The organism is Capnocytophaga sp. oral taxon 863 str. F0517 (assembly GCF_000466425.1).
Lineage (GTDB): Bacteria > Bacteroidota > Bacteroidia > Flavobacteriales > Flavobacteriaceae > Capnocytophaga.
The window spans coordinates 87,473-145,143 of record NZ_KE992117.1 but is presented as its reverse complement, the minus strand read 5'-3'; the positions used below and the strand labels follow the sequence as shown (position 1 = coordinate 145,143).

The 57,671-nt window shown below is 41.0% G+C and carries 53 protein-coding genes and 1 other RNA gene (2 of these 54 running past the window's edge); 36 read left to right on the top strand and 18 right to left on the bottom strand.

Going from position 1 to position 57,671, the window contains the following annotated elements; translation table 11 throughout:
* From HMPREF1551_RS04975 to HMPREF1551_RS04955, 5 genes are all read left to right on the top strand, one after another.
* A protein-coding gene (locus tag HMPREF1551_RS04975; protein ID WP_034544320.1) for a metallophosphoesterase crosses the window boundary here: on the top strand, positions 1-1,217 show its 3' portion. The gene continues 16 nt to the left of window position 1, outside the view; 1,217 of the gene's 1,233 nt are visible here — the last part of the coding sequence; its start codon lies off the left edge, out of view; its stop codon occupies positions 1,215-1,217.
* Positions 1,218-1,312: 95 nt separating this feature from the next.
* Entirely contained in the window at positions 1,313-1,615 is a 303-nt protein-coding gene (locus tag HMPREF1551_RS04970) for a thioredoxin family protein (RefSeq protein ID WP_021627960.1), read from the top strand.
* Between the two features lie 2 nt (positions 1,616-1,617).
* Positions 1,618-2,283, top strand: coding sequence for a trimeric intracellular cation channel family protein (locus HMPREF1551_RS04965; RefSeq protein WP_021627959.1), 666 nt, complete (start codon positions 1,618-1,620; stop codon positions 2,281-2,283).
* Positions 2,284-2,410: 127 nt separating this feature from the next.
* Positions 2,411-5,251, top strand: a complete 2,841-nt coding sequence (gene uvrA, locus HMPREF1551_RS04960; protein WP_021627958.1) for an excinuclease ABC subunit UvrA — start codon at positions 2,411-2,413, stop codon at positions 5,249-5,251.
* Complete coding sequence (locus tag HMPREF1551_RS04955; protein ID WP_021627957.1) at positions 5,248-6,363, top strand: glycosyltransferase family 4 protein; 1,116 nt, start codon at positions 5,248-5,250, stop codon at positions 6,361-6,363. Before uvrA ends, HMPREF1551_RS04955 begins: the two co-directional genes overlap by 4 nt.
* A 5-nt stretch (positions 6,364-6,368) precedes the next feature.
* Here HMPREF1551_RS04955 and HMPREF1551_RS04950 read toward each other — a convergent pair whose 3' ends face one another.
* Positions 6,369-7,448, bottom strand: a complete 1,080-nt coding sequence (locus tag HMPREF1551_RS04950) for a mannose-1-phosphate guanylyltransferase (protein ID WP_021627956.1) — start codon at positions 7,446-7,448, stop codon at positions 6,369-6,371.
* Between the two features lie 66 nt (positions 7,449-7,514).
* Positions 7,515-8,414 (bottom strand): ComEA family DNA-binding protein, encoded by a 900-nt coding sequence (locus HMPREF1551_RS04945; RefSeq protein WP_231374957.1) that lies wholly within the window; start codon positions 8,412-8,414, stop codon positions 7,515-7,517.
* Positions 8,415-8,509: 95 nt separating this feature from the next.
* Here HMPREF1551_RS04945 and HMPREF1551_RS04940 point away from each other — a divergent pair, with 95 nt between their 5' ends.
* From HMPREF1551_RS04940 to ribD, 3 genes are read left to right on the top strand one after another with little or no spacing between them, the layout of a single operon-like run.
* The gene (locus tag HMPREF1551_RS04940; RefSeq protein WP_021627954.1) at positions 8,510-9,058 is read left to right on the top strand and encodes a hypothetical protein; all 549 of its coding nucleotides are present in this window, start codon (positions 8,510-8,512) and stop codon (positions 9,056-9,058) included.
* Between the two features lie 24 nt (positions 9,059-9,082).
* Positions 9,083-9,916 carry a 50S ribosomal protein L11 methyltransferase gene (prmA, locus tag HMPREF1551_RS04935; protein ID WP_021627953.1) on the top strand — a complete coding sequence of 278 codons (834 nt, stop codon included), beginning with the start codon at positions 9,083-9,085 and terminating at the stop codon, positions 9,914-9,916.
* Positions 9,913-10,908 carry a bifunctional diaminohydroxyphosphoribosylaminopyrimidine deaminase/5-amino-6-(5-phosphoribosylamino)uracil reductase RibD gene (gene ribD, locus HMPREF1551_RS04930; RefSeq protein WP_021627952.1) on the top strand — a complete coding sequence of 332 codons (996 nt, stop codon included), beginning with the start codon at positions 9,913-9,915 and terminating at the stop codon, positions 10,906-10,908. The genes prmA and ribD overlap by 4 nt, the downstream gene beginning before the upstream one ends.
* On the opposite strand, the gene recG is transcribed toward ribD, so the two are convergent.
* Together recG and mtaB are read right to left on the bottom strand one after the other, a co-directional pair.
* Positions 10,905-13,007: an ATP-dependent DNA helicase RecG gene (gene recG, locus HMPREF1551_RS04925; protein WP_021627951.1), complete on the bottom strand. Its 2,103-nt coding sequence runs from the start codon at positions 13,005-13,007 to the stop codon at positions 10,905-10,907. The two genes, ribD and recG, sit on opposite strands and share 4 nt — an antisense overlap.
* 4 nt (positions 13,008-13,011) lie before the next feature.
* Positions 13,012-14,328, bottom strand: a complete 1,317-nt coding sequence (mtaB, locus tag HMPREF1551_RS04920; RefSeq protein WP_021627950.1) for a tRNA (N(6)-L-threonylcarbamoyladenosine(37)-C(2))-methylthiotransferase MtaB — start codon at positions 14,326-14,328, stop codon at positions 13,012-13,014.
* Positions 14,329-14,489: 161 nt separating this feature from the next.
* Here mtaB and HMPREF1551_RS04915 point away from each other — a divergent pair, with 161 nt between their 5' ends.
* Positions 14,490-14,915, top strand: coding sequence for a hypothetical protein (locus HMPREF1551_RS04915; protein ID WP_021627949.1), 426 nt, complete (start codon positions 14,490-14,492; stop codon positions 14,913-14,915).
* A 70-nt stretch (positions 14,916-14,985) separates the two neighbouring features.
* The gene (locus HMPREF1551_RS04910) at positions 14,986-17,247 is read left to right on the top strand and encodes a helix-turn-helix domain-containing protein (protein ID WP_021627948.1); all 2,262 of its coding nucleotides are present in this window, start codon (positions 14,986-14,988) and stop codon (positions 17,245-17,247) included.
* Positions 17,248-17,287: 40 nt separating this feature from the next.
* Here HMPREF1551_RS04910 and HMPREF1551_RS04905 read toward each other — a convergent pair whose 3' ends face one another.
* Positions 17,288-19,849 carry an ATP-dependent Clp protease ATP-binding subunit gene (locus HMPREF1551_RS04905; RefSeq protein ID WP_021627947.1) on the bottom strand — a complete coding sequence of 854 codons (2,562 nt, stop codon included), beginning with the start codon at positions 19,847-19,849 and terminating at the stop codon, positions 17,288-17,290.
* A gap of 136 nt (positions 19,850-19,985) precedes the next feature.
* On the bottom strand, positions 19,986-22,616 hold the full coding sequence (locus tag HMPREF1551_RS04900) for a valine--tRNA ligase (protein ID WP_034544316.1): 2,631 nt from the start codon (positions 22,614-22,616) through the stop codon (positions 19,986-19,988).
* A gap of 161 nt (positions 22,617-22,777) precedes the next feature.
* On the opposite strand from HMPREF1551_RS04900, the gene HMPREF1551_RS04895 reads away from it, so the two are divergent.
* The 11 genes from HMPREF1551_RS04895 to HMPREF1551_RS04845 all read left to right on the top strand — a co-directional run bounded on the left by HMPREF1551_RS04895 (position 22,778) and on the right by HMPREF1551_RS04845 (position 31,704).
* Positions 22,778-23,158 carry a DUF1573 domain-containing protein gene (locus HMPREF1551_RS04895; protein ID WP_021627945.1) on the top strand — a complete coding sequence of 127 codons (381 nt, stop codon included), beginning with the start codon at positions 22,778-22,780 and terminating at the stop codon, positions 23,156-23,158.
* 72 nt (positions 23,159-23,230) lie between these two features.
* The gene (locus tag HMPREF1551_RS04890) at positions 23,231-23,683 is read left to right on the top strand and encodes a hemerythrin domain-containing protein (protein ID WP_021627944.1); all 453 of its coding nucleotides are present in this window, start codon (positions 23,231-23,233) and stop codon (positions 23,681-23,683) included.
* Between the two features lie 64 nt (positions 23,684-23,747).
* Complete coding sequence (gene def, locus HMPREF1551_RS04885; RefSeq protein ID WP_034544314.1) at positions 23,748-24,344, top strand: peptide deformylase; 597 nt, start codon at positions 23,748-23,750, stop codon at positions 24,342-24,344.
* Positions 24,345-24,356: 12 nt separating this feature from the next.
* Complete coding sequence (locus HMPREF1551_RS04880; protein WP_021627942.1) at positions 24,357-24,755, top strand: DUF5606 domain-containing protein; 399 nt, start codon at positions 24,357-24,359, stop codon at positions 24,753-24,755.
* A 154-nt stretch (positions 24,756-24,909) separates the two neighbouring features.
* Positions 24,910-25,839: a hypothetical protein gene (locus HMPREF1551_RS04875; RefSeq protein WP_021627940.1), complete on the top strand. Its 930-nt coding sequence runs from the start codon at positions 24,910-24,912 to the stop codon at positions 25,837-25,839.
* The gene (gene coaE, locus HMPREF1551_RS04870) at positions 25,836-26,444 is read left to right on the top strand and encodes a dephospho-CoA kinase (protein WP_021627939.1); all 609 of its coding nucleotides are present in this window, start codon (positions 25,836-25,838) and stop codon (positions 26,442-26,444) included. Before HMPREF1551_RS04875 ends, coaE begins: the two co-directional genes overlap by 4 nt.
* A gap of 61 nt (positions 26,445-26,505) precedes the next feature.
* Positions 26,506-28,101, top strand: coding sequence for a sensor histidine kinase (locus tag HMPREF1551_RS04865; RefSeq protein ID WP_021627938.1), 1,596 nt, complete (start codon positions 26,506-26,508; stop codon positions 28,099-28,101).
* A gap of 58 nt (positions 28,102-28,159) precedes the next feature.
* Positions 28,160-28,885 (top strand): response regulator transcription factor, encoded by a 726-nt coding sequence (locus HMPREF1551_RS04860; RefSeq protein ID WP_009745989.1) that lies wholly within the window; start codon positions 28,160-28,162, stop codon positions 28,883-28,885.
* 94 nt (positions 28,886-28,979) lie between these two features.
* Positions 28,980-29,339, top strand: coding sequence for a ribonuclease P protein component (gene rnpA, locus HMPREF1551_RS04855; RefSeq protein ID WP_021627937.1), 360 nt, complete (start codon positions 28,980-28,982; stop codon positions 29,337-29,339).
* Between the two features lie 102 nt (positions 29,340-29,441).
* Positions 29,442-30,635, top strand: coding sequence for an ADP-forming succinate--CoA ligase subunit beta (gene sucC / locus HMPREF1551_RS04850; RefSeq protein ID WP_021627936.1), 1,194 nt, complete (start codon positions 29,442-29,444; stop codon positions 30,633-30,635).
* 61 nt (positions 30,636-30,696) lie between these two features.
* Entirely contained in the window at positions 30,697-31,704 is a 1,008-nt protein-coding gene (locus HMPREF1551_RS04845) for a 3-oxoacyl-ACP synthase III family protein (protein ID WP_021627935.1), read from the top strand.
* Here HMPREF1551_RS04845 and HMPREF1551_RS04840 read toward each other — a convergent pair.
* The 6 genes from HMPREF1551_RS04840 to HMPREF1551_RS04815 are packed head-to-tail and all read right to left on the bottom strand — an operon-like array spanning position 31,651 to position 37,340.
* Complete coding sequence (locus HMPREF1551_RS04840) at positions 31,651-32,277, bottom strand: aminotransferase class IV (protein WP_021627934.1); 627 nt, start codon at positions 32,275-32,277, stop codon at positions 31,651-31,653. The genes HMPREF1551_RS04845 and HMPREF1551_RS04840 overlap by 54 nt on opposite strands.
* Before the next feature lie 3 nt (positions 32,278-32,280).
* On the bottom strand, positions 32,281-33,231 hold the full coding sequence (locus HMPREF1551_RS04835) for an aminodeoxychorismate synthase component I (protein WP_021627933.1): 951 nt from the start codon (positions 33,229-33,231) through the stop codon (positions 32,281-32,283).
* Positions 33,231-34,355: a nucleoid-associated protein gene (locus HMPREF1551_RS04830; protein WP_021627932.1), complete on the bottom strand. Its 1,125-nt coding sequence runs from the start codon at positions 34,353-34,355 to the stop codon at positions 33,231-33,233. The genes HMPREF1551_RS04835 and HMPREF1551_RS04830 overlap by 1 nt, the downstream gene beginning before the upstream one ends.
* A 37-nt stretch (positions 34,356-34,392) precedes the next feature.
* Positions 34,393-35,022 carry a rhomboid family intramembrane serine protease gene (locus HMPREF1551_RS04825; RefSeq protein WP_021627931.1) on the bottom strand — a complete coding sequence of 210 codons (630 nt, stop codon included), beginning with the start codon at positions 35,020-35,022 and terminating at the stop codon, positions 34,393-34,395.
* 9 nt (positions 35,023-35,031) lie between these two features.
* A complete protein-coding gene (locus HMPREF1551_RS04820) occupies positions 35,032-35,547 on the bottom strand; it encodes an IS1096 element passenger TnpR family protein (protein WP_021627930.1) in 516 nt (171 codons plus the stop codon).
* Positions 35,548-35,561: 14 nt separating this feature from the next.
* On the bottom strand, positions 35,562-37,340 hold the full coding sequence (locus HMPREF1551_RS04815) for an AMP-dependent synthetase/ligase (RefSeq protein ID WP_021627929.1): 1,779 nt from the start codon (positions 37,338-37,340) through the stop codon (positions 35,562-35,564).
* Positions 37,341-37,713: 373 nt separating this feature from the next.
* On the opposite strand from HMPREF1551_RS04815, the gene dnaB reads away from it, so the two are divergent.
* Complete coding sequence (dnaB, locus tag HMPREF1551_RS04810; protein ID WP_021627928.1) at positions 37,714-39,279, top strand: replicative DNA helicase; 1,566 nt, start codon at positions 37,714-37,716, stop codon at positions 39,277-39,279.
* On the opposite strand, the gene HMPREF1551_RS04805 is transcribed toward dnaB, so the two are convergent.
* Positions 39,280-39,819 (bottom strand): isochorismatase family protein, encoded by a 540-nt coding sequence (locus HMPREF1551_RS04805; RefSeq protein ID WP_021627927.1) that lies wholly within the window; start codon positions 39,817-39,819, stop codon positions 39,280-39,282.
* A gap of 155 nt (positions 39,820-39,974) precedes the next feature.
* Here HMPREF1551_RS04805 and HMPREF1551_RS04800 point away from each other — a divergent pair, with 155 nt between their 5' ends.
* The 7 genes from HMPREF1551_RS04800 (at position 39,975) to HMPREF1551_RS04775 (ending at position 44,196) form a co-directional block, all read left to right on the top strand.
* Complete coding sequence (locus HMPREF1551_RS04800; RefSeq protein WP_021627925.1) at positions 39,975-40,280, top strand: hypothetical protein; 306 nt, start codon at positions 39,975-39,977, stop codon at positions 40,278-40,280.
* Positions 40,273-40,569: a cell division protein ZapA gene (locus tag HMPREF1551_RS04795; protein ID WP_021627924.1), complete on the top strand. Its 297-nt coding sequence runs from the start codon at positions 40,273-40,275 to the stop codon at positions 40,567-40,569. Before HMPREF1551_RS04800 ends, HMPREF1551_RS04795 begins: the two co-directional genes overlap by 8 nt.
* Positions 40,570-40,603: 34 nt before the next feature.
* A non-coding RNA gene (gene ssrS, locus HMPREF1551_RS13370) (6S RNA) lies at positions 40,604-40,714 on the top strand.
* A gap of 49 nt (positions 40,715-40,763) precedes the next feature.
* A complete protein-coding gene (rny, locus tag HMPREF1551_RS04790) occupies positions 40,764-42,341 on the top strand; it encodes a ribonuclease Y (RefSeq protein ID WP_021627923.1) in 1,578 nt (525 codons plus the stop codon).
* 52 nt (positions 42,342-42,393) lie between these two features.
* Positions 42,394-42,774 carry a DUF4296 domain-containing protein gene (locus tag HMPREF1551_RS04785; protein WP_021627922.1) on the top strand — a complete coding sequence of 127 codons (381 nt, stop codon included), beginning with the start codon at positions 42,394-42,396 and terminating at the stop codon, positions 42,772-42,774.
* A 7-nt stretch (positions 42,775-42,781) separates the two neighbouring features.
* Entirely contained in the window at positions 42,782-43,441 is a 660-nt protein-coding gene (locus tag HMPREF1551_RS04780; RefSeq protein WP_021627921.1) for a DUF4271 domain-containing protein, read from the top strand.
* A gap of 11 nt (positions 43,442-43,452) precedes the next feature.
* Entirely contained in the window at positions 43,453-44,196 is a 744-nt protein-coding gene (locus HMPREF1551_RS04775) for a uroporphyrinogen-III synthase (protein WP_021627920.1), read from the top strand.
* 23 nt (positions 44,197-44,219) lie between these two features.
* Here HMPREF1551_RS04775 and HMPREF1551_RS04770 read toward each other — a convergent pair whose 3' ends face one another.
* Positions 44,220-44,585, bottom strand: coding sequence for a YraN family protein (locus HMPREF1551_RS04770; RefSeq protein ID WP_021627919.1), 366 nt, complete (start codon positions 44,583-44,585; stop codon positions 44,220-44,222).
* A gap of 75 nt (positions 44,586-44,660) precedes the next feature.
* Between HMPREF1551_RS04770 and HMPREF1551_RS04765 the strand changes: the two genes are divergently transcribed.
* Entirely contained in the window at positions 44,661-45,101 is a 441-nt protein-coding gene (locus HMPREF1551_RS04765) for a nucleoside deaminase (RefSeq protein ID WP_081695740.1), read from the top strand.
* Here HMPREF1551_RS04765 and HMPREF1551_RS04760 read toward each other — a convergent pair.
* Positions 45,098-46,054, bottom strand: coding sequence for a PhoH family protein (locus tag HMPREF1551_RS04760; protein WP_021627917.1), 957 nt, complete (start codon positions 46,052-46,054; stop codon positions 45,098-45,100). The two genes, HMPREF1551_RS04765 and HMPREF1551_RS04760, sit on opposite strands and share 4 nt — an antisense overlap.
* A 660-nt stretch (positions 46,055-46,714) precedes the next feature.
* Here HMPREF1551_RS04760 and HMPREF1551_RS04755 point away from each other — a divergent pair.
* Together HMPREF1551_RS04755 and HMPREF1551_RS04750 are read left to right on the top strand one after the other, a co-directional pair.
* Complete coding sequence (locus HMPREF1551_RS04755; protein WP_021627915.1) at positions 46,715-47,650, top strand: sulfite exporter TauE/SafE family protein; 936 nt, start codon at positions 46,715-46,717, stop codon at positions 47,648-47,650.
* Between the two features lie 9 nt (positions 47,651-47,659).
* On the top strand, positions 47,660-48,607 hold the full coding sequence (locus HMPREF1551_RS04750) for a peptidylprolyl isomerase (RefSeq protein WP_021627914.1): 948 nt from the start codon (positions 47,660-47,662) through the stop codon (positions 48,605-48,607).
* A 110-nt stretch (positions 48,608-48,717) separates the two neighbouring features.
* On the opposite strand, the gene HMPREF1551_RS04745 is transcribed toward HMPREF1551_RS04750, so the two are convergent.
* Positions 48,718-49,455 (bottom strand): metal cation transporter ZIP family, encoded by a 738-nt coding sequence (locus tag HMPREF1551_RS04745; RefSeq protein WP_021627913.1) that lies wholly within the window; start codon positions 49,453-49,455, stop codon positions 48,718-48,720.
* A gap of 123 nt (positions 49,456-49,578) precedes the next feature.
* Between HMPREF1551_RS04745 and HMPREF1551_RS04740 the strand changes: the two genes are divergently transcribed.
* Positions 49,579-50,595, top strand: a complete 1,017-nt coding sequence (locus HMPREF1551_RS04740) for a quinone-dependent dihydroorotate dehydrogenase (RefSeq protein ID WP_021627912.1) — start codon at positions 49,579-49,581, stop codon at positions 50,593-50,595.
* Between the two features lie 57 nt (positions 50,596-50,652).
* Here the strand turns inward: HMPREF1551_RS04740 and purH are convergent, their stop codons facing one another.
* The gene (gene purH, locus HMPREF1551_RS04735; RefSeq protein ID WP_021627911.1) at positions 50,653-52,185 is read right to left on the bottom strand and encodes a bifunctional phosphoribosylaminoimidazolecarboxamide formyltransferase/IMP cyclohydrolase; all 1,533 of its coding nucleotides are present in this window, start codon (positions 52,183-52,185) and stop codon (positions 50,653-50,655) included.
* A gap of 186 nt (positions 52,186-52,371) precedes the next feature.
* Between purH and HMPREF1551_RS04730 the strand changes: the two genes are divergently transcribed.
* Positions 52,372-54,576, top strand: coding sequence for a RelA/SpoT family protein (locus tag HMPREF1551_RS04730; RefSeq protein WP_021627910.1), 2,205 nt, complete (start codon positions 52,372-52,374; stop codon positions 54,574-54,576).
* Between the two features lie 80 nt (positions 54,577-54,656).
* Here the strand turns inward: HMPREF1551_RS04730 and HMPREF1551_RS04725 are convergent, their stop codons facing one another.
* Complete coding sequence (locus HMPREF1551_RS04725) at positions 54,657-56,294, bottom strand: S8 family peptidase (protein WP_034544311.1); 1,638 nt, start codon at positions 56,292-56,294, stop codon at positions 54,657-54,659.
* Between the two features lie 131 nt (positions 56,295-56,425).
* On the opposite strand from HMPREF1551_RS04725, the gene HMPREF1551_RS04720 reads away from it, so the two are divergent.
* Positions 56,426-56,986 (top strand): L-threonylcarbamoyladenylate synthase, encoded by a 561-nt coding sequence (locus HMPREF1551_RS04720; RefSeq protein WP_021627908.1) that lies wholly within the window; start codon positions 56,426-56,428, stop codon positions 56,984-56,986.
* A 76-nt stretch (positions 56,987-57,062) separates the two neighbouring features.
* A protein-coding gene (gene glyA / locus HMPREF1551_RS04715) for a serine hydroxymethyltransferase (RefSeq protein WP_021627907.1) crosses the window boundary here: on the top strand, positions 57,063-57,671 show its 5' portion. The gene runs 666 nt beyond the window's last position; the window shows 609 of its 1,275 coding nt (coding positions 1-609); the start codon lies at positions 57,063-57,065; its stop codon lies beyond the right edge, outside the window.

The following is a 57,671-nucleotide window of genomic DNA, read 5'->3' as shown; positions in this document are numbered from 1 at the left end:
ATTATTTTTGTATCTTCTATGTACTGATGGTACTCTTGAGTGCTTTTTGTGTACGTAAGGCCGTGAAGTATAAGGTTTTTACTTACCTATATTATTTACTATCGGCTTTTTTCTTTTTCTATTTCCTCTACTATTGGAATGAATCTTTTTCAGGAGTATGGGATCACCATAGGCAGTTTTCTTTTGGACTTTTTCTTTCATGGCTCTTATTGGCTACGCTTATAAGTGTATTTTTCTTAGCAGAAACCTTAGTCCGCTTGCTCTGTGCGCCCTTCCGGATGAAAAAAGAAAAAGTAATTCCCTCTCGTAGGCGTTTTGTAAGTCTTATAGGGATGGGAGTGGCCGCTATTCCTTTTGCGGGGATGATTTATGGAATGCTCTGGGGTAAGTATAACTTCCGTGTCATCAAGCATACGCTTTATTTTGATGACCTTCCTGATGCTTTTGATGGCTATAGAGTTGTGCATATCTCTGACATTCATTCAGGAAGTTTTGATGATGTTGAAAAAGTACAATATGGAATAGATATGATCAATGCTCAAAAAGGTGATGTAATCTTCTTTACGGGAGATTTGGTCAACAATAGAGCGGAGGAGATGCTTCCATGGATCTCTCATTTCAAGCAATTGCATGCCAAGGATGGGGTATACTCTGTATTGGGGAATCATGATTATGGAGATTATGTGCAGTGGGATTCAGAGCAGGATAAGATTAAAAACTTAGAAGATCTCAAGGCAATACACCAGCAATTGGGCTTTTGTCTGCTCAATAATGAATCTGTATTTCTATCCCGTGGCCAGCAACGTATTGCGGTGGTAGGAGTGGAAAACTGGGGACAGGGGTTTATTAAAAAAGGAAATCTCCGAGAGGCCTTGCAAGAGGTGGATAAGAAGGATTTCAAAATTCTACTCTCACATGATCCCACACACTGGCAATATGAAGCGATGGATCATCCTAAGTTTATTCACCTGACCCTAAGTGGACATACTCATGGGATGCAGTTTGGTATAGAGATACCAGGGGTGATTAAGTGGAGTCCTGCTAGTTGGCGTTACAAATATTGGGGAGGAATATACAAAGAAAAAGGTAAATATATCAATGTGAATCGAGGCTTTGGCTACTTGGCTTTTCCAGGTCGCGTGGGGATGCCTCCTGAAATTACAGTGATCGAACTGAAAAAAAAGGATAAAAACACCCCTGCTAATCCTCAAAATTAAAGCTATCATTTTTAACTTAATTCAGGAAAAAATCTTATATTTGCAGCGCAATAGCAAGCCAATGATATTTTTTGTAAAATAAAACTATAGTAAATATGTCAGTATTTGGAGATATAATAAGTACTAGCAAGCCTGTTCTTATCGTTTTTTATGCGGGCTGGCATTATCTGACCGATGATGTGAACACTTCCATCCAGCAAGTGGCTGATACCTTAGGTGAGGCGGTACGTGTGATCAAAATAGATATAGATAAGAATAAGGAACTCACCAAGCAATTGCAGATCAATGGGATACCTACTTATATGATCTTCCATAGGGGAGAGCTTGTATGGCGTACCGAAGCCTTACAACCTACCGATAGTCTTATTAATGCACTCAAACCTTTTATAGAATCATAAAAATGGACGAATTCACACTATGGGATAGCCTAAGTCATGAGATGACGGCGATCGTTACAGACCCTATTTATCTATGGGACCTTATCGGTACCTTTGTCTTTGGAATTTCGGGAGTCTTACTCGGTTTAGAACGACGTATGGATGTCTTTGGCATGTTTATTTTAGCCTTTGTAACAGGAGTAGGAGGAGGAACACTCCGTGATATTATGATCGGTAGTATTCCGGTTTTTTGGATGAAGAACCTGATGTATATCTTCATGATAGCCCTGAGTGTAGCCTTTACCATCCTCTTCAAAAGCAAGTTTGCCGCTCATTGGAACTATTGGTTGCTCCTCTTCGATGCGATAGGGTTAGGGGTGTTCACCATTATTGGGTTGGAGAAAGCACTTCGCTTTGATTTGTCTCCTACTATTGCCATTGTACTGGGTACCATGACCGGAAGTTTCGGAGGGGTCATTCGTGATGTTTTAGCCAACAGAATGCCTGCTATTTTCCAAAAAGAAATCTATGCTACAGCCTGTGTAGCAGGAGGTACGGTTTATTTCTTGTTCAATGGTATTATGGCTAACTATCACAATTGGGTTGTTTTCATCACCATCTGTGTGGTGATTGCCGTACGTATGCTTTCAATAAAACACCATTGGGAACTTCCTAAGTTTCTTAACTAAACATAGTTTTTTCTTAAATATTAGTTTTTCAATAGGAGTTACTTACTTTTGTAGCAGCGAGTCTCTATAGGTAGGCTTGCGGAACAAAAGTAAGTACTTTCTTTTAATTTTGCTTGCTTTACAATACATGAAAAAAGATAAAAATATAATAGTACAAGGAGCAAGGGTACATAATCTCAAGGATATAGATGTACAGATTCCTCGTTATGAACTGGTCGTCGTTACGGGCTTATCGGGTAGCGGTAAGTCATCTTTGGTATTTGACACCATCTATGCAGAGGGACAGCGCCGCTATATAGAGACTTTCTCTGCCTACGCTCGTCAGTTTTTAGGCGGACTGGAACGTCCTGATGTAGATAAGATAGATGGGCTTTCTCCTGTGATTGCCATCGAACAGAAAACTACTTCCAAGTCGCCTCGCTCTACCGTGGGGACGATTACCGAGATTTATGACTTCTTGCGCTTGCTCTATGCGCGTGCTTCGGATGCTTATAGCTATCGTACAGGAGAAAAGATGGTTAGCTATACCGATAGTCAAATACAAGAATTGATCCTTCAAGAGTATCAAGGAAAGACAATTCATATCTTAGCTCCTATTATACAGTCTCGCAAAGGACATTATCGTGAGCTTTTTGAGCAAATTGCCAAGCAGGGATTCCTAAAAGTCCGAGTGGATGGCCAAATCCGAGAAATAGAGTATGGAATGAAGCTCGATCGCTACAAAACCCATGATATAGAAGTGGTGATTGATCGCTTAGAAATCAAGCATAACGATACGACCCAGCATCGCCTTTCCGAAAGTATACAAACGGCCATGCGCCATGGCAATGGGATCCTGATGATTTTGGCCGATAAGAGCACAACACCCCGTTATTTCAGCCGTAACCTTATGTGTCCGACCACAGGGATTTCCTATCCTCTGCCTGAACCTAATACTTTCTCTTTCAACTCTCCCAAGGGGATGTGTCCGCACTGTAATGGATTGGGTACAGTACAGGAGGTTACGCTGAGCAAACTCATTCCCGATATGTCGCTCTCTATCAAACAAGGAGCGATCACCGCAATAGGAGCTGAGAAGAAGACTTGGATATTCCAGCAATTGGAAACCATACTAAGGAAGTTTGGTCACAAACTCTCCGATCCAGTAGAGAAGCTCCCCAAGGAGGCTATAGATATGATTCTCTTTGGAGGAAAAGAGAAATTCTCAGAAAAATCCGAAGTGATGGGGATAACTCGTGATTTCTCTATTGATTTTGAAGGAATTGTCAATTTTATAGAACAACAATACCAAGATACAGAGAGTAGCGCCTCCACGCAGCGTTGGGCGAAGGATTTTATGGAAGAAAAGCCTTGTCCGGAGTGCGAGGGAACTCGCTTGCGCAAAGAAGCCTTGTACTTCCGTATTGCAGATAAGAATATAGCCGAGCTTTCTGCCATGGATATAGCCGAGCTGATGCAGTGGTTTGATACCTTGCCTGAAAAATTATCCGACCGCCAGCAAAAAATAGCTTATGAGATTCTTAAAGAAATCAGTGAACGGCTGCGTTTTCTCTTAGATGTGGGATTGGATTATCTTTCCTTAGGAAGAAGCTCTAAGACACTTTCAGGGGGAGAGGCACAACGGATCCGATTGGCAACTCAAATAGGCTCAAAGCTCACCAACGTACTCTACACCTTGGACGAACCTAGTATTGGATTACATCAGCGGGATAATGAGCGATTGATCAATTCACTTAAATCGCTTCGTGATATAGGCAATTCGGTAGTAGTAGTAGAACATGATGCCGATATGATGCTACATGCCGATTATGTGATTGATATAGGCCCCAAGGCTGGTAAGGGGGGGGGAGAGGTGATCTTTTCCGGTACTCCCAAGCAGATGCTCAAGGCACATACCCTGACGGCCTCTTATCTCAATGGAGAACGCGCTATAGAGGTGCCTCTGAAACGACGTGAGGGTAATGGACATTTTTTAGAACTGATAGGTTGTACGGGGAATAATCTCAAAAATGTATCGGTCAAATTCCCTTTAGGAATGATGATAGGGATAACAGGTGTATCAGGTTCTGGCAAATCTACCTTAATTAACGAGACACTTTACCCTATCCTCAATACTCATTTCTATCATGCACTGAAAAAACCGATGCCTTATAAGCAGATTCTTGGTTTGGAACATATCGATAAGGTAATTGACATAGATCAATCTCCCATTGGGCGTATTCCGCGCTCCAATCCTGCTACTTATACAGGTGTTTTTGCTGAAATACGAGACCTCTTTACCCATACTCCGGAGGCGATGATTCGGGGCTATAAGCCGGGACGTTTTAGCTTTAATGTCAAAGGTGGCCGCTGTGAGACCTGCGAAGGAGGAGGAATGAAGGTGATCGAAATGAATTTCCTCCCCGATGTTATGGTTGAGTGTGAGACCTGCCATGGCAAGCGCTTTAACCGAGAAACTCTTGAGATTCGCTACAAAGGAAAATCCATAGCCGATGTACTGGCTATGACTATAGACGAGGCAGTGGCTTTCTTTGAACCTATACCTAAAATCTATCGAAAGCTCAAGACCATACAGGAAGTAGGCTTGGGTTATATCACCTTAGGGCAACCCTCTACGACCCTTTCAGGGGGGGAGGCACAGCGTATCAAGCTGGCTACCGAACTTTCCAAGCGTGATACGGGTAATACTTTCTATATCTTGGATGAACCTACTACGGGACTTCACTTCGAAGATATAAAGATCCTTATGGAGGTGCTTAACAAACTCACTGAAAAAGGCAATACCGTACTTATTATAGAACATAACCTTGATGTGATTAAGATGATGGACTACCTCATAGATATAGGCCCTGAGGGAGGCAAAGGAGGAGGGCAAGTAGTTGCCATGGGGACTCCAGAGGAAGTAGCTAAGAGTAAGAAGAGCTACACAGCCAAGTTTTTGAAAGAGGTTTTAAAGACAATGAAATGAAAATAGGATTTGATGCCAAGCGGGCTTTTCATAACTTTCGCGGTTTGGGTAACTACAGCCGCGACCTGATTCGTATCTTGCAAGAGAGAACAGAAGCGGAATTAGTACTTTTTAACCCAAAAAAAAGGAAATTCTTAGGGGTAAAGCTCACCCCAAGGACTATCGAGCTCAATCCTAAAGGCTTTTTTTGGAGAAAACTAAAAAGTCTTTGGAGGCTCTTCCATATCACAGCACTTGCCAGAGAGCAGCAATTAGATATTTATCATGGTCTTTCTGGGGAGATTTCGGTGGGTATATACAAATATGTTCCTACAGTAGTAACCATACATGACCTTATTTTCCTGCGTTTTCCCCAGTGGTACAGTACTTTTGATAGAAAAATACATACTCTCAAGTTTCGCTATGCTGCTCAAAAGGCGCAGCACATTATTGCCATCAGCGAACAAACCAAGCGGGATATAGTAGATTATTTCCATATAGATCCTAATAAAATATCGGTAGTATATCAGGGATGTCATGCCGCTTTTAAGCAAATTTATACGGAGGAAGAAAAAGCCAAAGTAAGAGAAAAATATGCTCTACCCGACCGATTTGTTCTCAATGTAGGGGCTATAGAGCAGCGAAAGAACGCTTTGGAGATTGTAAAAGCCCTCAAGGGGACAGACTTGCCGCTGATTATGGTAGGAAAAAAAACAGCCTATTATGAGAAGATAGAGGCTTATTGCAAAGAAAATGATATGCAATCACAGGTAAGGGTACTCTCTGGGGTATCCATGCAGGAGCTCGCTATGATATACCAAATGGCTACTATTTTTTGCTATCCCTCTGTTTTTGAAGGTTTTGGTATTCCTATTATAGAAGCCCTCTTTTCTAAAACTCCTGTCATTACCTCCAAAGGAAGTTGCTTTGAAGAAGCGGGAGGGAGTGGTAGTGTCTATATAAACTCTACTGAAAATACGGCTCAGGAGATTAGAAGTATGATAGAGCAACTTCTTGCCGCTCCCGAACGTATGCAACAGATGAGGGAGGAAGGCTACAGCTATGTACAAAAATTCACAGACGAAAACGTCTGTGAAAATCTGTTGAAGGTATATCAAAAGGTGATTTCTTAAATGAGTTAAGAGAGGTTGTTACCAAACTTTTCTTTGACTTCTCCCAAGAGTTCCTTGATACTCTGTTCTTTTTCTTTAGGATAGATCATCAGAACTGAAGCGGTATCTACGATGATATAGTGTTCGATCCCATCTACAATTACCACTTTATTGGTATCAGTACGAATGATGTTGTCAGAGGCGTTTTTAAAGAGAGTAAGTGCATTGACTACCGCATTGTTATTAGAATCCTTAGCCAATTTCTCATGTAAGGAGCCCCAAGTACCTAAGTCATTCCAGTCAAAACCTACAGGATATACGTAGATATTATCAGAAGGTTCCATAATGGCATAGTCTACCGATGTATTTTCTGCTTTTCCATAGTTATCTTTAATAAATAGCCATTCTTCAGAAGTATTATAAGCCACTTCTCCTTCCTTGAAGAGGGCAAACATCTGAGGTTGGTATCTCTCAAAGGCCTTTAATACACTCTCTGTACGCCAAATAAAAATTCCGGCATTCCATAGATAGTTTCCTTCCGAAAGAAACTGTTTGGCTCTTTCATAGTCTGGTTTTTCAGTGAATTGCAGTACCTTTTTGCTGGGCTTGTTATCGGCCTTGTCATACTGTATATAGCCATAACCAGTATTGGGAAAGGTAGGTTTGATACCCAAGGTCATCAGAATATCCTGAGTCTCACATAGCGCGAAGCAGTTTTTTACATTATCTTGAAATTCGTCTTCTTGTTCTATCCAGTGGTCAGAAGGCGCTACAATAAAAACAGCATTGGGATTGCGCTTTTGGATCTTCATGGTAGCATAGAGAATACATGGAGCCGTATTGCGCATGGAAGGTTCCAATACCAAATTCTCATCAGAGATGCCAGATAGCTGTGTTTTTACTAAGTTTTTATAAATCTCATTGGTAGAGATAAGAATATTTTCCTTAGGGATAAAGCTTGCTAAGCGCCCGTAGGTACGTTGCAAGAGGGTCTGTCCTGTTCCCAACATATCATGAAATTGTTTAGGAAAAGCCCAAGTACTTACCGGCCAAAAGCGAGAGCCAATACCCCCTGCCATGATAATGGCATAATGGTTCTTATTCATACACTTTATTTGTAATAATGACGCGCAAAAATACAATATATTAATCAATTAAGCAAAGAAAAAGAACTATTTTTCTACCTTTAGATACCAGCCAAGTTGTTCTATCTTTTCAGCAGAGAAACCTATCGCTTGCAATTCATTTAATGATTGGATATTTCCCTGCTCTGACCGAAAGATAAGGAGGGTTTCTACCTCTTTGTAACTTAGATAAGGAACCTTGGATAGTTCTTTTTTAGAGGCAAGATTCACATCTATCTTGGTGATATGTGCGGGGCTTAGTAAGTCAAAGTGCTTCCATACTTCTGTAACCACTTCATCAGAAAGACCATATATCTCGCTTAGTTGTTTTTTATGAGAGAAACCTCCTAAGCGCTCGCGATATTTTAGAATACGCTCTGAGAGTTTTTCTCCTATACCTCGTATAGGGAGTAAGTCCTCTGTGGTGACAGTATTGAGGTCTTTCTTGATAATCTTTGCCGAGGATTTATTATCATAAGCCTCCAAAGAACCTGCTTTTTTCTTGCTTACCCAATCAGGGAATTTGAAAAAGGGGGCTATAGTGCTCAAGAGCGAATCAGAGACCCCTGTTATCTCTTGAAATTCCTTAGCTGAATTGACATACTTTCCCGTCTCTCTAAAGGACTGTAGGCGAGAGAGTTCTTCGGCGGAAATCCCCAAAACATAAGCCTTGTAGTCGGAGATAAAATTGGGATTAAAAGAGCTTATCGTATATTGTTTGGCCTTCTCTTGTGCCTTTAGGCTATCAATTCGTTGTTGAAAAACTATGAGTTGCTCTTTAGAGAAAGTCTGTTTCGCAGAGGGGATATCTATCACTATATAAGCTATTTGTAGTAATATACAGGCACAGACAAGCCCAAAAACACCTCGTTTCTGTTGCTTAGTCCAATAGGAGATACCTGTAGTATATCTTTTCATCTGATAAGAGAAGCGGTTAAGAGCTAACAAATGTACGATTTTTGGAGTATAAAAACAAGAAAAATATTTGGCAGTCATTGTGATTCTTCCTATATTTGCACCTACTAAATAACAAAGGTTTATTCATGAATAGAGTGCCTACTTACTTAAGTGATAATGTCCGAGATGTAAAAGAGGGTGATTATCTTTCGGTAGATATACAATCAAAAAAGGGAAAAACCCTCTTTGAAGTATATTATTATGGAGGATTATTGGGAATAAAGGATCGAAAGTATCCTTTTATTGTAGATAATTATGAGGATGAGATGCCAATTCCTTGTAAAATAGTAGCCAAAGATATAGAAACATGTGAAGAAATATTGCTTTTTGATGGTTATCAACATGGTTATAATGCTATGTTCTGTGATGAGTTTGACCTAGAAGAAGTAGAAAAACGCATCTTGGTGAAATATAATATTGCTCCTTGTCAGATTCATATAGATTTTGGTTATTCTATTGATTATGAGGAAGAAAAGGAAGATTATGAAATAGATGAAGATGATATGGTAACTCTGTTCAATGGGGAAAGTCTTTCTTGGGAGGAGGTAAAAAGAAATGGATTTGACTATATTTCTATCATCTGTGAAACAAAAGAAGGCGAAAAAGTAGAAATTGCTGCTTTAGAATTGGCCTAAACAATTAATAATTAATTATTGATAATGAATTATATAGAGTACGATTTTACAGTATCACCTCTTGAGATGGGATCAGAAATTTTGATAGCTGAACTTGCCGAAGTTGGCTTTGATAGTTTCGAGGATACCCCCACAGGAATAAAAGCATATATTCCTAAAGATAGTTGGAATGAACAAATTTTACAGGATATTTATCTGCTAAGCAATCCGGAATTTACCATTTCCTACCAAATAAAGGAGATAGAACAGGTCAATTGGAATGAGGAGTGGGAAAAGAACTTTTCACCTATTGTAGTGGAGGATCTTTGTACAGTACGCGCTAGCTTCCATCCTGTGCCTAATACACGTTATGATATTGTCATTACTCCCAAAATGAGCTTTGGTACGGGGCATCACGAGACTACCTATATGATGCTTCAGCAACTACTGTCTCTCTCTCTTGAGGGGGCTAAGGTTTTGGATATGGGCTGTGGTACGGGTATTTTGGCTATCATGGCAGCTTTGCGCGGTGCTCGTGATATCACTGCTATCGATATAGATCCTTGGTGTGTAGAGAATGCTACAGAGAATGTCCAACAGAATAATTGCTCCTTTATCATTATAAAAGAAGGAGATGTTTTTCTAATTGCAGGAGAACAGTATAACCTTATCTTAGCCAATATCAACCGAAATATCTTACTTTCTGATATACCTGCTTATGCTCAGGCTTTACTTCCTGAGGGATTGCTCTTGGTTAGTGGATTTTATATAGAAGACTTACCAGCTATCCAAGAGTGTGCAGAAGCAGTAGGCTTACATTATATAAGCCATATAGAGCGAAATCGCTGGGTATCAGCCAAATTCCAATGTCTATCATGATGACTACAGATGAGCGATACATGCAGCGTTGCCTATCCTTAGCTCGTAAGGCTATAGGTTATACTTATCCTAATCCATTGGTAGGCAGTGTGATTATTCATGAAGGAAAAATCATAGGGGAGGGTTGGCATGCCAAGGCAGGAGAACCCCATGCCGAGGTCAATGCCATTGCCTCGGTTAAGGATAAAGACCTGCTTAAGGAAAGTACTCTTTATGTAAATTTGGAGCCCTGTGCGCACTTTGGGAAAACGCCCCCTTGTGCAGACCTGATTATTGAAAAAGAAATCCCTAAGATCGTCATTGGCTGTGTAGATATCAATTCCAAAGTAGCAGGTAAGGGGATCGAACACCTACGGCAAGCTGGTCGAGAGGTTATAGTAGGAGTTTTGGAGGCCGAATGTCAGGCGCTGAATGCTCGTTTTTTTACCTTCCATGCCCAGCAGAGACCTTATATTATCCTCAAGTGGGCACAAACTCGTGATGGATTTATAGCACCCTTACAGCAAGAACAGCAGAAACCTGTATGGATCTCCAACGCTTTCTCCCAACAACTTACACATTTATGGCGCGCTCAGGAAGGGGCTATTTTGGTAGGCAAACATACTGTGCAGAAGGATAATCCTTCCCTAACGACACGCCATTGGGTAGGAGATAATCCATTGCGCTTGGTTATAGACAATGATCATGTGCTACCTAAGACCTTAGCGGTCTTTCAGGGTGATCCTGCCGTTGTTCTTACCATATCTCCTAATTGTTCTATGCCTAAGCAGGTATGTAATTATCTCTATGAGCGACAGATACAGAGCCTTATTGTAGAGGGAGGCGCCCAAGTACTCCAACAGTTTATAGATGAAGGCTTGTGGGACGAAGCACGTATATTTGTAGGGGATACTCGATTCTCTGAAGGACTTAGCGCACCCCAGTTGCAAAGCGATTTGCAGGCTATCCAACCGATAGCAACAGATCTGTTGTTGATATATAGAAATCTTTAGCTAATAAAGTTCCATATCCCTTTATTTCTTCTAAGCATATTCAGTGTATGAGCTATATTCTGATGCTTAGGATCAGTCAGTTCGGGGTCGATACGGATAAGATCAATAGCATAATCACGAGCTATTTTTAGGATCTGTCCATCTTTAACAAGGTCAGCTATCTTCAGGGCAAGTACCCCGCTTTGTTGCTTACCCATCAGGTCTCCAGGGCCTCGTAGTTTTAGGTCTACCTCTGCGATTTGGAAACCATCACAGGTGGAGACCATCGTTTCCATGCGGGTACGGGAGTCACTGCTAAGTTTGATATCAGTCATCAGGATACAGTAGCTTTGCTCGGCACCACGGCCTACACGGCCACGTAGTTGGTGTAGTTGAGAAAGACCAAAACGCTCTGCACTCTCTATGAGCATAACGGATGCATTAGGTACATTGACCCCCACTTCTATTACAGTAGTAGCTACCATGATTTGAGCCTTTCCCTCTACAAAAAGTTGCATCTGAGCTTCCTTCTCTTCTGCTTTCATCTGACCATGTACCATAGCGATGGTGTATTTAGGGGGAGGAAAAGTAGTATAAAGTAGGTTGTACCCCTCGGTAAGGTTTTTGAAGGCTAAGGCTTCGGACTCTTCTATCAGTGGATAGACGACATAGACCTGCCTTCCCTTGGCGATTTCATCATGAAGGAACTGATAGACTTTTGCTCTATGGGGTTCATATTGATGAAGGGTTTTGATAGGTTTTCTTCCTGGGGGAAGTTCGTCAATTACAGAAACATCTAAGTCTCCATAAAGGCTCATGGCCAAGGTACGAGGAATAGGAGTGGCTGACATAATCAGAACATGAGGGGGCAAGTCATTCTTATGCCAGAGTTTCGAGCGTTGCTCTACTCCGAAACGATGCTGTTCGTCTATGATGGAAAGCCCTAAGTTGTGGAATTTTACTTTGTCTTCCAGCAAAGCATGAGTACCTATAACAATCTGTAATTGACCACTTTCTAAGCCCTCATGTATCTCTCTTCGCTCCTTGGTCTTGGTACTCCCTGTAAGTAAGGCAATACGTACATCCATAGGAGAGAGTAGGGAGGCTATGCTTTGGTAGTGTTGCTGTGCTAAAATCTCGGTAGGAGCCATAAGGCAGGCCTGGAACTCATTGTCGAGAGCAAGTAACATCGTAAAGAGGGCAACAATAGTCTTTCCTGCCCCTACGTCTCCCTGTAGGAGGCGATTCATTTGAGCTCCTGTGGCTACATCACTACGAATTTCTTTGATAACTCGCTTTTGGGCGTTAGTCAAGGGAAAGGGAAGATATTTGTGATAAAAAGTATTGAAATAATCACCGACCTTAGGAAATTGGTATCCTTTAAGTTTTTTATTCAGATGATTTTTCTGTACAAGCTGTAATTGTATATAGAAAAGTTCTTCTAATTTTAGTCTGAATTGTGCCTTGGCTAAGAGTTCTTGAGACTGAGGGAAATGGATTTGGAAGAGTGCCTCCCCCTTGGTGAGGAGTCGCAAAGGTGCCATCATTTCATTGGGTAAGGTTTCCTCAAAGTGCTTACCAACCTCAACAAATAAAGTCTCTACAAACTTGCGCATTACTCGTTGGCTGATCCCCTTCTTAGAGAGTTTTTCAGTGGAGGGGTATACCGCTTGTATATTTCCTTGTAGGGAATGTTGATGTTCCTCAAGGGTTTCCATATCGGGATGAGCCATGGAAAAAGCTCCTGCAAAAAGGGCACACTTGCCGAAGATGACATAAGGCACATTGATCAGCAGGTGGTCTCTTAGCCACTGGGTAGGGCGGAACCAAACCAGCTCCATACTTCCCGTATCATCCACAAAGGTAGCGACAAGTCGCTGTTGTGCTTTGTTTTTTCCTTCGACGGTTCTTAGATTGATAATACGTCCGATGACTTGTACCTCTGCTGTGGTACCCTGAAGTTCACGTATTTTATAGTATTGTGTTCTATCGATATAGCGTATAGGAAACAGGTGTAGCAAATCCTGAAAATTAGCTACTTGAAGCTCATTCTTGAGTAGGGTAGCCCGCTGGGGGCCTACTCCCTTTAGGTATTCAATAGGAGTTTCCAAAATGCTCATATCACTAAGAGTTTATGAGATCTACCGTAACGATTCCATCTGTATCTATTTTCTTGAGTACTACAGGCTGTAAGGTGTTAATAAGATCAGGGTCGAAGGAGGTTTTTACTTTTACATAATTCTCTGTAAATCCGTGCATAAATCCGTCCTTGTTATCACTCTCGAAGAGTACCTCTCGGGTGGTACCAAGTTGTTTTTCATAGAAGTGATGGCGCTTCTTTGCCGAAAGCCCTCGGAGCATACGGCTACGCTTGGCACGTACTTCACTGGGTACCACGCCATCCATTTCCACCGCTTCGGTATTGGCGCGCTCAGAGTAGGTAAATACGTGTAGGTAGGAGATGTCCAGCTCGTTAAGGAAGTGGTAAGTCTCCAAAAAATGTTCGTCTGTCTCCCCTGGGAATCCTACTATCACATCGACCCCTATGCAGGCATCGGGCATCAGCTCACGGATTTTGGCTACGCGATTCTGGTAGAGTTCCCTTAGGTAGCGGCGCTTCATCTTCTTGAGGATATCATTGCTACCGCTCTGCAAAGGAATATGGAAGTGGGGAACAAAAGTACGACTTTGTGCTACAAAAGCAATGGTCTCGTCCTTGAGTAAGTTTGGCTCAATGGAAGAGATGCGCAAGCGCTCTATCCCCTCCACTGTATCTAAGGCTTGGATCAGTTCCAAGAAAGTATGTTCGTGCTTTTTGTTACCAAACTCTCCCTTGCCATAATCTCCTATATTGACTCCGGTGAGGACAATTTCTTTGATGTTATTCTCGGATATCTTCTTGGCATTCCTTAGGATATTTTCAATGGTATCACTGCGGGAGATACCCCGAGCCATCGGAATGGTACAGTAGGTACATTTATAATCACAACCGTCCTGAATCTTCAGAAAAGCACGAGTACGGTCGCCTATGGAGTAGCTTCCTACATAGAAATCAGCTTCATTGATATCACAGGAGTGAATCTGCCCCTTGTTGAGCTTGGTGAGGTCATCTATATACTGAGTAATGTTGAATTTCTCTTTGGCACCCAATACCAAATCCACCCCATCGACTGCGATGAGGTCTTCAGGCTTGAGCTGGGCATAACAGCCTATAGCCGCGATAAAAGCATTTTCGTTGTGCTTGAGCGCTTTACGTACAATTTGCTTGAACTGCTTGTCCGCATTTTCGGTAACAGAGCAGGTGTTAATCACATAAATATCAGCAGGTTCCTCGAAATCTACCTTGTCATAGCCCTCGTTCTCAAAACTACGGGCAATGGTGGCCGTCTCTGCAAAATTCAGTTTGCAACCCAAGGTATAAAAGGCAACACGTTTTTTCATAAGGGTAAAAGAAATTTGGGGCAAAGATACAAAAAAATAATGACAAATGATTTGTGACAAGTCAATAGTGAAAAGTGAATAATGAAAAGAGATAAAAAATATAGGAAAGACCCTTTTCTGTATAAAAAGGAGTATCTTTGTGCACTGAAAGAAGACTTATTATGGAACAGAAACCTACTTTTTTAGATACTATAACTGGGGATTTCCTACTAATAAAAGAAGTGGTGATTACCCAAGATACCACCTACTCAGGTCTTCGAGAGCAGTTTCCTACTCATAAGATATGGGAGGTCGGAACAGGCTACTATTGGATCTATTTTGATCAATGTTTCTTTGAGGGGAGACTTTTTAGTGTAGCGTTGTGTTTTAAGGGAGAACATTTATTTTCTATAGAGTTCTCTATGGATGAGCGACAAACCTCTTGGGAGGATTGGAGTGAGACGTATGAGCTACAAACAGAGAAGTATTACAAGCAATGGCTTACTTCGCAGATAGGTGAGGTGCCTTCTTTTGATTGGGGAAAGGTAGGGGTGCATTACGACCGCAAAGGAGGAAGTACCTTTATGTGGGTTACTTATAAAAGGTAAAAAGAATAATAGATTTTACCTTTTACTTTTTACCTAAATTTTGTACCTTTGTAGGCTAAAAATAGTACTCATGGATATAGCCCAGTATGTATTGGATTTTGTCAATCAGACTCATCGTTCTATTTTCCTAACGGGGAAAGCAGGGACAGGGAAAACAACCCTATTGCACCAGATTATCGCCTCTACCTATAAAAATGTCATGGTTGCTGCTCCTACAGGAATTGCAGCGCTCAATGCCAAAGGGGTGACACTGCACTCCCTCTTTCAGTTGCCAATAGCTACTTTTGTACCTGCTACAGCTGTGGATATATCCCTTGCAGAGAACATGAATGTGGTGACCCCTAAAACCCTTATGCAGCGGCAAAAGATGAATGCTTATAAGCGGAGAACGCTTAAGAAATTGGAACTGTTGATTATAGACGAGGTCAGTATGCTCCGTGCCGATACCTTGGACATGATTAACACTGTATTAAAGTCGGTTCGTGGGTCTTCGGCGCCTTTTGGGGGGGTACAGGTACTTTTTATAGGAGACTTATTACAGCTTCCTCCAGTGGTCAAGCCTCAAGAATGGGAACTCTTGCAACGTTACTATAAGGGCATCTTCTTCTTTCATTCTAAGGTAATAGAGGAAAATCCTCCCTTGTATTTGGAACTGGAAAAGGTATATAGGCAGTCCGATACAAATTTTGTAAAAATACTCAATCACTTGCGCAACAATGAGATAAGTAAGGAAGATATGCAGGCGCTACAGCCCTATATTCGCCCTTCTTTTCGTCCTCAGCACAACGATGGCTATATCACCCTTACCACTCATAACTATAAGGCTGATCAAATAAATGCAGCCGCTTTTGCCTCCATAAAAGGAAAGGAATTCCACTATCAAGCCCAGGTGAAGGGAGATTTTCCAGAGTATCTTTATCCTTTGGATGTACAACTCTCACTGAAGGTAGGTGCTCAGGTGATGTTTGTCAAGAATGATTTGGAAGTTCCTAAGCGCTATTACAATGGGAAGATAGGAGAGGTGGTTTATCTCTCGGAGGAAGAGATACGAGTAAAATTAGCCGATGAGGATACAGTCATAGAAGTAAGTACCTATGAATGGGAAAATGTTCGCTATAAGAGCAAGTCCGAATCGGAGGAGATAGAGCAGGAGGTACTGGGTACTTTCATCCAATATCCATTACGATTGGCATGGGCTATTACAGTACATAAGAGCCAAGGACTTACCTTTGATAAGGCAGTAATAGACTTGGAAGATGTCTTTACCTCTGGACAGGCTTATGTGGCGCTCTCTCGCCTACGCAGCCTTGATGGGCTGGTGTTGCTTTCTCCTTTTCAGGATAAGGAACTACATACCTCCTCGGATATCATTAACTATGCAACTCAAAAGGCAGCGCCCGAATCCTTGGAAGGAATCCTTTCGGAGGATAAAAAAGAGTTTTTAGAGAAGGAGCTTTTGCGTGCTTTTTCTTGGTTTGAGGTGGCTACACAGTGGAAGATACATGCCAATTCCTATAAAGCAGAGACAGGGAAGAGCCTTAAGAGTCAGTTCCATACTTGGGCAGTGGAGCAGAGTAAGGCTTGTGATGCTATTATTGTACATTCGGAAAAGTTTCTAAAGCAGCTTAGGAGTATTTTGGCTACGCCTAATTATGATTTGTCTTTCCTTATGGAGCGGTTTGAGAAGGCTTATGAGTATTTCTTCCCTCTATGGGAACGTATCGCCTTTGATACTTTCTATACTCATTTCCAAATTAACAATAAGAAACAAGTAAAAGCCTTTTCCGAAGAGCTTACCGCCTTGGAGGATATGGTTATAGAACTGATTGTACGCCTACTCAAGGATAGGATTATTTTTACTTCCTTATTGGAAAAACAATCCAATGATTGGAAAAAAACGGATTTTGATAGGGCTAATTCTTACAGAGAGCGCCTCTTGGAAAGAGTATTACAGCAATGGAGAGACAATACACTTAGTGGTAAGCTTATGGAAGACCCTGTTGAAATAGCACAACCTAAAGAAAAGAAAAAACGAATATCAACCTACGAACAGACATTGCTGCTATGGCAGCAACATAAATCCATACCACAAATTGCAGCTGAGAGGAAAATACATGAGCGGACAATCTATGATCACATGGCTCAGCTTGTGGGGGAAGGGAAAATAGAGGTTACAGAACTACTCTCAACCGATGAGATAAGTACCTTAGAGGCTGCTTTTTCCCAATCCTCGGAGGATACACTTACAGCTATAAGAGAGATTGTAGGCGAGGAATATCCTTGGGAGACCCTCAAAATATTCAAGGCTTATTATACTAAAAATAAAGCGTGAAGGATGATTTCTTCACGCTTTGCGTTTTATTTTTTGTTCTTTAATCTTCTACAGGGATATTCTTTATATTGCTAACCAAGAAGGTGAGTTTTTCTTCATGATCCATATAATCCACCGAGATGGTATCCCCTTTTCTTACTTCCGAGAGGACAATCTTCTCTGCTATCTCATCTTCTATATAGCGCTGAATAGTTCGCTTGAGCGGACGAGCTCCATACTGTTTGTCATAGCCTTTTTCTGCAATAAATTCTTTGGCTTTTTCAGTAAGGCGTAAGGAGTAGCCTAATCCCTTCATGCGTTCCAATAATTTTTCAAGTTCGACCTCTACAATACCTTTGATATTTTCTTTGTCAAGGGCATTGAACATCACAATATCATCAATACGATTGAGGAACTCAGGGGCAAAAACCTTCTTGAGGGCACCTTCCACGATTGAGCGCTCATGCTCATCGGCCTGAGAGATTTTGGCAGCGGTGGAGAAGCCCACCCCTTGTCCGAACTCTTTCACTTGGCGTGCACCGATATTAGAGGTCATAATGATAATTGTATTGCGGAAATCTACCTTTCGATTGAGACTATCGGTCAAGAATCCATCATCGAGTACCTGCAAAAGCATATTGAAGATATCAGGATGCGCCTTCTCAATTTCATCCAATAGGACGACCGAATAGGGCTTACGTCTTACACGTTCGGTAAGTTGTCCTCCTTCTTCGTGGCCTACATATCCCGGAGGGGCGCCAATGAGGCGTGATACGGTGAATTTCTCCATATATTCGCTCATATCCAAGCGGATAAGCGAATCTTCCGAGTCGAATAGCTCACGAGCTAATATCTTAGCCAATTGGGTCTTACCCACCCCTGTTTGTCCAATAAAGATGAATGAACCGATAGGACGGTTAGGATCTTTTAGTCCAGTGCGGTTGCGCTTGATAGCCTTGACAATTTTTTGTACAGCTTCTTGCTGACCTATGACCTTGCTCATGATGGTCTTTTCCAAGGAAGATAGCTTGCTCATTTCGGACTGTTCCATACGAGTGATAGGAACCCCACTCATCATGGAGACTACCTTGGCAATATCATCAAAGCCTACTTCATTGCGATTTTTTAAAGATTCTTTTTCCCAAAGGAGTTTTTCAGCCTCTAATTGTTCTTTGAGCTTGCGTTCTATATCACGATAGTTAGCGGCCTCTTCATAGCGCATACCTCTTACGGCATCATTCTTGAGAGTTTGTGTTTTCTCGATCTCTTCTTCTAAGTTTTCAACCTGTTTGGAGACCTTTATTTGGGAGATGAATACGCGAGCCCCCGCCTCATCCATCGCATCTAAGGCTTTGTCCGGAAGGAAGCGGTCGGTGATATACCTTGTGGTAAGTTTCACACAAGCTTCAATGGCTTCAGGGGTATACTTCACATGGTGGTGATCTTCGTATTTCCCTTTTACATTGTTAAGGATTTCAATCGTTTCCTCATAGGAAGTCGGTTCTATGATGACCTTTTGGAAACGGCGCTCTAAGGCTCCATCCTTCTCTATAGAATCGCGATACTCATTCATGGTAGTGGCTCCTATACATTGGATTTCTCCACGAGCCAAGGCAGGCTTGAACATATTAGAAGCATCAAGGCTTCCGGAGGCACTTCCAGCACCTACCAAGGTGTGTATTTCGTCGATGAAAAGGATAACATCCTTATTCTGTTCCAGCTCGTTCATGATCGCCTTCATGCGTTCTTCGAACTGTCCTCGGTACTTAGTACCGGCCACCAATGATCCCAAATCAAGCGTTACTACGCGCTTGTTGAACAAGGCACGTGATACCTTTCGCTCAATGATACGCATAGCAAGCCCTTCGGCTACAGCACTTTTTCCAACACCAGGTTCTCCTATCAGTAGGGGATTATTCTTCTTTCGGCGACTGAGAATTTGAGAGACACGTTCTATTTCCTTGAAGCGGCCTACCACAGGATCTAACTTACCCTGACGAGCCATAAGCGTTAAATCCTTCCCAAAGTTGTCCAAAACAGGGGTGTTTGTTTTTTGGTTACTATTATTTTTGGGAGGGGTAGAAGGTGACAAAATGTCAGATTTTTCATCTTCATCATCATCTTCATAAGCAAAGGAATTGGAGAAAGTAGTTTTCTCATCTTGCTTTTTCTCGTTATTAATTATCTCAAACTGCTGTCTTACATTTTCATAATTGATCTTCTCCTGATTGAGGAGCTTGGTAGTGGGATCATTATGATTCCTAAGAATACATAAGAGTAGGTGTGCAGTGTTGATCTGTTCATTCCTGAAAGTTTTCTGTTCCAGAACAGTAGCTTTCATAGCACTCTCTGCCTGTAGGGTAAGGGGGATACTCTTCTCCAACTGTGTGGCAGAAGTCTCTGAATATGAATTGATAGAATTGGCAAGTGATTCTGTCTTTCTTTGTAAGGTAGGTACATTGATTTGCAAGGCTGTAAGTACCTCAAAAGCAGTTCCATCCGTTTCCTTAAGGATACCCAATAGCAAATGCTCTGTCCCTACTACAGTATGCTTCATCCGGATAGCTTCGAGCTTTCCGGTATTGACTACATTTTTTACTCTTGGTGAAAAGTTATCGTTCATAAATAGGGTTGTCCTTTTATGGGGCTAAATTATGATTTTTACTTCATACGGCAAAAATAATGCCATAGTTTTTTTGTCAGTTTTCTTCACTTTAACAGGATGGTCTATCTCTGTTAAAGGAATTAGTAATTCCTGATTATTGTAAGTTCTGTAGGCTTTTCTCTAAGGTTTCTATCTTAGCCAAGGCATCGGCTTCTTTTTTCCTTTCATTCTCTATTACGGGGGCCGGAGCGGAGCTGACAAATCTTTCATTAGAAAGTTTAGCTCTTACCGACTTGAGAAAGCCTTGTATATGAGCAAGCTCTTTTTCTAACTTCTTTCTTTCTTCTTCTACATTGATCTTATCCAAGATAGGAATAAAATATTCATTAGATTTCACTCGGAAGGAAACGGCGCCTTCTACCGCCGTATCAGTATAGGAAATAGACGGTATATTCCCTAATTTTTGGATAAGGCTATCCCAATGAGTAGGTAGCTGCTCGTTATTAATCACCGATAGGCTGATTTCATCCTTGAAAGCAATATTTTTCTCCTTGCGGACAGTACGTACTCCGGAGATAATGTCTTGAACCAATTCAAATTCTGCTAAAACCCCTTCGTCAAAAGGCTTTTGCTCAGGATAAGAGGCAATGATGAGCGCTTCCTGTGGGGTTCTTGGAGTGATTTGTTGCCAAATCTCTTCGGTTACGAAAGGCATAAAAGGATGTAATAGTTTTAGGTTATCCTCAAATAGGGTGATGACTTCCGTAAAGGTTTGGTTATCAATAGGGGCACCATAGGCAGGCTTGATGATTTCTAAGAGCCATGAACAGAAATCATCCCATACCAGTTTGTAGATTTTCATCAGTGCATCTGAGATACGGTACTTGCTGAAATCATCTTCAGTTTCACTCAATACTTTTTGAAAGCGAGCACGGAACCAAGCGATGGCTCTTTGGGCATATTCAGGCTGTGGTGTATCAGCCGTTTGCCAGCCATTGATAAGTCGGAAAGCATTCCAAATCTTATTGGCAAAGCCACTACCTTGCTGACATAAGGCTTCGTCGAAGAGAAGGTCATTCCCAGCTGAGGAGGATAGAAGTAGCCCTACACGTACCCCATCAGCACCAAAGTCCTTGATTAGCTGTAAGGCATCAGGGGAGTTCCCCAAGGACTTGGACATTTTCCTTCGGAGCTTATCCCTTACTAATCCAGTAAGATAGACATTAGCGAAAGGCTTCTCTCCTACAAATTCATACCCAGCAATAATCATTCTGGCCACCCAGAAGAAGAGTATATCCGGGCCTGTCACTAAGTCCTGGGTAGGGTAGTAGTACTTGAACTCTTCATTCTCTGGCTCCAATATCCCATTGAATACACTCATAGGCCAAAGCCAGGAGGAGAACCAAGTGTCCAAAGCATCTTCATCTTGGCGCAAATCCTCCAAGGTAAGGGCTCGATTATGTGCTTTTTCTTTGGCTAATATCAGAGCTTTTTCTTTGGTTTCAGCCACGACAAAGTCTTCTTTTCCCTCTCCATAATAGTAGGCAGGAATCTGTTGCCCCCACCAGAGTTGGCGAGAGATATTCCAGTCACGTACATTCTCTAACCAATGGCGATAGGTGTTGTCAAAGCGCTTAGGGTACAGTTTGATTTCTTCAGTTTCTAAGACTGCTTTGAGGGCAGGTTTTACCAGTTCTTCCATCTTGAGGAACCATTGGTCTAAGGGGCGTTGTTCCACTATAGCACCTGTGCGTTCGGAAGTACCTATATGATTGGTATAGTCATCTGTTTTGGCAAGTAATCCTTTTGCTTCTAATTCTTTGACAATTTCTTTACGTACAGTGAAACGGTCTTTACCCTCGTAATGCTTACCATGTTCGTTAAGTTTTCCTTCATCGGTGAAGGTATCCAAGATAGGCAGTTGGTACTTCAGGCCTATTTCATAGTCATTGATGTCATGGGCAGGGGTGATTTTCAAGGCTCCTGTACCAAATTCCATATCCACATACTCATCTTGGATAATAGGAACGGCACGTCCTACCACAGGTACAATTACTTTCTTTCCCTTTAGGTGCTGGTAGCGTTCATCGTTCGGATTGACACACACAGCCACATCTCCAAAGATTGTTTCAGGACGGGTCGTAGCCACGGTAAGGTACTCTTCAGTGTCTTCTACCTTGTATATAAGGTAATAGAGTTTTCCATTTTGTTCTTTGTAGATAACCTCCTCATCCGAAAGGGTTGTCTTGGCCTGAGGATCCCAATTGACCATGCGGTAGCCGCGATAGATATAACCTTTATTATATAAGTCTACAAATACTTTGATGACAGATTGGTATAGGTCGTCATCCATGGTGAATTTGGTACGATTCCAATCACAAGAACAGCCCAATTTCTTGAGTTGTTCTAAGATAACCCCTCCATACTGATGTGTCCATTCCCAAGCATGCACCAAGAACTCTTCTCGTGAGAGGTCTTTTTTCTGGATGCCCTGTTCCTTGAGTTTGGCCACTACCTTGGCTTCTGTGGCGATAGAGGCATGATCGGTACCAGGTACCCAGCAAGCATTGAACCCCTTGAGGCGTGCTCGGCGAATGAGTACATCCTGTATGGTATTGTTCAGCATATGCCCCATATGTAGCACACCGGTAACATTTGGTGGAGGGATAACAATGGTATAAGGTGTTCGTTTATCGGGAGTTGAGCTAAAAAATCCGTGCTCCATCCAATAGCTATACCACTTGGTTTCGAAGTTTTCAGGTGAATATTTTGTCGTAATTTCCATCTTTGGCATGATATTTGTTAGTGTATAAGTGTCATACGATTTAATGACGGGACAAAATTAAAAAAAAAAAATTACATAAGATATTTGTTTTTAAAAAAAGTATTGTAATTTTGCACCTAGTTAAAACGAAGAAACTAAATTATAAATTAAATTTTTAAACAATGAAAAAAATCCTATTTTTCCTACTTGCTGTAACATTTGGATTTGTTGCACAAGCGCAAAACAAAGCTGAAATCAAATTCGTTACCGAAGAAATCGACTACGGAACAATCAAACAAGGAGCCGATGGACTTCGTGTATTTGAGTTCAAAAACACAGGTAAAGCTCCTCTTGTAATTTCAGGAGCAGCTTCAAGCTGTGGTTGTACAGTACCTTCTTATCCAAAAGATCCTATCGCTCCAGGAGCTACTGGAAAAATTGAAGTAAAGTACGATACTCAACGTGTAGGGGCCATTGCTAAAACCATCTTGGTTACTTCCAATGCAACTGATACTCCTAGTATAGCCCTTAGAATTAAAGGTAAAGTAGAGGCTAATAACTAATAGTTAATCTAAAATACTTCAAAAGCTGTTCCTTCCAAGGAGGGAACAGCTTTTCTTACAAATAAAGAGAATATGAAACGAAATGAAAATATAGTGTTGCTCTCGCGTGATCATCATTTTGGCCTACTTCATATTTGGAAAATAAGACAAGGACTCAAAAAAGAAATCTCTGCAGAACGTATCGCTGCTTATATCTCTTCTTATTGGCAACAGAATCAAGAGGCACACTTCTTAGAAGAGGAAAAATATCTTTTCCCCTATATCAAACATGAATTGATAGACCAAGCCCTACGTGAACATGAACAAATCAGGCAAATCATAGCACAACTCGCTATGGCACCTACTGTCAAATTACTTGAGGAATATGCCGAATTGCTCAATGCTCATATCCGCTACGAAGAGCGCGTACTCTTTCCCTATATGGAAGAAAACCTTTCTGATGAAGCGCTTCAGCAAATAGGGAAAAATCTTACCGAGGAGCATCATACCGAAGTAGAGGAATATGCCGACGAATTTTGGAAATGATTTCCTAAAAAATAGTATTAATTCAAAGAAAATTTCTATCTTTGCACCCTTAATAAATTTGTTTATGATATTACCTATTATAGCCTACGGAGATCCCGTCCTTAGGAAAGTATGTGATACCATCCCTGAAGATTATCCAGAGCTTCCTAAGCTCATTGAAGATATGTTTCAAACTATGTATCATAGCAATGGGGTAGGGATTGCTGCTCCTCAGGTAGGACTCGCTATTCGCCTTTTTGTAGTAGATACCAATGGCTTTTCTGAAAATGAAGACCTTACTTCAGAGGAAAAAGAGTACCTCAAAAACTTTAAGAAAGTTTTTATCAATGCCAAAATTATTGAAGAAGAAGGACAGCCTTGGGCTTTTAATGAAGGATGCCTAAGTATTCCTGGAGTTACTGAGGATGTCTCTCGTAAGCCTACCCTTGTCATAGAATACCAAGATGAACACTTTGTAAAGCATACTGAAACCTTCACAGGACTTGCCGCACGTGTTATCCAACATGAATACGATCATATAGAGGGTATCCTCTTTACCGATCATCTCTCATCCTTCAAAAAACAACTACTTAAGAACAAACTCAACAATATAAGTAGTGGAAAAGTAAAGGTGAGCTATAAAATGAAATTTTTCGAAACAAATAAAAAAAGAACTCGTTAAAAATACAATATAATGAAGCTTAATCAAATATTGACTATTTCAGGAAAACCAGGTCTCTATCAGCTGCAATCCCGCACTCGAACAGGATTCTTAGCGCTTTCCCTTCTCGATGATAAACGTATTAGTATAGGACTGAGAAACAATGTAAGTCTGCTCTCTGAAATTGCGATCTATACCCTACAAGGAGAAAAACCTCTTGAGGAAATATTTAAGGCTATTAAGGAAAAAGAGGGAAATAATAAAACAAAAATCTCTCATAAGGCTCCCGATGCCGAATTGGAGGCTTATTTCTTCTCTGTTGTTCCTGATTATGATGAGGATAGGGTATATCCAAGTGATATAAAGAAAATTATACAATGGTATAACCTTTTGATTGATAGAGGATTCTTAGATGAGGATACTGAAAACTAACAATATAGATTGTATATTAATTAACCTATTGATAAATCACTTTGTGGAAGTCACAGAAAAGGCTTCTACAAAGTGTATTTTTTTGGAGATAAAAAAATGAAAAAAACTTTAATTTTTTTTGTTTTTTTAAAAATAAAGCCTTAAATTTGCGACAATGAAAGCAAATAGGTATTTTTTTTCCAAACACACTATAGGAGTGCTCTTTTGTATAGGATTGGCAGCACTTACATGGCTAGTAGGTAACCTCTCTAAGCCAGCCACCCAGCTATATACAGTAGAGGTGAATTATCCGAAAGCTGCCTTAGGTGAACTTATGGATGCACAGACTACCTCTACCGTAAAAGTGGAATTGGAAGCAATAGGATTTACCTTACTTAGATATGCTTTCTCTACTCCTACCCTCTCTCTAAATGTGAGTGAGCTTCGAAAGCTGGGCAGAGGAAGGTATGTCTTAAGCAAAGCCATGATCAACCAGCTGAACAAAGCCTATTTTCCTGATGCCAAGCTCCTAAGTATCCATCCTGATACGTTGAGCATTCACTATCATAAGATGCAACGGAAGAAAGTCCCCGTGAGATTACAGTTTTTATTCCCCCTACAGGAGGATTATCGTATTGATTCTTACCAGATTTTTCCAGATTCTGTTTGGGTAAGTAGCCAAGAGCGACAGATAGATACCCTTACAGCGGTCTATCTTAAGATAAAGAAGAATAATAAAATAAGCCACTCACTATCGGGGGATATCCCTCTTAAAAGCACCTCTCGGATACATTATGGTACAGATAAGATAAACTATTCATTACAGATAATTCGGGTGACAGAACAGCTCATGCAAGTACCTATACAATTACAGCATCAGCCACTCTCAGCCGAGGTGAAACTACTTCCCGATAGAACAAATATATTGCTATCCGGAAATATGCAGACTATAAGAGAGCTAAAACCTTCTGATATAGTGATTGTAGCAGACTATAACCAACGAAAAGAGCGAACCATCCCCCTGAAGGTCTCCAAGAAACCTCATGATATAGAGGTAAACCTTCAAGAACACACCCAAGTAGAATATCTTATCATACACCCATGATTATAACCGTAGGACTTACAGGAGGAATAGGAAGTGGTAAGACGACGATCGCTCGTCTTTTTGCCTCTGAGTTTGCCATTCCTATCTATATAGCTGATGTAAAGACAAAGGAGCTGATAGCTCATAATGTAGCATTACAACAACGGATAAAAGAACTCCTCGGTCAGCAGGCCTTTGTAGAAGGAAAGTACAATACAGCCTTTGTAGCCCAGATTGTCTTTTCCGACCCAGCTAAGCTTCAAGCGCTCAACGCTATCATACATCCTTATGTACAGGAGGATTTTGAGCAATGGAAACGCTCTCAACATAGCCCCTATGTGATCAAAGAATCTGCTATTCTCTTTGAGAGTGGCTCCTATAAGGATTGTGATTGTATCATTACCGTAACGGCTCCCCTGGAAGAACGAATAAATAGAGTAATGCTCCGTGATAAAATTGATAGAGAAACTGTGCTAAAAAGAATAAAAAATCAATGGAATGACGAAAATAAAATAAAATTATCAACATTTGTCGTTGATAATAGAGAATTATTTAGAAATTTAGATAAAATCAAAACAATCCATTCTAAAATAATGGAAATGACCATTGAAAATGCAGAAAATTAACCAAAAAGTTAAACATTGTTAAAAACTAAATAAATCAAAAAATTAATTATAATTTTGCCTGATGAATAAGAGAAGTTATATTGTAGCTCTAATACTCATGCCTATAGCCCTTATAGGGCTTATATCTATTCAGTTTTATTGGGTAAAAAGCTCTATTGATAATAAGGAAGAAGCCTTCACTCATTCAGTGCAACAAACGCTAAATTCCGTCTCTGAATCTGTAGAACTTAGAGAAATCAATAGATATATTACCCGATTTATAGAGCTAAAAGGAAAAGATAGCTTAGGTTCTTTGAAATCGTCACAAATTCGTGATCTCGTTTTTGTACAAGAGAATAAAAATACCAAGGAAACATTCACTTACAAACATCAAGTATTGGAGGAAGGTTATAAGGTGCCTTCCGAACTCTTTAACCTTCCCAAAGGGGATACCACCCAAATACGAAATTATGTAAGTAAGCAGACCTCTCGTACTTTTGGCCCTACGAAGGGACTGGACGGACAGCGCTTCGGTGGAACTACGGTTGAGGAAAAAACAGGACGTATCACCTCCTTTGACAAGGCCATGTTCGAGGAACTATTCCGTGAGGTATCAGCCAAGCTCTCTATAGAGGATAGAATAACAACCTCTCAGCTGGATGTCCTCCTTGAAAGAGAACTTAGAAATAGAGGCCTGAACCTTGACTTTGAGTTTGCAATCTATGATACATCTAAACCTCAAGGACAGGAGAAAACCTCTATCGCTTCTCAAAAATTTGACCCTAAGGCAAAGAATATATACACTATTCCGCTGCTAAGAAACCAACAAGGGGATTCACATTATCTATTGGAAGTGCATTTTCCCGATAGGCAACGCTACTTGCTCTCCTCGGTAATTATGCTGGCTATATGGGTTTGTATCTTTACAGCAATTATTATTTGGGCTTTCGCTAAGACTTTCATCCAAATGCGTACCCAAAAACAAATCAATGAGATCAAAACGGATTTCATTAATAATATGACTCATGAGTTCAAAACCCCTATCGCAACCATTAATTTGGCTCTTGATGCGATGAAGAACCCTCAGGTGATGTCCGATATGGAAAAAATGTCTTTCTATCTGAAGATGCTAAGAGATGAAAACAAACGCATGCACGCACATGTGGAGAATGTTTTGCAAATCTCTAAATTGGACAAAAACCAGGTAGAGATAGAGAAGGAACCTCTTGATGCTCATGAACTTATAGAAAATGCAGTGGCGCATGTACAGCTCTTGATCGAGGATAGAAAAGGTAAGATAAAGAAACATTTGCATGCCGAAAACTCGGATATTTTGGCCAATGAAATGCATTTTACCAATGTGATAGTCAATATATTAGAAAATGCTATCAAGTATTCGTCCGAAGCTCCTGATATTGATGTCTTTACCGAAGTGGCTCATAACAAATTGGTTATTCGTATTCAGGACAAAGGACAAGGAATGAGTAAGGCCGTTCTGAAGAAGATTTTTGAAAAATTCTATCGTGAGCATACCGGAGACCTACACAATGTCAAAGGACATGGATTGGGACTGGCCTATGTTAAGCGAATTGTAAAGTATCACGATGGAGAAGTGTATGCCGAAAGTGAGAAAGGAAAAGGAAGTACCTTTGTGATAAAGGTTCCTTTGATTATCTAAATATAGAAAATACTGATAATATATAAACGTAAAAAAATAATAATTTAAATTTGAAATAATGGAAGCAGTTAATAAAAAAATTCTATTAGTAGAAGACGATCCCAACTTTGGAACTGTACTAAAAGATTACCTATCCATGAGTGGCTTCGATGTTACCTTGGCTAAAAATGGGATGGAAGGCTTTGATAAGTTCCGTAAGGATCCTTATGATATGTGCATCTTGGACGTAATGATGCCTTATAAGGATGGTTTTACCCTTGCTAAAGAAATTCGTGAGAAAAATGAGAAAGTGCCTATTATTTTCCTTACCGCAAGAACTATGCGTGAAGATGTGATCAAAGGTTACAAATCAGGAGCCGATGACTATCTCAACAAGCCTTTTGACTCTGAAGTATTGCTCATGAAAATCCGCGCAATGCTCCAAAGAAAATCTATCGATACGGTAATTGATAGCAAGAAATTTGAGTTCCAAATAGGGGATTTCTTCCTCAACTCTAAGCTTCGTTTCCTTCGCTATAAGGACGAGGAACCTTTGAAACTCTCTCCTAAGGAAAATGAGCTTCTACGCCTATTGGCACTACATGAGAATGACCTTATGCCACGTGAGCTCGCTCTTAACAAAATATGGAAAGATGACAACTACTTCACTTCCCGTAGTATGGACGTATATATTGCTAAGCTCCGCAAGTACCTCAAAAAGGATGAAAATGTAGAGATCGTCAATATACATGGAGAAGGTTTCCGCCTACTTACCGGTAAGGAAGACGAAGAAGAAAACGCTTAAATTAAAGTAAAAAACTTATTTAGTTAAAAGGTAAAAAGTAAAGGTATCTTTTTACCTTTTACTTTTTATTTATCCCTAATCCCTATCACCAAATATGAATTGTTTTCCTAAAACAGACAGATTGTGTAATTATCATAGGATACAAGCCCTTTTCGAGCAGGGAAAGAGTCTCAAAAAGTATCCCTTGAAGCTCCTCTATCTTTCCTTGGACAAAGAGCAGGCGCCTACTCAGTTGCTCATAAGTGTCCCTAAGAGAAAACTCAAAAGAGCAGTGGATAGGAACCGTATCAAGCGGCTCATTAGGGAGAGCTATCGCAGGGAAAAACACCAGCTATCTTCCTTAGAACATTCCTATTCCTTGGCTTTTATCTATATGGGTCAGGAGCTGATTTCTTATGAGCAAATGTACACTTTGGTAGCAGCCTTGCTAAAACAATTTTCCTTGTCCGACTAAGCGCTGTTTTCTATTGAGATTTTGCTCGTGAAAAAATAATAGAAAATCATAGGTTATGTCATTATTTTTTTGTAAATTTGCAACTACAAATAAAGTTATATTATGAATTTACACGAATATCAAGCAAAGGAAATCCTCTCAGGGTTCGGAGTGCGCATACAGCGTGGTGTGGTAGCCGCTACAGCCGATGAGGCCGTGAAAGCTGCTGAAAAACTAACTCAAGACACTGGTACCCAATGGTATGTGGTAAAAGCTCAAATCCATGCAGGTGGACGTGGTAAAGGAGGAGGAGTGAAATTGGCTAAAAACTTAGACCAAGTTAAAGAAATCTCTTCTCAGATTATCGGAATGAACCTCGTCACTCCACAGACTCCTAAGGAAGGGAAAAAAGTACATCAGGTACTTATTGCCGAAGATGTATTCTATCCAGGGGAAACCGAACCAAAAGAATTCTATATGTCCGTACTGCTCAATCGTGCCAAAGGAAAGAATATGATTATGTATTCTACCGAAGGAGGTATGGATATAGAAACCGTAGCTGAAAAAACACCTCATCTGATCTTTACCGAGGAGATAGACCCCGAATTAGGACTGCTCCCTTTCCAAGCAAGAAATGTAGCTTTTAACTTAGGACTCGAAGGAGAAGCCTTCAAGGAAATGGTAAAGTTCGTAACAGCTCTCTACAAAGCTTATATCTCTTCTGATGCAAGCCTTTTTGAGATTAATCCTGTTTTGAAGACTTCCGATAATAAGATATTGGCTGTAGATGCTAAGGTGACAATTGATGACAATGCCCTCTATCGCCACAAAGACTATGCCGAATTGCGTGATACTCGTGAGGAACGTCCTATCGAAGTAGAGGCTAAGGCCGCTGGATTGAACTATGTAGACCTCGACGGTAATGTGGGCTGTATGGTCAATGGAGCTGGATTGGCGATGGCTACTATGGACTTGATTAAGCAAGCAGGAGGTGAACCAGCCAACTTCTTGGATGTAGGAGGTACTGCCGATGCTGCACGTGTGGAAACAGCCTTCCGTATCATCCTTAAAGACCCCAACGTAAAGGCTATTTTAGTGAATATATTCGGTGGTATTGTGCGTTGTGATCGTGTAGCTCAAGGTATTGTAGATGCATATAAGAATATGGGAGCCGACATTAAGGTGCCTATTATTGTACGTTTGCAAGGAACCAATGCTGAAATTGCTAAAGAATTGATTGATAAGTCTGGCCTTGCGGTACATTCTGCCATCCAATTTCAGGAAGCAGCCGACAAAGTAAAAGAAGTATTGAAGTAAAATTACAATTTATCCTTAGAAAGCCTTGCTTGTCAAGGCTTTCTTTTTAATATAATAGCTTATGTATAACTCTATTATCACAGGTACAGGGTATTATGTGCCTGAAAATGTGGTGACCAATGATGACCTCTCCAAGCTCATGGACACTTCTGATGCTTGGATTCAAGAGCGTACTGGTATACAGCAGCGGCATTTTGCAACCCGTGGTAAGGATACGACCACTTCTATGGGGGTACGTGCGGCTCAAATGGCTATGGAAAAAGCGCATATAGCCAAGGAAGATATTGATTTTTTGATTTTTGCTACTCTCAGTCCTGATTATTATTTCCCAGGTTGTGGGGTTTTGGCACAGCGAGAATTAGGCCTTAATACGGTAGGGGCTTTGGATATTCGCAACCAGTGTTCAGGCTTTATCTATGCCTTATCGGTAGCCGATCAGTTTATCAAGACAGGAATGTATAAGAATATCTTAGTTATAGCCTCCGAGATGCAGTCGCCTGCCTTAGACCTTACCACTCGCGGGCGCAATATGGCTGTACTCTTTGGGGATGGAGCAGGTGCCGCGGTGCTTTCCCGCTCTGAAAAACAAGGAAAGGGTATTCTCTCCTCTCACCTACATAGTGAAGGAGCCCATGCTGAAGAATTGGCAATCATCACCCCTGGAGTAGGGAAGAAGTGGGTGACCGATCTTCTGAAGGAGAATGACCCCGAAGACACTTCTTATTTTCCTTATATGAATGGGCAGTTTGTATTCAAAAATGCAGTGGTACGCTTCTCGGAAGTAATTATCGAAGCCCTTAAGACCAATAAGCTCTCCGAAAGCGATATAGACTTATTCATACCTCATCAGGCCAACCTGCGTATAGCGCAGTTTATCCAACAGAAATTCAAGCTCTCTGATGCACAAGTATTCAACAATATCCAACGATATGGCAATACCACAGCGGCTTCTATAGCGATAGCCTTAGCCGAAGCAGTGGAACAAGGGCGTATCAAGGAGGATGATACGGTACTCTTAGCAGCCTTCGGTAGTGGTTTCACTTGGGGAAGTGTAGTGATCAAGTGGTAGGATAAGCTCTCCTAAGTCCAACATAGCATTGATAAGCCCTATATACCTAAAGGAGGTGATATCTTCTTGGAATATGGGGCGTTCTTCTATCTTCCCTTCTTTCAAAAGTCGTTGTCGGCAAGTGCCATTAAGCAAGAAAGTAGTAGGGGTATACCACTTGACCCCATCAGAGAATACCAAATTGGCATAACTGCTATCGGTGACCATTCCTTCCTTTATGAAGATAACCTCATCGGTTGGGGCTTCTTTTTTAAGTTGGTTAAGTGCTTCTCTATCTAAAAATTTGTAGGAATAGGTCATATCTCCGACCTCCACACAGCTTATGGAATGGATAGTGGCTGTTTGATAGGGAAGTATTTCTAAAAAATAAGAAGAAGCATCATATACGAAGCGAATTTTGTATTTTCCTTTTGTCGGAAGAATGGTATCGCTTAGAATAGTTTCTAAAGAAAATACTTTTTCATCACTGAAAAAGTGAGAAAAAGTATTCCTTAAGCGTTCTTGGTGATATTCGATATGAAAAACATGACCATCTAACAATTTTAGGGTCTCTATAAACTTATTTTCTTGCATGTTTTAGTTGGGAATATATATTTTTTCCAATATTTCTTTATATTCACTTTCAGGCTTGCTCTGTGCAGTAATGCCTGCACCACTTTTATAATAGAATTTGTCTCCTATACGTTCGATAAATCGGATTAACACACAGGTATCAAGAGATTCTCCATCGAATATACCAGCAATTCCTGTATAATAACCTCTCTGATAAGTTTCTGCTTCGCGAATGATTTCCATAGTTTTCTCCCTTGGTGTTCCACAGATCGAACCAGCAGGAAGAAGTTTGGCTAAGATTTCTCCTAAATGTGCCTGCCAATCACTCTGAAGCGTTCCTATAATCTCTGAACTGGTCTGTAGCAGATTGCCTGTGGACTTTTCTATAACATCTACATAGCGAAACTTACTTACATGTATATCGGTGGCTACATGAGCTAAGTCTGTAGAAAGTAGAGCAACCACTTTTTTGTGTTCATCAATCTCTTTTGGATTGTTTAGCAACAAGGATTCCGCATCGGGCAAGGTAGCACTGATGGTTCCCTTCATAGGATAGGTTTTTATGCGATCTGCTTCTATTTTTACAAAGATTTCAGGGGAAAAACATACCCATTCATCTTTGTAAAGGATTTTATATTTGGCCTTAGCATTCTGATATACTTTATTTAGATCTACAGCATCTATTTCTGTAGCAAAAGTGAGGTTGATAAGTGCTGTATCTCCTTTTTCTAAGTGAGAAAATACCTTTTGAAAAGATTTTTCGAAAATAGGGTAGGGAATAGGGTGCTTTTCTATGAGAATAGGATTGGAAACAGCTGCTTTTTCTTCAGAGAAAGAGAATAGGATATCTTTTGGTAAGGCTGACAGCGGAAATACCTCTCCCGAAGTTCCTTGATAATTGATGACAAAAAAACAAGGAGTGCGTTTCTCTCCTAATTGATTGAGCGTTTTAGCCCATTGGGGAAGTGTATTCATTAGCTTTTTTTCTCTTCGTTAAAATAAATAAGGTAGTAGAACATACCGCGTTCTTCGTCCCAGCCCTTTTCTACAAATTTTTCAGCTGATTCAGGGTTGATGAAGTCCATACGGATCTGTACATTGGTATCCAGATCTATGATGTTTTTGATTTTCTTGCGCATATCCGATACGGCTTTGTTGACAATCGGGAAGGAGGAGACATCCTCTATATAGTATTTCTTTCCCTTGGTTTCCTTGAAGTTGTGAAATTCAGGAATCAGATCCATATAGCCTTCCTTAGGGCTTTGGTCTTCGTCGTCCTCATGAGCGGCAAATTCTTTTTTGAACACCTTGTCTCCCAATACTTCGTTGAGGAAATGAGTCTCCTCGAATTCATCGTTTTTGGCAAAGTGATTCACGGCACGGTTCATAAATAGGATCTCCTCCTGTTTTCCCTCGGTAGGGAGGACAACTTCTTTGGCAAAGTCCTGGCACATCTTGAGGTATTTCTTGGTAAAGAAAGCATCATCGGCAAGCACATCGATTCCTAAGAACTGTTCTGTCCAGTACTTGGTATCATAGCGGTTGCTATCTATCGAAAGAATTTTGTAACCACCTTCTTCATTGACATTGAAGATAAGACATCCCTTATCCAAGCGATTTACATTCACGCCTTCTTCTAAAAGAATGTCCAATTGGTTTTGTTCCTGTTCGAATTGAAGAAAGTTCTGTTTCATCTCCGACTTAAAGATTCCAATGGCTTCTACCTTGGTGTTGTCCAAGGTGATATGAGTAAGGTAGGCTACATATAGCTCTCCAGACTTGATATGCGGATGATTTGATTGTTCGTATAACAGTTGGGCTATACGTAGCGAATGGCTATGGATGGTGCTGGGATTGGCGAAAATCTCATAAGCGATAGAGAACATTTCGTTGAACTCCAAGGAGGTTTCATTGACAAACCGCATATAGTTTTCCTCCTTTTCCCTAAAGGATTTCAGAAAATATTCCTTCAGTACGCTGGTAATCTGATCGTTTAGGGCGTAGGGCTGTTGGGAGAGAAAGAGGTTTTCTCCCTTCTGCATATTCCCTACCTGATGGATGGAGAGGGATTCTATTTGGGTATTAAAGAGGTCTAACATTTTTTAAGGGTTAAAGAGGGCGCAAAGATAGGCAAAATTATTTTTCTAACAAGCGGTACCCCATATATCCTAAGGGGAGCGCCATTATCCCTAAGTAGAGGGCGTGTTCAAAAATAAGTAGGGGTTCAAAGAGGCCAATGACAAGGATTCCAAAGACAGCCCCTCCCAAGTGGGCGGCATGTCCTACATTGTCTCCCTCTCGGGGATGGAGCATTTGGTATACAGAATAACCGAAATAGATGGTACCAAAGAGCCAACCAGGGATAAAATTGACCCTTAGTTGTGGCATGAGGGCTATGGCTGCGAAAATAATTCCTGAGACCCCTCCAGAGGCTCCTATGGCCGAATAATAGGGCTGCTTTCGGTATAAGTATGAGCAAAATAAATTTCCTAAGACAATAGCTCCCAAATAGATAAGCATAAAAACTCCTGCTCCCATTTCCTCAATGATGATACGATGGAAGAAGAAAAGAGATATCATATTGAATATCAAGTGCTCCCACCCAGCATGCAGAAAGCCCGCTGAGAGCAGGCGTAGGTAGTCTCCCCCTTGTACGGCCTTGACATTGAACATATAGCGCCTGAAGAAAGCCTCATGGGTAAAGCCATAATAACTGATGCCTATAGTAAGGATAAGTATACTATAGAAGAGGATATCGGTAATCATTTCTTAGGCTTAAGAGTAATATTCGTCCTCACTATAGCCATGGTATTCGTCGAACTCATCTTGATCAAATTCAAAGTCATTGAATTCCGAATCGAACTCATCAAAATCCTCCGCCACGAAGTTCTTCTCAGGGGCATCCGCAGGGACAAACCCATGAGAGGCAAGGATATGAGGATAGCTAACGCCTTCTACCTCGGGAGCAATCTCCTTCAGATCTACGAAGAAAGTCCACATGTTGTAGAAATCATATACATAGAGGAAGTGGCGGTTATCCTCATCCATAACGGATTCCAAGATGGTATCGGCCATCACAGGAGTATCTCCTTCGGTATCAAAAAGACTATATTCCTCTCCCTGATTCCAGTCTTCATCACTCTTGTAGAAAGAGGCCATTTCTTCCCCATTGAACCCGAAGGAAGTAGAAATACATTTGTGAAAATCCTCTAAGTTGATATGGCTTTCCACTTCTATATCGCGGAATACATCGGTATCCACGTCCAAAATTACTCTAAATCGATATATCATATAATGAATATTTTCTAAGATTCTTTGTTGTAAAGGGTATTGTACATATCCTTGTATTTCTCAAGGATGATGCGGCGCTTGAGTTTCAGGGTAGGGGTGAGGTGTCCGGCATCTATACTCCACTCATCGGAGGTAAGTCCGAATACTTTTACTTGCTCCCACTTGCCCAATCGTTTATTGATACGCTCTATCTCTTGCCCGATGCGCTCATGTACGCGAGGATCCTTGGCTAAAGCCTCTTGGCTTAGGGTTGCTGTTTCTCCGTGTCGCTTGAGCCATTCACGAACGAAAGCAAAATTGGGTTGGATGAACGCCGCAGGCATCTTTTCACCTTCTCCTACGACCATAGCTTGTTCTATGAATCGGGATTGTTTGAGCTTGTTTTCTATATATTGGGGGGCTATATACTTCCCTCCTGAGGTTTTGAACATCTCTTTTTTACGGTCTGTGATAGTCAAAAAGCCTTCTTCATCCAATATACCAATGTCTCCGGTGTGGAAAAATCCATCTTGGTCAATAGCTTCTTTGGTCTGCTGCTCATTTTTGTAGTAACCCAGCATCACATTGGCACCTTTGCAGAGGATTTCGCCATCTTCGGCAATTTTTACCACTATATTATCTATGGGTTTTCCTATAGTACCTACCTTCCAAAGATGCCCACGCTCACAGTTTACCGAGATTACAGGTGCTGTTTCTGTAAGTCCATAGCCTTCCCATATGGGAATACCAGCCGCAGAGAATACTCTGACCAAGCGTGGTTGTAGCACTGCACTTCCACAAATCATCTGCAAGTGACCTCCTAAGGCTTTTTTCCACTTGGAGAAGATCAGTTTGCGGGCTATCTTAAGCTGTAGGGAGTACCACCAGCCATTTTTATCATAGGGTCCATAGCGGTAGCCCAATTGCAAAGCCCAAAAGAACAAACGCTTAGCTATACCCGAAAGGGCAATCCCTTTGTTGTAGATACTGTCAAAAACCTTTTCTACAACTCGAGGAACAACGGTGATAAGTCTTGGCTTTACCTCATTGATATTTACCGCTACCTTCTCAAAGGACTCGGCAAAGTATAGCCGAATACCATTGTATTGGTAAAGATAAGTGAGCATGCGCTCAAAGATATGACATACGGGCAGGAAGCTCAAGCAAACATCCCCTGGCTTTACAGGTACTCGGGATTGGCAGTTCTTGATATTGCTTAGGATATTCTCATGGGAGAGCATCACCCCTTTAGGACGTCCTGTCGTTCCTGAAGTATAGATAATAGTAGCCATATCCGTGCCTTGTATCTTAGCCTTGAGGGCTTCTACTTCGGATTGGTTAGCGGAGTCCTTTCCTAAAGAGAGTAATTCGCTCCAGCCCTGTACTCCCTCTATAGCATCGAAGGAAAGTATTTCCTCCAAGGTGGGCACTTCCGTGGCGATACTGGAGGCTTTCTCATATAAGTCTTTGTCCGAAACAAAGCAATACTTTACCTCTGCATGGTTGAAGATATATATGTAATCTTCCTTAGGGATCGTTGGGTAAATAGGAACATTGTAGGCACCTATCTGCATAATGGCCATATCCAAAATATGCCATTCGGTACGATTATTGGACGAGACCATGGCTACCTTATCCTTAGGCTTCACCCCTAATCGCAATAAGGCCCTGCTTACTTGGTTGATCCGATCTACATATTCCCCAGAGGAAATAGGAGTCCATTTTTCATTATATTTGGTGACTAAGGCATTCTCTATTGGATATTGCTCTAATTGATAAAAAGGAATATCGAATAGGCGTGTTACATCCTTCATGAAATGAAAATTTTTAGTGCATTATATTCTTGTGCAAATGTACAAAAAATAATGGTTAATAGTTATATGGTTAATCATAAATTAATTTGATTTTAGATTAATATGCTCATTTACAGTTTTTTACTATGAATCATATCGTCTTTTCTACCTTCTTATGAGCGGCCTTATTGGGGTTGTTGAAAAATAAAAATTAAAGCGTAGAAAACTAATAAAAGAACTTAAAATCAGCTCTTTGCTAAAAAAAATAGAATAAAAAAGCTCAAATGTGGACTAAAGAAATGAACAGTGTGTTTTTTGTTTCAAAAAAGCATGTATTTTTGCACAAGATTTCAGTTACAGCTCACAATAATATAAGTGCTTAAAAATTAAAGATATGGAAAATATTTCTCCACAAACTATCGAATCCGTAGTGGCACCGCGTACTGTTCCTACACTTGAGAAAGGAAAAATCCCTCCCCAAGATATAAACTTGGAAGAGATAGTACTTGGAGGAATGCTTATAGATAAGCGTGGGGTGGATGAGGTGATTGACATTCTTATCGATGAGGCCTTCTATGCGCCTGCCCATCAGAAGATATATGCTGCTATTGATAAGTTGTTCAAGGACTCAAAACCAATAGATCTGCTTACAGTACGGGAACAGCTGACCAAGGATGGTACTCTTAAGGAAATTGGAGGAGGGGCTTATTTGGTATATCTGACCGAAAAAGTGTCTTCTTCGGCTAATATTGAATTTCATGCGCGTATTCTTATCCAAAAATATATTCAGCGTAGACTGATCAAGATGTCCAACGAGGTGATAGAAATGGCCTATAACGAGGAGACTGATGTCTTTGACCTTTTGGATAGTGCCGAAGAAAAACTCTTTGCTATCACTCAGGGGAATATCACTCGTACCTCTGAATCTGCTCGTGAATTGGTCATACAAGCTAGAAAGAAAATACTAGAGTTGCATAACCGAAAGGAGGAGTTCAGTGGGATACCTTCTGGCTTTACCAAGGTGGATGAACTGACCGCAGGCTGGCAACCTACCGACCTTATTATCGTGGCAGCTCGTCCGGCCATGGGGAAAACGGCCTTTACCCTCAGTATGGCACGCAATATAGCGGTAGATAGCAAGGTGGCTGTGGCATTCTTTTCCTTGGAGATGTCTTCCATTCAGCTCATCACCAGGCTTATCTCTTCTGAAACGGGGATAAGCTCCGATAAGCTCCGTACCGGAAAGCTCACCTCGGAGGATTTCGAACGCCTTACCTACAAGACCCAAGCCCTCTTGGATGCACCTTTGTATATCGATGATACGCCTTCTCTCTCCATCTTCGACCTTCGCGCTAAGGCTCGTAAAATGGTCTCCCAGTATGGGGTGAAAATTATCTTTATTGACTACCTACAGCTGCTCACCGCTAATGCTTCTGGAAAGAATGTAGGTAACCGAGAGCAGGAAATTTCTACCATCTCTCGTAACCTTAAGGCCTTGGCCAAGGAGTTGAACTTACCTATCATCGCTCTTTCTCAGCTTTCTCGTAATGTAGAAAATCGTTTAGGACACAAGCGTCCTCAGCTCTCTGACCTCCGTGAATCCGGAGCCATAGAGCAGGATGCGGATATCGTAACCTTCCTATACCGTCCTGAATATTACAAATTGGACACTTGGGATGATACCGAGGGCTCTCCTACGACCAATCAGGCAGAGTTTATCATAGCCAAGCACCGCAACGGAGGCTTGGACAATATCCGTTTGCAGTTCGTCGAAGGGGTCTTTAGTAACCTTAGTTCGCTCTATTCTGGACAAGTACCAACAGGAGAAGGACAAGTACAATCCTATTCTTCTAAATATAATAACCAAGACCAAGAACGTGTCCCTACAGATGTACCTAAAGGAAGCATAGGAAGTGCCTTCGGAGGGGATAAGCCTGATACTTCGGATGTGCCTTTCTAATTACTTGATGAGTTTGGCTATCTCACGGAATTTCTCATGAGTGGAGCCTCCTAATAGGCTGAAGAGGGCACCCTCTACACAACTGATTTTTCCTCCTGCCTGTTTGACCATCTTAAGGCCTATATTTTTGTTCTCCATTGTGCGGGAAGAAACAGCATCGGCTACCACAAATACTTCATAACCAGCTTTTACCAAGTCTGCTGTAGTTTGGTAGATACAGATATGGGTCTCTACCCCAATAAGGAGTACCTGCTTGCGGACATTATCTTCGATGGCTTTGGCTATGGCTTCTGTACGATAAGCGGAGAAAGTAGCTTTGCTAAGAGGGGATAGCCCTGCCAAGTGAGGAACTAAGCTGGAGTGAGTAGCTCCCAACTTCTCAGGAGTCTGTTCTGCCCATACAATAGGGAGATTAAGTAGCCTGCTACCCTGTATCAGCTGGCTGCTACCCTTTAGCACCTGCTCGCTCTGATAGACAATTTCGGATAATTTCCCTTGAATATCAAGGATAACTAATTGAGTGTCATTAATAGCTAACATATTTATTTTTTTAAATAGACACAACAAAGATAGTCAAAATATGGGAAATATAGCCAATTATTAAGGAAAAAATAAAATTCACTGAATAGTTGTTTATAACTCCAAAAAGTATTACCTTTGCACACCAAAAGTAAGGTTATTTTCTCCTTTTGAAAATGGAAGAATGGATTGAAAAAATAGAGAGATTACTTCCCCAAGTACAGCAATATGTACATTTTTTGGAAGCGAGAAACAAGGAACTGACAGTGCAAGTAACTGTATTGACCTCTGAGCTGGAAGAACAAAAACAGCAAGGACAACTACAACAACAGAAATATCAGGCCTTGAAACTAACCCAAGCTCTTTTAGGCAGTGATGAAACTAAAACGGAAGCAAAACTCAAAATAGCTAGGCTCATTCGTGAAATAGAACAATGTATTGTGCAACTTTCTCAAAATAAAGAACACAAAAATAATGAGTAAAAAGTTACGTATTACCTTGAAAATAGCCGATAGGTCTTACCCCTTGAGGATTCTCCCTGAACAAGAACAAGCCTATCGGGAGGCAGCAGAGAGAATTAACAAACAAATTGCATATTTTGAGCAATATTTCCCTATAAAAGACCGACAAGACTCCTTGGCGATGTGTGCCATATCCTTGGCAACGCCTCTCTTTCAGGAAAGTCTTGCTGATGAAAATCAAAAGGAAAAAAATATAGAAAGATTAGAAAAAATACATCAGACTTTAGTAGAAATCAGTAATAATAGATAAAAATTACTGCCTGTAAGAATAGTTTTTTTGGTAAACTCAACAGAAAATAATTCAAAAGGGTGAGTCAAACCACCAAAGCGCGCCATCTCTTTGCAGATGGATACTTGAAGGGTTTGGTAGCTCTAAACATGCTTTTTAGGAGTTTATTCATATATCTTTCTTGCAGGCTTTTTTGTATAACTATATTTTATTTTATGGACGGAACAATGTCAATAGTAGGTAGTGCCATTATAGGAATATTTGTAGGAGGCATCTTAGTGTGGTATTCTTTGAAAAAAAGACAAGAAAAGTATGCTTTTAAGGTGGTTAAGGATGCTCAAGAAGAATCCCAAAATATCCTAAAACAGGCAAAAGTAGAAGCTGAAAACATCAAAAAAGAAAAAATCTACCAAGCAAAAGAAAAGTTCTTAGAACTTAAGGCAGAACATGAGAAACTTATCTTAGCTAAAGAAAAGAAAATCTCAGAAACAGAAAAACGCATTAAAGACAAGGAATCTCAAGTCTCCAATGAGCTGGCTCAGAACAAAAAGCTCAATGAAGAACTCACTCAAAAAAATCAAGAATGCGAATACCGCCTCTCCCTTGTGGATAAAAAGCAAGAGGAAGTGGACAGATTACACAAAAGCCAAGTGAAACAACTCGAAGTCATCTCCGGACTTACAGCCGAAGAGGCTAAAACACAACTGATAGATTCGCTCAAAAGTGAGGCTAAAACCGATGCAATGGCTTATATACAAACGACCATTGAGGAGGCTAAGCTCACCGCCCGTCAGGAAGCGAAAAAGATTATTATTAATACGATACAACGTATCGGAACCGAAGAGGCTATTGATAACTGTGTCTCTGTGTTCAACCTCGAATCCGATGATGTTAAAGGGCGTATTATAGGCCGTGAAGGACGTAATATCCGTGCCTTAGAAGCCGCTACAGGGGTTGAAATTATAGTAGATGATACCCCAGAGGCGATCATCCTCTCTTGCTTCGATTCTGTACGTCGTGAGATAGCACGCCTTTCCTTGCACAAGCTCGTTACCGATGGACGTATTCACCCGGCTCGCATCGAGGAAGTGGTGGAAAAGACAACCAAACAAGTGGAGGACGAAATAGCCGAAATAGGAAAACGTACCATTATTGATTTGGGTATTCATGGGCTTCATCCTGAACTTATCAAGGCGGTAGGGCGTATGAAGTACCGTTCCTCTTATGGACAAAACCTCTTGCAGCACTCTCGCGAAGTGGCTCGCCTATGTGGGCTTATGGCTGCCGAATTGGGACTCAATGTCAAATTGGCCAAGCGTGCTGGACTTCTACACGATATAGGAAAGGTTCCCGAAACTGATACCGAAACCCCTCACGCACTCTTGGGTATGGAATGGGCTCAAAAATATGGTGAAAAACCTGAGGTATGCAACGCCATAGGAGCACACCATGATGAGATTGAGATGACTTCTTTACTATCTCCTATTGTACAAGTGTGCGATGCTATCTCTGGAGCAAGACCTGGAGCACGCCGACAAGTGCTGGACTCCTATATCCAACGCCTCAAGGAACTCGAAGATACTGCTTTCTCCTTCCAAGGAGTCAAAAAAGCCTATGCCATACAGGCAGGACGCGAACTGCGCGTGATTGTAGAAAGCGAAAAAGTATCGGACGAAAAAGCGGCTGAACTCTCTTTCAATCTTTCTCAAAAGATACAAACCGATATGACCTATCCAGGACAGGTAAAAGTAACCGTTATCCGTGAAACAAGAGCTGTAAATATTGCAAAATAGTCATTAGTGATTGGTCGTTAGAAGCTAATCACTAATCGCTAATCACAGATTTATGAGATTTCTTTATTATCCCTTATTTTTATCATTGGTAGCTTGTTCGCAGCTGGTTACACCTCCTAAAAAACTACTCTCCGAATCCGATATGGAAGCTGTTTTTTATGATTTGGCAATACTCAACGCTGCCAAAAATATAGATGCCTTCTCTTTTGAAAAAAAAGGAGTGGATGTGCCTTCTATTATTTACAAAAAATATAAAATAGATAGCCTGGAGCTGGCACAGAACATATCCTATTATTCTTCGAATATAGAAGAATGTAGAAAAATACTTAAAAAAGTAGAATTGCGTTTGAAAGAAGAAGATAGTCTCTTACAACAACAAACGCCCCTACAGCCACCTCCGCCACAGGAGTTACCCTCGGACTCTTTGAAATAGCTATTTTATGGAATGGACACCACTTGTTTACGAAAGAATGGATTGGATATCCTTGATATTTCTATTAATATTAGGGATGGTGGCTTTTATAAAGGCTTATCATACTTTCCGTTTTAGGGAATTTCTCGGTTTGCTTACCAATAACAGATATATCATTATCTTCAATAAGCGCGAACGTAGTGGGGTGCTTTTTACCTTTTCCTTGTTAATAATACAGTGGGCTATACTGAGTATTACTATTTGGAATTTGCTTAAGTATTTCCATATAAAATTTTCTTTTTACGCCATACCGGATCAGTATCTGATAATGGTGGGTGTCGCTCTTTTTATATTTATCAAGATAGTCTTGCAGCGTTTGGTCAGCTATGTATTTGATATGGATACTTTTTCTCGATCCTATCTTTTTGTACGCCTAAGCTATTCTAACTATGCGGGATTTGTTTTAGTATTTTTGCTCTTTTTGAATATCTATGGAGTAAAGAGTAATATATATTTGTTTGCCTTTTCATTAATCGTATTTTTGTACATACAAGTGCTTGGATTGGTGTCGTTTGCAAAATTATATAAAAATCAATTAAAGCAGTATTGGTATTATTTTATTTTGTATATTTGCGCCTTCGAAATAGTCCCTTATATTTTTATCAATCATTGGATATCTAATCAATAAATTAAAAGACTATGAAAGTGAAAACAATCTTGGTTTCTCAGCCAGAGCAGTCTGAAAATTCACCTTATCATCAAATTGTAGAAAAATACAAAGTGAAAATTGATTTTCGTCCTTTTACAGAGGTACAAGGAGTTACAGGAAAGGATCTCAGGGCTCAAAAGATTGAACTTCAGAACCACACTGCTATTATTCTTACCAGCAGAAATGCGGTAGATCATTTCTTCAGAGTAGCGGAAGAGATGCGCTTCAAGGTGCCTGATACCATGCGCTATTTTTGCCTTTCAGAGGCTGTGGCTTTCTATTTACAGAAATATATAACTTATAGAAAGAGAAAAATATATGTGGGTAAAAAGGATTTTGCAGACCTACTCCCTTTTCTGAAAAAGCATAAGGAAGAAAAATTCTTGTTTCCAACCTCAGAGGTACTTAGTCCTACAATAGAAAAATCATTGAATGACCTGAAACTCAATTGGACACGAGGTATTTTGTTCAAGACAGCCCATGCCGATATTTCTGATCTGAAGGATGTAAATTATGATGTGATTGCTTTTTTTAGTCCTGCTGGGGTGGAATCCTTGTTTAAGAACTTTTCTGACTTTAAGCAAGGAGATACACGAATCGCAGTCTTCGGAACATCTACACTCAAGTCAGCCCAAGAGGCAGGTCTTAAGGTGGATATTCAAGCACCACTCCCTGAAACACCTTCTATGACAATGGCTTTGGAAAAATATTTAGAAAAAACTAATAAGAAATAAGGGTGTCCTACACCCTTATTTTGCTAATTATAGAAGGGGAAAAAGGCATCTTCTATGTGCTCTAAGTGGTATTCGGTATTATTTTTTACAATGGAGATAATATCAAAACGCACTTCCAAATCCAAGTCGCGTGTCTTGATATAGTGATTGGTAGCCTTGGCCAATAGCTTGATCTTATGCGGATCGACAAAGGTGTAAGGTTCTCCATAATAGGTGGATCTCCTTGATTTTACTTCTACGATGACCAACATAGCTCCTTGCTGCGCAATAATGTCAATCTCAGCACTTTGCCAGTGATAATTCCGTTCTAAAATAGTATAGCCTGAATCTATTAAGTATTGTACGGCCTCCTCTTCGGATTGCTTTCCAAAATCATTGTGTTCTGCCATAAGTATAATGGTTAATTGTCAATTGTCAATTCAGTGCATTAATCATTATTAGTATTAACCATTAATCATTAACCATTGACAATTAACAAAGACGAATATTTCATGCAAAAGGCCTTACTGGAGGCCGAAAAAGCTTTTGAAGCAGGAGAGGTGCCCGTGGGAGCTATAATCACAGTAAATGAAAAGATTATAGCTAAGGCACATAACCTTACCGAACTGCTTCATGATGTGACTGCTCATGCTGAGATACAAGCTATTACCTCAGCCAGTGAATACCTTGGAGGAAAATACCTCAAGGAATGTACGCTTTATGTAACGCTTGAACCCTGCGTGATGTGTGCCGGAGCCCTCTATTGGAGCCAAATAGGCCGTATTGTATATGGAGCAGTAGATACCAAGCGAGGTTATCATCTCTTTGGCGAGCTATTACATCCCCGAACCGAGGTGATTCAGGGGGTCTTGCAGGACGAATGTAGCCAATTGGTCAAGATTTTCTTCCAACAGAAACGACTTTAATCTTCTCTTTCTTCTTTCTCTACGCGGGTATAGGCATTGATAATTTCCTTGACTAAGGGGTGACGTACCACGTCCTTATCATCGAGCCATAAGGTGCCTATCCCCTTGATGTCCTTGATGATACGAAGCGCTTCAGAAAGGCCACTGGCGGTTTTCTTAGGAAGGTCTATTTGTCCAGGGTCTCCCGTGATGATGAATTTGGCATTTCTTCCCATGCGGGTGAGGAACATCTTCATCTGTACATAGGTGGTATTCTGTGCTTCATCCAAGATTACAAAAGCATTGTCCAAGGTACGCCCACGCATGAAGGCCAAAGGAGCTATTTGGATAGTACCATTCTCGATAAACGAATTGAGCTTATCGATAGGAATCATATCCATTAGCGCATCATAGAGCGGTTGCATATAGGGGTCGAGCTTGTCCTTGAGGTCGCCAGGGAGAAAGCCTAAGTTTTCCCCTGCCTCCACCGCAGGTCGGGTGAGGATGATACGCTTTACTTGCTTATCTTTCAAGGCTCTGACAGCCAAGGCGACACTGGTATAGGTCTTTCCAGTACCCGCCGGCCCTATGGCGAAAACCATATCATTCTTGCCAATAAGGTCTAATAATTTCTGCTGATTGGGTGTCTGAGCACGGATAATTTTTCCCCTTACCCCATGTACGATAAAGTCCTTATCCAATAGGGTAGAAGGTAGTAGGCCGGTATCTGAGAAGAGGATACGCTCTATACTATTCTTATCCAAATGGTTGTATTTCTCAAAGTGTTGGGTAAGTTGTCCCAATCGTTTTTCAAATTCATCAAGGAGGGCTTCTTCCCCAAAAATATGGATCTCATTGCCACGAGCCACAATTTTTATTTTTGGGAAATAGGTTTTCAGTAGTTCAATCGTACTGTTTTGTTCTCCGAAGAAAGCCTGAGGATTTACCTCTAAAACAAGGGTTCTTTGATTCAAAATATAGGGTCTTATTATGTTGGTCAAATGTACGTATTTTTTTTGAAATAGGAGAAGAATTTGGACGATAAATTTATGTGCTATCTATTATGTTTATATAAAACATGTTTATAAGGTGTTATAATTTTGATGTTATGAATAATATATGAAAAGTAAATATATAATGTAAAAAAACAATTATACGTCTTGTTTTATATATGTATAAATACTTATTTTTGTTTAATAAATATTTTTTATTGAATTTTCTTTTTTATTTCAAAAAAAATAATTACATTTGCAACCAGAATAACCGGTTATTATCGAGAATGCCGAAAATCGATTAAAAGAGTAGGCTTTTAATATTAAAATTAAAAAAATAACAAAAATATGAAAATAATTACATTTATTCTGAGTATCATAATGTCTATATTAGGTGTTTTTGTTAAAATCTACTATAGAGATTATGTAGTGTTAGGTAATATCTTCCTTGTTATTGGAGTTATTAGTTTTTATTATTTATTATATCTTATAATTTTTAAACGACACATTGTAAAATAGAGAAAGAAACAGGGACATAAAAATGTTCCTGTTTTTTTTTAGAGGAGATAATTTTCTTTGAAATTATAATCATTATTTTGTACCTTTGCCCCTTGTTTCAGCGACCTTATAATTGTATCATACATGAAAGATCTCAATAAGAATGAAAATAGTGAAACTGTTGTGGCTCAGGCTTATTCGCTTAGGCGACAGAAGCGGAATCGCTTATTTTTGTTTTTTGCTTTTTCTCTTTTATTAGCCATTACCCTTTATACAATATATACCACAGAGACCTTTCTTCCACTGAAGAACTATCTCTCAGAGGATAACTATCTGTTTTACTGGATGATATTGGCAGGTTGTGGGGCGGAGGTTGTAGCTGGTTCCATGGGGATGGGCTATGGAGTGATCTGTGCTACAGTGCTACTGATGATGAATGTGGATCCCAGGGCTATCAGTGGGAGTATCCATGCCTCGGAGACCATAACCTCAGCAGCAGGGAGTATTAGCCACTTTAAGCTAAAAAATATGGATAAGGAGCTGATCAAAAGGCTCTTGTTGCCGGCTATATTGGGAACTATCATTGGAGCTTTGTTACTCCTTTACTTAGGGGATGAAGGTAACCGATGGGCTAAGTTCACCAAGCCGTTTATAGCGATTTATACCATCATCTTAGGGGTGAAAATTCTCTATAATGGGTTCCGTGGGAAGGTGGAGAATAAGGAGGTGAAAACCATTCCTTTGGGGCTATTTGCCGGTTTTGTAGATGCCTTTACTGGAGGTGGCTGGGGGCCGCTGGTGACCAGTTCTTTTATCAAGAATGGCCATACTCCTCGCTATGTGATAGGGGTCTCTACCTTTACCAACTTTGTCATTACGGTGGTCAGCACTCTTATTTTCATTACAGTACCAGAGGCTATTAACTGGCGTATTGCCTTAGGCCTTATCATAGGAGGAGTACTCACAGCACCTGTATCGGCCTTGGTAACCTCTAAGCTACATACAAGGAAAATATTCTTTATCATAGGTGCCCTTATTATTGTGATGGGGCTTACTACTATTTACAAAGCTATTTTTTAATATCATTTTATGGATACAACAAAATTAGAAAACGGGATTTATGCCAAAATCCATACCGCTAAGGGTGTTATACTCCTTCGCCTAACGTATGAAAAAACACCTGCTACGGTAGCCAATTTTGTGGCCTTAGCCGAGGGGAAAATGGACAATAAGATCAAAGCCAAAGGAGTACCTTTCTATGATGGCTTGAAGTTCCATCGTGTGATTTCGGACTTTATGATACAAGGGGGCTGCCCCTTAGGAACTGGTACCGGAGATCCTGGCTATCGCTTCGATGATGAGTTCCATCCTGACCTTAAGCATGATCGTCCTGGTATTCTTTCTATGGCCAACGCAGGGCCTAATACCAATGGAAGTCAGTTTTTCATCACACACCTACCTACCCCACATTTGGATAACAAGCATACCGTATTTGGCTATGTAGTAGATGGCCAAAAAGTGGTAGATAGTATCTCTCAAAACGACAAAATAGAATCTGTAGAGATTATTCGAGTAGGGAAAGAGGCAGAAAACTGGGATGCCTTGGCAGCTTTTGAGAAATTTAAGGCAGAGAAAGCACAACGGGCAGAGGCCGAAAAGCGCAAACAACAAGAGGCCTTAGCCCAACTTACAGAAGGTTTTGACCGAACCGCCTCCGGACTTTTCTATCTAATCACCCAAAAAGGAAATGGTAAAAAGGCTAAAAAAGGAGATCAGGTAGCCGTGCATTATACAGGTATGCTCTTGGATGGCAAGGTGTTCGACTCTTCTCTATATCGCGGCCAACCGCTCAACTTTACCGTAGGGGTAGGTCAGGTGATAGAAGGCTGGGACGAGGGTATTCTCCTACTTCATGAAGGAGATAAGGCTCGCCTTGTGATTCCTTCTGATTTGGCTTATGGTGCCCATGGTGCCGGTGGAGTGATTCCTCCTCATGCGACACTTGTCTTTGATGTAGAGCTCGTTAGAGTAAAATAAAGTGAATAACAAAAAATAAAAAGTGAAGAATGGTGCCATTCTTCACTTTTTATTTTTCACTCATCGCTTTTCGCTCATCATTTTTCACTCATCACTTTTCGCTTTTCACTTTATAAGGGGTATGCTAAGGCAAATCCGAGCATAATCACTCCCAGTTTTAGATAATTGAATCGATGGTTTTCCGAGGTCTCAAAGAGGATTACCGAGGAGATATGTAGGAAAATACCAATGACAACCGCACTCATTTGGGTGTGATAGCTCACCAGCTGGGGTACGGAGTTGGCCAAAAAGGCTCCAAAAGGGGTCATCAAGGAGAAAAGGAATAGGAAAATAAGTGTCTTTCGAGTGCCTATACCCGAATCCAAAAAGAAAATAGTCAGCACCATAGCAATAGGCAGGTGATGGATGAAAATACCATACACCATATTGCTGTGTGTATGTAGGGGGAAACCCTCTAAGATAGAATGAATGCTAAGGCTGATGAAAAGTCCCCAAGGGAATTGTCTTTGAAGTCCCTTAGCGGGGGAATGGAAGTGTCCATGTTCGGCACCATGAGAGAAAAAATCTAAGATAATCTGCAATAAAATACCTATAATAATCCAAATACCTATCATCTTTCCTCCAAGGTGGTGATGTACTTCCTGCTCAATGGCCTCATGTAGGTGCATATCTCCTTCTAAAGAGCTGTGATAGACCTCCGGAATGAGGGTAAAGACCGTCATACCCATCAGAAAAGCGCCACTGAAGGCCAAAAGCAACTTGATACGGCTCTTATTACTGGGCTTTATCCATAGCACCAAGCATACTCCTATCATAATGGATAGGAAAGGAAGTAGGTAATTTTTCATAGTCAAGGACTTAATAGGTAAGTATTTTTTAAGGGGCAAAGTTACTTCTTTTTTCTCAACAAAAAAAGCAGAAAAACAAGTAAAAATTCAACTAAAAATTGTATATTTGCAAGAAAAATCACCATGTATAAGCGTATTATTCGCCCTCTATTATTCCTTTTTGATCCAGAGAAAGTGCATCATTTTACTTTTTCTTGGCTTAAGTTTGTCAATCGGATTCCACTAATTCCTGCCCTTTTAAGGGCGCGTTATCAGGTAAAAGATAAGCGATTGGAGCGGGAGGTGTTTGGGATTAAGTTTCCCAATCCGGTAGGCTTGGCCGCAGGTTTGGACAAGAATGCACAGCTCTTTTCAGAGCTTTCCTCTCTTGGCTTTGGCTTTATAGAAATAGGTACTGTAACGCCTAAGCCCCAACCAGGAAATCCTCCTAAGCGCTTATTTCGCCTGGTGGAGGACAAAGGAATCATCAACCGAATGGGCTTTAATAATGATGGGGTAGCGGCGATTATTGCCCGATTGAAAAAGAACAAAAATGTCATTATAGGGGGAAATATAGGCAAGAACAAATGGACAGAGAATGAGAAAGCGCATGAGGATTATCTCTATTGTTTTGGGCAATTGGCGCCTTATGTAGATTATTTTGTAGTAAATGTAAGTTCACCTAATACCCCTAACTTGCGCTCCTTACAGGAAAAAGAGCCGCTACAAAAGCTCTTAACCCTTTTGCAAGAGGCTAATGGCAAACTTCCTAAGTCTAAACCTATTCTGCTAAAAATAGCTCCTGACCTCACAGACGAACAGTTATTGGATATTATAGATATCGTAAAACAAACTTCCATAGCAGGGGTCATAGCGACCAATACTACCATAAGCAGAGACGGATTGGTATCACCTAATAAGACAGAAACAGGAGGGCTTAGTGGTAAGCCGCTGACAAAGCGTTCTACCGAAGTCATACGCTTCTTAGCTGAGAAGAGTGGCCATAGCTTCCCCATAATTGGGGTAGGAGGGATACATTCCCCTGAGGATGCTTTGGAGAAGCTCCATGCTGGAGCGAGCTTAGTACAGCTTTTCACGGGTTTTATCTACGAAGGGCCTTCCCTAATTAAGCGTATCAACAAAGCGATTTTAAGTGAATAATAAAAAGTGAAGAGCGACTATCCGCTCTTCACTTTTTACTTTTTGGTTTTTACTTCATCAGTGTTTGAAGTGTCGTATACCAGTCATCACCATAGCTACTTGGTGGGCATTACAAAAGTCGATACTTAGGTTGTCCTTGATAGAGCCACCAGGCTGGATCACACTGCGGATACCTTCATTATGAGCTATTTCTACACAGTCAGGGAAGGGGAAAAAGGCATCACTGGCCATAACAGCCCCCTCAAGGGAGAACTTGAACTCTTTGGCTTTCTCAATGGCTTGTTTCAGTGCATCTACACGGCTGGTTTGTCCGGTTCCAGAGGCAAGAAGTTGCTTGTTTTTAGCCAGTACAATGGTATTGGACTTGGTATGTTTGCATATTTTGGAGGCAAAAAGGAGGTCTTCCAAGTCTTCAACCGATGGTTTTTGGTCTGTAACATAAGAAATGTCAGAGGCTGCATCTGTCTTAAGGTCTCTATCTTGCCATAGATAACCATTTAGGCAAGAACGAAGGGAGGTCTGTGGCAAAGAAAGCTGCTTTTGTACCAAGAGAATACGGTTTTTCTTGCTTTCGAGAAGTTCCTGCGCATCTTTGTCATAACCTGGGGCGATCACTACCTCACAGAATAGTGGGTTGATAGCCTCTGCGGTAGTCTTGTCGATAGGGCGATTGGCGATAAGGATTCCTCCGAAGGCCGAAACAGGGTCGCAAGAAAGAGCGGTATTATAAGCCTCCAATAGGGTAGGGCGGGTGGCAATACCACAGGTATTGTTGTGCTTGAGAATGGCAAAGGTAGGGGCTTCATGGGCAAATTCGCTCATCAGGTTCACCGCAGCATCCACATCTAAGAGGTTGTTATAGGAGAGTTCTTTGCCGTGTAGCTTAGTGAAAAGGGCATCAAAATCACCGTAGAATACTCCTTTTTGGTGAGGATTCTCTCCATAACGGAGGACTTGTGCTTTGTCTTCGCTTACTCTAAGGAGTTGTGCCGTATGATCAGCATTGAAGTAGTTGAAAATGGCGCTATCATATCTTGAAGAAGTAGCGAAGGCATGTAGGGCAAACTGTTTTCTTTCAGCGAGGGTTGTTTCCCCATGGCCTTCGGTAAAGACTTGTAGCAGGGCAGGGTAGTCTTCTTTGGAGGATACACAAAGGGTATCATGGAAGTTCTTAGCAGCAGCACGGATCAGGGAGATGCCTCCTATGTCAATCTTTTCAATGATATCTTGTTCATTAGCTCCATTGGCGACTGTTTCTTCGAAGGGATACAAATCCACGATGACAAGGTCGATCTGGGGAATGTCATAGGTTTTCATTTGTTCTTCGTCGCAGGCATTGCCTTGTCGGTTGAGGATTCCTCCGAAGATCTTTGGGTGGAGGGTTTTGACTCTACCTCCCAAGATAGAGGGGTATTGGGTAATATCCTCTACGGCCACCACAGGGATATTAAGGGATTTGATAAAGGATTCAGTACCTCCTGTGGAGTACATGACGATACCTAAATCATTCATTTTTCGGATAATAGGTTCCAATCCATCTTTGTTAAAGACAGAAACCAAAGCCGATTGGATACGTTTTTTTTGTTCCATCACTTTATAAGATTTGTTTGACAAAAGAGAGTACAAAAGTAATTATTTTTGTGCACAATAGCAAATTTTTTTAATTTTCCTAAGAAAAGAGTAGTTTTGGTAATTATCATTGAATTTTTTAGTTAAAAAACTTTTTTAATCAAATAAAAAAACGTAATATAGCCTTTCATTAGAAAATGTAATTTTATGGAAACAGAATGCTATACCCCCGAAGAAAGCAAAGAAATCGCCCGAAGATACAAAGATCTCTTACGAGAAAGTTACCAGACCCTTAGCGAAGAGGATAAAAAGCTGATTCGCAAGGCTTTTGATGTAGCTGTGGATGCTCATAAGGAGCAGCGCCGTAAGAGTGGAGAGCCTTATATATACCACCCTATAGCAGTGGCCAAGATTGTAGCTTACAATATAGGTCTGGATGCCATTTCTATCGCAGCGGCCTTATTGCACGATGTGGTGGAGGATACCCCTATCACCATCGAAGAGATTGCTCAAAACTTTGGGGATGTGATTGCTAAAATCGTCAAAGGACTCACTAAGATATCCAACCTCAGTCGTGATACCGATGTTTCCTTGCAAGCAGAGAATTTCCGTAAGATGCTCCTAACGCTCAACGATGATGTTCGAGTGATTCTTATCAAGATAGCCGACCGCTTGCACAATATGCAGACCATGGATGCCATGCCTACCTATAAGCAGCAGAAGATTGCCTCCGAGACACTCTTTATCTATGCCCCTTTAGCACACCGTATCGGGTTGTACAATATCAAGACTGAGCTGGAGGACTTAGGGCTTAAATATACCGAACCCGAACAGTATTATGCTATTCTGAGCAAAATGGAAGAGTCCAAGGAGGAACAACTTCAATATATAGAGGAGTTCACCAATACAATAAGAACGGCTTTGGACAAGGAAAAGATAGATTACTATATCAAGGGACGGCCTAAGTCCATCTATTCTATTTATAAAAAAATGGTAGCCAAGAAAATTCCTTTTGAGGAAGTGTATGACAAGTTTGCCATTCGTGTCATTTATAAAAGCACGGAGGAGAATGAAAAATTCTTGGCCTGGAAAATCTATTCTATAGTAACAGATTTCTATCGTCCTAATCCTACACGACTTAGGGACTGGCTATCTTCGCCTAAAAGTACCGGTTATGAGGCTTTGCACATCACTGTCATAGGGCCTAAGAACAAATGGGTGGAGGTTCAGATCCGTAGTGATCGTATGCATGAGATCGCCGAGAAGGGCTATGCAGCTCACTTTAAGTACAAACATGGACAGCAGAACGAACGAGGGATAGAGCAGTGGCTCAACCGCTTACAAGAAGTCTTGGAGGATAGTGAAGCCAATGCAGTGGAGTTCGTCCAGGAGTTCAAGATGAACCTCTATGCCGATGAGATCTTCGTCTTCACCCCCAATGGGGAAATCAAGAGCTTGCCCAAGGGGGCAACACCTTTGGATTTTGCCTTTACCATCCATACCCAAGTGGGGATGCACACCCGTGGGGCGAAAGTCAATGGGAAGCTCGTCCCGCTGAACTACAAGCTCCGAAGTGGCGAACAAGTGGAGATCATTACCGCTGAGAACGCCATGCCTAATGCCAACTGGCTGGACTATGCTACTACCACCAAGGCCATCGCCAAGATCAAAGGTGCACTGAAGGAGAATCGCAAAAAAATAGCCGAAGAGGGGAAGGAAATACTTAGACGAAAACTCAAGCAGCTTAAGATAAACTTAGATGAAAAGGTGACCAATGATATGGTTACTTATTTCAAGACCCGAACCAGTCAAGATGTATTCTACCAAATGGCCACAGGAGAGATTAATAACCAGATGCTCAAGAACTTCGTGGCCAGCAGAAGTACAGCTTCCTCTTTCTTTAATTTCTTTAGGAAGAAACCAACTCCTAATGTAGTAGCTGAAAAGCCCAAAGATGCTCATGAATATGATATGATTGTCTTTGGAAAAGACGAACAGGTTTTGGATTATAGTTTTTCCAAATGCTGTACGCCTATTCCAGGGGACGATATCTTTGGCTATATAGCCGTCAATGGGGGTAGTATCAAGGTACATAAGAAGGATTGCCCCAATGCCCTTTCGATGTTCTCCAACTATGCCTATAGGATCATTCCTGCCAAGTGGGTCAAATCTACCGAAAGGGAGTATGAGACCAATATTAAGATTATAGGAGTAGATAGAAAAGGCTTGGCAGCTGAAATCACCAATCATATTTCTCGCAAGGGTATAGGAATGAACAATTTACAACTGATGAGTAGGGGCGGTATCTTTGAGGGAGAGATTACCCTTTTGGTTTCCAATACTGAGGCCTTGAACTCTCTTTTGGATAGTCTTAAGAAGCTCAATGGGGTAGAGAAGGTTTTTAGAGAATAACGGTATAGGACTGAATAACTTAGATGAAAATAGGGAAAGATTTTACATCTTTCCCTATTTTATATTTTCAAGCAAACCCTTTATTTACTGCGTTGGGCAGCTAAAATGATGGCATTGTAAGCATTGACCATTTTTCCAGACTTACAAAGGTCAGAGAAAAGCATGCGTTTGGCTTCTTGTTCTTCATCAGGGCCTCCTACAATAACTTCCGATATGGTAGGGGTAAGGCCAGATTCCATAAGGATTTGTTTTACCTCACGAGCTTTTAGATTGGGGAAGTAAGCACGGATAAGGGCGGCTACACCAGCTACTTCAGGTGCTGCCATGGAGGTTCCATCCAAGAATTTGTATTTGTTTTCAGGGACAGTAGCATAGATCTGTACCCCAGGGGAGAACAAGTCTACATTGTTCTTGCCATAGTTAGAGAAAGAAGCCACCAAGTTCTCATTGTACTCATAGTTGAGTGCTCCGATGGTAATCATCGTATCGGTGAACTCCTTACCGTCGATATTGTCATCAGGGAAGGTAGGTTGCACATCTATATTTTTAGCATCATTACCAGCAGCATTGACAATTAGTACATCCTTTTCGGCTGCATACTTAAGGGCATCATATACCCACTGCTTATGCGGAGAGAACTCTTTACCGAAAGAAGTATTAATTACCTTAGCACCATTGTCGATGGCATAGCGCAGCGCAAGAGCGACATCCTTGTCATACTCATCCCCATCGGGTACGGTACGTACAGGCATGATACGTACATGATCGGCCACACCATCCATACCTATGTTATTATGACGTACAGCAGCGATGATACCAGCCACATGGGTACCGTGTAGGGCACCTTCTGCAGTGGGGCCTATGACATTGTTGTTCCCATAGAACTTGTCATTGATATCGTCAGGATTGTCCTTAAGGACTGCTCTTGGGTTGAACTCCTTGTTGAGACCGTATTTGACACGTTCTTCATAGTGCTTAACCCCTTCGGAGAGTTCCTCAATGGTTTCTTTGATATTTACGCCATTGCCTAGTAGATATTTCATACCGCGAACAGCTCCAGCGAGTTGGAGAGAAGAAGAAGTATCTATCAGGTCTAAGTCCTCTTCAGTATATTCCTTTTTACCCAATTGTTTTTGAATAAGTGCATCGCTTTGAGCAATTCTATCTCTTATTTGGGAGTAGGTTTCTATTTTCTCATTGGCTTCTTGGTATTCTTTGTTGTATTTTTTCTCGGCATGCTTATAGTCAGGATCGTTAGTATTACCTTTTTTAAGGATACGCACATACTCTAAGTTTTCTTGATTGATATCACCCAAGAAGTTCCAACCATGTACATCATCTATATAACCATTTTTGTCATCATCGATTCCGTTACCAGGGATTTCCTTAGGATTCGTCCAGATAATAGGCTTGAGGTCTTCGTGATTGATATCTACACCGGAATCTACCACTCCTACAATTACAGTTCGGGCTTTTCTTCCCTTTAGAGCTTCGTAAGCCTTTTCGAGGGATATACCAGGATAGCCTGTGGTGAGTAGGTCGCGGTGCGCCCATCCTTTGAGGGCTTCCTTAGATGGGTTTTCTGTTTTTTCTGTTTGAGAAGGAATGGTCTTTCCTTTGAGCGTTTCCAAAGGCAAAGAGGCGATTTTGGAAGTCCCTCCACAAGCGACCAATAGGCCGGCCAAGGCTCCCATGGAAATCGGTTTGATAATATTCATAAATTGCATTTTTTTAAAACGTCGCAAATGTACTATTTTTTTTTGAGACGAAGGCTGATTTCTTAATAAAAAATCAAATTATTTTCCAATCTGATGGGTATAATTCGTATATTAATCGTACCTTTGCGGCTATGGAACTAAAAGAAATAATCGATAAAACCCTTTCTTATCTTCAGCAGGAGAAAGTAATCCTATACCCAACCGATACGATATGGGGCTTGGGCTGTGATGCCTATTCTCCAAAGGGCATTGAGCGCATACAGCAGATTAAGCAAAGGCCACTTACCAAGAGCTTTATCCTCTTGGTAGCTTCTTATGAGATGTTGGCACAGTATGTGAAAGTACCAACGGAAGTAGTAGCCTTCTTGGGCGAGCAGCAGCGCCCTACTTCGGTCATCTATACGGAAGTATATGACCCGCATCTTCCGATGGCCGAGGATCATTCCATCGCCTTTCGAGTGGTGCAGGATGACTTTTGTAAGCAGCTGATAGAGGCTTTCGGGCGACCGCTTGTCTCCACCTCGGCCAATATAAGTGGGCAGCCAAGTCCTACCTCTTTTGCTCAAATAGATCCTAAGGTGCAGCAAGCAGTGGATTGGGTAGTGCCTTATCATCAAGAGAATCAGACTCCTACCTTAGCCTCTCAGCTGGTGATGTGGCAAGATGGCCAGCTGGTATATATAAGACGATGAGAAAATAAATTTGTACAAAAAGGTAATTTATTGAAAAAAAAGAATTATATTTGCACCACTTAAAACATTATTTTCCATGAAGAGAGACCAACAAATTTTTGATCTTATCCAACAAGAAAAAGAAAGACAGCTCAGAGGAATAGAACTGATCGCCTCAGAGAACTTCGTAAGCCCCGAGGTGATGGAGGCTGCCGGTTCCGTACTTACTAATAAGTATGCCGAAGGCTACCCAGGTAAGCGCTATTATGGAGGTTGCCAAATCGTAGATCAGGTAGAACAATTGGCTATAGATAGAGCCAAAGCCCTTTTCGGTGCTGAATATGTGAATGTACAACCCCATAGTGGTTCGCAGGCCAATGCTTCTGTATATGCGGCTACCCTTGCCCCTGGGGATAAAATATTAGGTTTTGACCTCTCTCATGGGGGACACCTTACCCATGGAGCTTCTGTAAACTTCTCTGGAAAGCTATACCAACCTATATTCTATGGTGTAGAGAAAGAAACAGGTCTTCTAAACTATGACAAGATAGCGGAAATAGCTCAAAAAGAAAAACCTAAAATGATTGTAGCAGGTTATTCTGCTTATTCAAGAAATATCGACTTCAAGCGTTTTAGAGAGATAGCCGACAGTGTAGGGGCTTTCCTTATGGCCGATATCGCGCACCCTGCGGGACTTATTGCTAAG

Excerpts from the sequence above, each read along its gene's own strand:
- HMPREF1551_RS04970 (WP_021627960.1), top strand. The coding sequence starts at position 1,313 with ATGTCAGTATTTGGAGATATAATAAGTACTAGCAAGCCTGTTCTTATC.
- HMPREF1551_RS04965 (WP_021627959.1), top strand. The coding sequence starts at position 1,618 with ATGGACGAATTCACACTATGGGATAGCCTAAGTCATGAGATGACGGCG.
- uvrA (WP_021627958.1), top strand. The coding sequence starts at position 2,411 with ATGAAAAAAGATAAAAATATAATAGTACAAGGAGCAAGGGTACATAAT.
- HMPREF1551_RS04955 (WP_021627957.1), top strand. The coding sequence starts at position 5,248 with ATGAAAATAGGATTTGATGCCAAGCGGGCTTTTCATAACTTTCGCGGT.
- HMPREF1551_RS04950 (WP_021627956.1), bottom strand. The coding sequence starts at position 7,448 with ATGAATAAGAACCATTATGCCATTATCATGGCAGGGGGTATTGGCTCT.
- HMPREF1551_RS04940 (WP_021627954.1), top strand. The coding sequence starts at position 8,510 with ATGAATAGAGTGCCTACTTACTTAAGTGATAATGTCCGAGATGTAAAA.
- prmA (WP_021627953.1), top strand. The coding sequence starts at position 9,083 with ATGAATTATATAGAGTACGATTTTACAGTATCACCTCTTGAGATGGGA.
- ribD (WP_021627952.1), top strand. The coding sequence starts at position 9,913 with ATGATGACTACAGATGAGCGATACATGCAGCGTTGCCTATCCTTAGCT.
- recG (WP_021627951.1), bottom strand. The coding sequence starts at position 13,007 with ATGAGCATTTTGGAAACTCCTATTGAATACCTAAAGGGAGTAGGCCCC.
- mtaB (WP_021627950.1), bottom strand. The coding sequence starts at position 14,328 with ATGAAAAAACGTGTTGCCTTTTATACCTTGGGTTGCAAACTGAATTTT.
- HMPREF1551_RS04915 (WP_021627949.1), top strand. The coding sequence starts at position 14,490 with ATGGAACAGAAACCTACTTTTTTAGATACTATAACTGGGGATTTCCTA.
- HMPREF1551_RS04910 (WP_021627948.1), top strand. The coding sequence starts at position 14,986 with ATGGATATAGCCCAGTATGTATTGGATTTTGTCAATCAGACTCATCGT.
- HMPREF1551_RS04905 (WP_021627947.1), bottom strand. The coding sequence starts at position 19,849 with ATGAACGATAACTTTTCACCAAGAGTAAAAAATGTAGTCAATACCGGA.
- HMPREF1551_RS04900 (WP_034544316.1), bottom strand. The coding sequence starts at position 22,616 with ATGGAAATTACGACAAAATATTCACCTGAAAACTTCGAAACCAAGTGG.
- HMPREF1551_RS04895 (WP_021627945.1), top strand. The coding sequence starts at position 22,778 with ATGAAAAAAATCCTATTTTTCCTACTTGCTGTAACATTTGGATTTGTT.
- HMPREF1551_RS04890 (WP_021627944.1), top strand. The coding sequence starts at position 23,231 with ATGAAACGAAATGAAAATATAGTGTTGCTCTCGCGTGATCATCATTTT.
- def (WP_034544314.1), top strand. The coding sequence starts at position 23,748 with ATGATATTACCTATTATAGCCTACGGAGATCCCGTCCTTAGGAAAGTA.
- HMPREF1551_RS04880 (WP_021627942.1), top strand. The coding sequence starts at position 24,357 with ATGAAGCTTAATCAAATATTGACTATTTCAGGAAAACCAGGTCTCTAT.
- HMPREF1551_RS04875 (WP_021627940.1), top strand. The coding sequence starts at position 24,910 with ATGAAAGCAAATAGGTATTTTTTTTCCAAACACACTATAGGAGTGCTC.
- coaE (WP_021627939.1), top strand. The coding sequence starts at position 25,836 with ATGATTATAACCGTAGGACTTACAGGAGGAATAGGAAGTGGTAAGACG.
- HMPREF1551_RS04865 (WP_021627938.1), top strand. The coding sequence starts at position 26,506 with ATGAATAAGAGAAGTTATATTGTAGCTCTAATACTCATGCCTATAGCC.
- HMPREF1551_RS04860 (WP_009745989.1), top strand. The coding sequence starts at position 28,160 with ATGGAAGCAGTTAATAAAAAAATTCTATTAGTAGAAGACGATCCCAAC.
- rnpA (WP_021627937.1), top strand. The coding sequence starts at position 28,980 with ATGAATTGTTTTCCTAAAACAGACAGATTGTGTAATTATCATAGGATA.
- sucC (WP_021627936.1), top strand. The coding sequence starts at position 29,442 with ATGAATTTACACGAATATCAAGCAAAGGAAATCCTCTCAGGGTTCGGA.
- HMPREF1551_RS04845 (WP_021627935.1), top strand. The coding sequence starts at position 30,697 with ATGTATAACTCTATTATCACAGGTACAGGGTATTATGTGCCTGAAAAT.
- HMPREF1551_RS04840 (WP_021627934.1), bottom strand. The coding sequence starts at position 32,277 with ATGCAAGAAAATAAGTTTATAGAGACCCTAAAATTGTTAGATGGTCAT.
- HMPREF1551_RS04835 (WP_021627933.1), bottom strand. The coding sequence starts at position 33,231 with ATGAATACACTTCCCCAATGGGCTAAAACGCTCAATCAATTAGGAGAG.
- HMPREF1551_RS04830 (WP_021627932.1), bottom strand. The coding sequence starts at position 34,355 with ATGTTAGACCTCTTTAATACCCAAATAGAATCCCTCTCCATCCATCAG.
- HMPREF1551_RS04825 (WP_021627931.1), bottom strand. The coding sequence starts at position 35,022 with ATGATTACCGATATCCTCTTCTATAGTATACTTATCCTTACTATAGGC.
- HMPREF1551_RS04820 (WP_021627930.1), bottom strand. The coding sequence starts at position 35,547 with ATGATATATCGATTTAGAGTAATTTTGGACGTGGATACCGATGTATTC.
- HMPREF1551_RS04815 (WP_021627929.1), bottom strand. The coding sequence starts at position 37,340 with ATGAAGGATGTAACACGCCTATTCGATATTCCTTTTTATCAATTAGAG.
- dnaB (WP_021627928.1), top strand. The coding sequence starts at position 37,714 with ATGGAAAATATTTCTCCACAAACTATCGAATCCGTAGTGGCACCGCGT.
- HMPREF1551_RS04805 (WP_021627927.1), bottom strand. The coding sequence starts at position 39,819 with ATGTTAGCTATTAATGACACTCAATTAGTTATCCTTGATATTCAAGGG.
- HMPREF1551_RS04800 (WP_021627925.1), top strand. The coding sequence starts at position 39,975 with ATGGAAGAATGGATTGAAAAAATAGAGAGATTACTTCCCCAAGTACAG.
- HMPREF1551_RS04795 (WP_021627924.1), top strand. The coding sequence starts at position 40,273 with ATGAGTAAAAAGTTACGTATTACCTTGAAAATAGCCGATAGGTCTTAC.
- rny (WP_021627923.1), top strand. The coding sequence starts at position 40,764 with ATGGACGGAACAATGTCAATAGTAGGTAGTGCCATTATAGGAATATTT.
- HMPREF1551_RS04785 (WP_021627922.1), top strand. The coding sequence starts at position 42,394 with ATGAGATTTCTTTATTATCCCTTATTTTTATCATTGGTAGCTTGTTCG.
- HMPREF1551_RS04780 (WP_021627921.1), top strand. The coding sequence starts at position 42,782 with ATGGAATGGACACCACTTGTTTACGAAAGAATGGATTGGATATCCTTG.
- HMPREF1551_RS04775 (WP_021627920.1), top strand. The coding sequence starts at position 43,453 with ATGAAAGTGAAAACAATCTTGGTTTCTCAGCCAGAGCAGTCTGAAAAT.
- HMPREF1551_RS04770 (WP_021627919.1), bottom strand. The coding sequence starts at position 44,585 with ATGGCAGAACACAATGATTTTGGAAAGCAATCCGAAGAGGAGGCCGTA.
- HMPREF1551_RS04755 (WP_021627915.1), top strand. The coding sequence starts at position 46,715 with ATGAAAGATCTCAATAAGAATGAAAATAGTGAAACTGTTGTGGCTCAG.
- HMPREF1551_RS04750 (WP_021627914.1), top strand. The coding sequence starts at position 47,660 with ATGGATACAACAAAATTAGAAAACGGGATTTATGCCAAAATCCATACC.
- HMPREF1551_RS04745 (WP_021627913.1), bottom strand. The coding sequence starts at position 49,455 with ATGAAAAATTACCTACTTCCTTTCCTATCCATTATGATAGGAGTATGC.
- HMPREF1551_RS04740 (WP_021627912.1), top strand. The coding sequence starts at position 49,579 with ATGTATAAGCGTATTATTCGCCCTCTATTATTCCTTTTTGATCCAGAG.
- purH (WP_021627911.1), bottom strand. The coding sequence starts at position 52,185 with ATGGAACAAAAAAAACGTATCCAATCGGCTTTGGTTTCTGTCTTTAAC.
- HMPREF1551_RS04730 (WP_021627910.1), top strand. The coding sequence starts at position 52,372 with ATGGAAACAGAATGCTATACCCCCGAAGAAAGCAAAGAAATCGCCCGA.
- HMPREF1551_RS04725 (WP_034544311.1), bottom strand. The coding sequence starts at position 56,294 with ATGAATATTATCAAACCGATTTCCATGGGAGCCTTGGCCGGCCTATTG.
- HMPREF1551_RS04720 (WP_021627908.1), top strand. The coding sequence starts at position 56,426 with ATGGAACTAAAAGAAATAATCGATAAAACCCTTTCTTATCTTCAGCAG.